We start from the raw sequence: 48,749 nt of genomic DNA on the forward strand, positions 1-48,749 counted from the left end.
ATTCCAGCTACAGCGCTCACGAGTTTATTGGATGGTCTGATTACCGACACCCAGTCGGTCGCGATGACCAGTAAAAGCGAGCTCGATCGCTACTGTTTCCGCGTCGCAGGCACTGTTGGTCTAATGATGTGCCCCATACTGGGCGTGAGTGATGAGCGCGCCTTACCTTTCGCTATTGACCTCGGGATAGCGATGCAGCTTACCAACATCTGCCGCGATGTATTAGAGGACGCCGAGCTCGGGCGACGGTACTTGCCGCTTGACGTCACCCCTGTAGAACTTCGTTTCGCCTCAGAGACCATTAAAATACGAGTACAGCATGCCCTTGCCGATCAGCTGCAGCGGGCAGAAGTCTTCTATCAATCGGGGCTTTGCGGCCTGGCATATCTTCCCAGAAGAAGCCGAGTGGCAATATTTGTCGCTGCTCACCTGTATCGAGCAATCGGCCGCAAACTTCAGGACCGACGCCTGGCCTGGTGGGAGGGCCGCACCGTTATAACCCCCTTGGAAAAGCTAACGTTAACGCTGAAGCTCCTCCCCACATTGCTGTTTGTGCTGCTGCAGCCCAAGCCCAAGCGTCATAAGTCGCACTTGCACGCCAATCTTGAAGGCCTGCCCCATGTCAACCACCCACAGGACTGATGTTGCCATTGTAGGAGCCGGTATCGCTGGTTTAAGTCTTGCTACGCGACTTAAGCAAGAAAACCCGAGCGCAAACGTAACCTTGGTGGGACCTGAGGACCTGCGCCCTCAACGTATCAGTACGTGGATCGACTCCAGAAATACTGTCCCGGCGTTCGTTGAGTCTTGCATTGACAAACGCTGGGGTACATGGAGGTTTCGTGACACATTCGGTAATGTCTACGCCCAACACGCCGACACCACACACTATGCTGCAATCAATGGGAAACGTCTAAAAGAACAACTCGAGGAGTACGCCAAGTTACTCGGCATCCAGCGAATCAAAGAAAGCTGCGATAGCGTAGCGCGCACATCGACGGGCTACCAATTTATCTTCAAAGATCAGAGAGCAGTGTCGACTCAGCTGGTCGATACCCGGCCGCCAGCGATACCAAGCACGACCATAAAGCAACAGTTCGTAGGACGTATTATTCGTTGCGATAACCCTCATGGACACACCACGCCTCAGCTCATGGACTTTACCGCCCGCCCCATTGCCAACGACGGGTTAACCTTTGTGTATACCTTACCCCTCTCAGACCATGACCTACTCATTGAGGCGACGACTTTCAGCCCAACACTCTATGCACAGGCAGACTATGAGGCTTGTATCAGACAATGGATCGAAAACCATCTAGCGCCAAACAATGCCTGGAAAGACATCGAGACGGAATCGGGCATTTTACCCATGGGGCCGGTAGAACCCGCCGACGGAGCACTCGCGCGATGCGGTATCGCCGGCGGTTCGTCACGAGCCTCTACTGGTTATGCCTGGCATGGCACCCAGCGCCAAGTAGCTAAACTCGCCAAGGCGTTTGCGCTTGGGGACGACTTAACGACCGAGCAAGTCTACTCATATAGAGCCCGATTCATGGACGCCCTGTTCTTGCGTGTGCTACAACATCAGCCCGAAGCCATTTACCAACTGTTTATGGTCATGGCAAAGCGTCTGCCAGGTGATACCCTGGCGCACTTCTTGTGTGACGAAGATGGGTGGAGGCCCTGTTTACGCACCATCTTAACCGCACCAAAATGGCCTTTTATACGCGCCTTGTGGCGAGCTTAGGATATGGATCCCAGTCTGTTCAGTGTCGTCACACCCATACTTTTAATGGCGCTTTTCGGTGTACCACACGGCGGCTTGGATGCTGCGCTGATAAAAATGACCATAGCCCCAAATCGGCAGGTCTTCACTTTTGGCATCTATATCGCTATTGCACTTTTGTGCATCATGGTTTGGTACGCCTTACCAACCGTCGCCATGGTATTGTTCTTGGCACTGAGCTGCTGGCACTTCGGAAAGTCTGACGTCGTCGACCAGAATTTATCGCATCCGCTACTGCACATTATCGTTCGAGGTGGCATTTGGACGCTGTTTTTGCCGCTGATACACTGGTCCATGACGGAGCCAATTTTTGCGCAACTGAGGACAGACACAGAGCTCATAAAAATCGGCCTATCAGTAATCTTACCCTTGTGGGCCCTTGGCTTTTGCGCCCTCATTTACGTCGCACTGGCAACGCGAACAGTAAAATCCCTGGCTGTGCCGGTGCTTGCACTAGCTTTAGTCCCGCTGCTCCCACCACTGTGGTCACTGGGCTTATATTTTTGCTTTTGGCATTCCCGCAGGCATACCCAACAAACAGTCGCTCAACTATCAGACAAGGCAAACGCTAGACGATTGGCACACGGCATTACCGCCATCACCTTAGGCATTGCCTTGATGGTATTTACGATAATGCCCGCAGAGATCAGTTTAGACACGGCAATGGTTCGTATATTCTTTGTTGGAATTTTTGCACTCACCGTGCCCCACATGATACTTATCGACTATTATTTACCTCGAACGTATTCACTCGGCACTCACCTATGAGTCAGTCCACCATCAACGATCGCAAACGTGAACATTTAACCTTGGCGGGCTTACCCTCCATGCAAATGTCGGTCACTAACGGCTTAGACTCCGTTCAATTCGAACCTTGTGCCTTACCCGAGCTGAATTTCAGCGAAATTGACACGCGATGCCGCTTATTTGGAAAGGAGCTACAGCAACCACTCATCATAGCGTCCATGAGTGGCGGCACGCGCGCGTCGCGCCAACTCAACCAAACTCTAGCAGCCGCTGCCGAAGAGGCGGGCGTCGCCTTGGGATTAGGGTCGATGCGAATTGCCATCGAACAACCCCAACAGTGTCCAACATTTCAAGTCCGGTCGATCGCACCCAGCATACCCATTTTGGCCAATATCGGCGGTGCACAGCTAGTCCAGCCTGAAGGGTTAAGCCATGCCTTGAGGTGCATCGACATCGCCGAAGCTGACGGGATTTTTGTGCACTTAAACCCGCTGCAAGAAGCGCTGCAATCACAGGGCGATACGCAATGGCGCGGTGTGCTTGATGCTATTGCGACACTGGTCACGTTTGCGCCGGTACCCGTGATTGTGAAAGAGGTTGGCCACGGCCTTGGGCCGAGTACTGCCAGGAAACTGGTGGACGCTGGCGTCCAATACCTGGATATTGCTGGCGCAGGCGGCACAAGTTGGGCAGCGATCGAAACCGAGCGCTCGCGCACAGATAACAAAGCCCAAACAGGCGAAGTTTTTCATAATTTCGGTATTAATCTGCGTGATTCACTCAGATCGATACAGCAGGAAGAGACTCTCAGCAAGTCGCTCACCTTAATCGCATCCGGGGGCATACGATCCGGTCTAGATATCGCTAAGAGCATTCGTTTGGGCGCTTCTTTTGCTTCAGCGGCATCGCCCATGTTAGCCGCGGCAAATCATGGCACGGAGTCCCTTACAGAATGCCTAGAGCAATGGCGTCAACAGCTCAGAATTAGCTGTTTCGTGACAGGTTGCGCCTCCCTGCAAGACTTGCGCTACGCGCCCTTAATATCGCCACAGCATTTATGAAACATATTGCGACGTTGTTGCTTACGGCTGTGGGCTTGATGACACTGTGGCTTGCCAAGACCCTCGGCAACCATCTGGTTGCTCAATTCGCAATTCCAATTCCCGGGGCCGTAATCGGCATGCTTGCTGTCTTCATATTCTTGATATTCTTGGGCAACATACCTAAGCCTCTGAGCCACGCGGCTACACCCTTACTTCAGCATATGAATTTGCTCTTCATTCCCGCCGCCGTGGGTTTAATGAGCTTAGGCTCGCTTTTGTCTGAGCACGGGCTCGGCATTATTACCGCCATGCTCGTCTCTACCCTCGCGGGATTTTGGGTTTGTATACAGGTGTACACCAAGCTCGGTCGTAAACACAAACAAGTTAGCCATGACACATAACATCAATCTCTTGTTTTGGCTCGCATGCACCTTCGGTACTTACAGCACCATGCTGCTGCTATACCGTCGCGCTGATAGCACACCTTTTTTGCACCCAGTGGTTACCAGCAGCGCCCTCATAATTGGGCTTTTACTATGGAGCGACGTCAGCTACTCGAACTTCCGATCGTACACCTGGATCTTATCAGAGGGACTCGAGCTCGCCACAGTGGCTATCGCAATTCCACTCTATCGCGAGCGAAAACGCCTAGCTGCAGTTTGGCGCCCCTTTGTGCTGGCTTTAGGCGCTGCGACACTCATCAACCTAAGCGTGGCTTTTTTAGTGGGCTGGGGCTTAAAACTCAACGATGTCAGCCTAATGTCCTTGATGACCAAATCCGTTACCACACCGGTCGCCATTGGCATCAGCGATCTGATTGGGGGTAATGCCTCCTTGGTCGCGGTCATCGTTATCAGCACGGGCATTATCGGCGCAATGTTAGGGCCTTGGCTTCTGACCCGCTGGCAGGTACAAGACCCCGTGGCAATCGGTTTGGCTCTGGGCACGCTGTCCCACGGCGTAGGCACAGCCCGGGCCTTCCAGATAAGTCCGGCCGCGGGCGCATTTGCAGGTTTAAGCATGGCCATATGCGCGATTCTAACCTCTCTAGTCCTGCCAAGCCTGATCGCCGCTTGGCTGTAACAGAACCGGCAAACTATGCATATTCAAACGAGTCGTGGTAGCATCTGATAAATCGCTTGATTAACGACAGCGTTCGGATAACCAACATGGCGGCAAGTACCTCTTTGAGACGATACATCAAATTTCCGAAGTTGCTGCTCTCTGCAGCCGCTGGCCTATGCCTTGGCGTCGCCTCCGTCTCCTACGCGTCTATCGATTGGTCGTTGCTAAGCAATAATCTTTTGAGTCAAGGTCAGGTCAAAGACGCTAAAGGACGTGCTTGGTTGAATCAAATCAACGAGCTCAAAAACGAACCTCTCGAGCTAAAGCTCCGAGGTGTTAACGACTACGTCAACCGCTCTGCGCAGCTGGCATCCGACATGGACAGTTGGGGCGAGAGCCATTATTGGGCAACACCCACCGAGCTATTTAACAACGAACAAGGTGATTCCGAAGACTTTGCGCTGGCCAAATTGCTAAGCCTGTTGATGCTGGGTATTCATCCGGAACGCCTTGTGATCGTTTATACCGTTGCACAAGGCACAACACCGAGCATGTTCAATCCTATCAGTCACACGGTTTTGCTGTGCCTGTGCGGCGACGACAATACACCACTTATCCTGGACTCGATTGAGACTCGAATCATTCCCGCAGAGCGCCGCACCGACCTGCGCCCCGTCGCGGCCTATCGGCCTTTTGACTACCGATACCCGCACGAACTTCGAGCCGATGACGATTATCAACCTTCTCAAATCCAGCGTTATCTCGCGAAACTTGAAGCGCAAGGATTTCCTGTTATGGAAACGCACTAATCATGCTTGCACTGTCACTTACCCAACGCATTTGGTTAATTGTTGTAGCAGCAATGCTGACCGTTTTTGTCGGAATTTCGATTTTCAGCACCCTGCATACTCGAGAGCATTTACAAGAGCAAATCAACGATCAAAATAGCGATGCTGCCGCCGTTCTAGCAGGCGCGCTTGCCCGTGTTAGCGGCGGCGGTCCAGAGCTTGAAAAAGTCGTGGACAACCAATTCGATCTCGGACACTACAGCTTAATTCGGGTCGAAGATGGTAGCGGCAAAGTCGTCTATCAGCGGCAGCGCTCGCTAGACAGTGGCACCCCAGATGCGTTCAGTTCCCTTTTACACTTAACCGTAGAACAAGGCGAGGCGCTTATCCTCGGTGAATGGTCTAGTCTGAAGCGCATTGTTATCGAGACCGACCCGACCTTCGCTAGTAGCTTGCTGTGGGACAACATCCTGCGCATCCTGATATTTTGTTCGGTTGCGTCGTTAATACTGGGATTTAGTGGACTTGCACTTATCAAATTGCAAACGCGCGGCTTAAAGCCGCTTCAAGACCACGCCGAAGCCATCGCCAACCGACAATTCGAAACGCGCCCCCTACCACCTATTGCGGAATACCGGCCACTCGCTGAAGCCTTGAATATCTTGGCCGACAAGGTCCGACTAATTCTTCAACAAGATGCGCGCAAACTGGAAAAATGGAGCCTAGAAAGTCAAACAGACAAAATTACTGGGCTCATGAATCGAGAGCCCTTCTTAGGCACATTAAAAGAACAATTAAAGCGCCAAGGGCAAGACCAGACAGGCGTACTCGCCCTCGTGCGAATTATGGATCTTGCCGCGCTTAACCGCTCCCAAGGACGCGTGGTGATGGACAATCTCATCCGCGAAATGGGTCTCGCACTGCGCCGACTCACGCTGCGCATGGGAGGCTGGAGTGCTGGACGATTAAATGGCTCAGACTTTGCCATTTTGTGTCCTAGTACAGACGACGTTGAGTTCAGCGCGCAACAAATCCACGAAACCATGATGAACGTTGTGGCACAGCAAGGCTTAGAAGATGTTATTCGTACGCCGGGCTCTGCCTGCGCCGTCAAAAACAAAGATACCATTGGCTCACTGCTGACGTGCTTAGATGCCTGCTTGGCGGAGAATGAGTCGGCAACCGTGCCGCAAATGACACTCACCGAAGTCTCTACCGAACAGGTGTCAAGCGCCAACGAAACCGTCGGACAATGGCGTGAGACTCTAGACCGAGCGTTCGCGGAGAAACTCTTTTATCTGGGTGATTTCCCCGTGGTGGACGCCGAGGGCGATTTTGTGCACATCGAGGCGCCAGTTCGTATCGGCTTAGACGATCATGAGTATACAGCGGCCGATTTTCTCCCTTGGGTCAGTCGACTGAACTTGTCGCAAAACTTGGACAAGGTCGTTATCGAACTTGCCCTGCAAAAGATTCAAGTCACGGGTCGGGACGTTTGCATTAACTTTAGCTTCTCCGCCCTGACCGACAATAGCTTCGCCGAATGGTTGGTCAGCCGCCTAAAAGAAAACGACATGTGGGCCAGCAAACTGTGGATCGAGTTCCAAGAGACCGTCGTTTTCCGCAACTTAGATGCCTTTAAGCAACTGGCCGTAGCGTTGAAAGACTCGGGCGTGAAACTTGGCGTCGAGCACGCTGGATACCAAATTGCTCAAATGGGTAAGCTTAATCGAATAGGTGTCGACTACTTAAAGATTGACAGCGCCTTTGTTAGAGACATACAGCAAAACCCCGCCAACCAAAAATTGGTTCGCAATTTGGTGGAGTTACTCGACGCACTGAATATTCGTATCTTCTCAGAGGGCGTGGCCAGCATTGATGAATGGAAAGCCTTGGTGCGCACCGGTGTGAACGGGTTTACCGGCCCAGCTGTGACCAATATCATTGCACCAACGCCGTCCAAAGAGTCCGAAACACCAGCGAACGAAGATCGCGCAACCGAAGACAAGGCGCCCATCGAATTTAATCAATAAGGCAAGCGACAGGTAGAGCTCATGTCTAATGATTTTCAGCCCACTTTCGCCAGCCAGCGCTCTCGCTGGCAAGACCGCGTAAAAAAGGAAGAGCAAGGCGAAGCAGTCGCTTACACCGGTCCCGAGCGGCGTTATTACCACAGACGTCTAATGAAGGATCGACGAGAATCGATCCGTTTTGACTTGACCAAAGAAGACCGCAGAAAGAGCAGCGGGCGCCGCCGAACCGATCTTAGCACCGACAAGTGGGTGTAATCCCCTTCCCGTGCAATTGCGACCTTAGATAGCGCGACCGCCACCCAGCACGATCGCCCTTACCCTAAACCTTCGCGTTAGACCAAACGAGAGAGCGCTCTGCAAAAATTAGGGCCGTTAATAAGATTACGGCGCCAACTTGGTGGGCAGCACCAATGGCCACCGGAACATGCATTAATAAAGCCGATATCCCGAGCAATACTTGAGCCGTTAATGCGACCACCACAAAAACAGCTGGAAACACCATACCCTGACGCCACAAACGTACCGCAAACGCGCCAAGCAGTGCGATTAAGACATAGGCGAATATGCGGTGGTTAAATTGCACTGTAGTAATGTCTTCAAAAATCGAGCGCCACCACGGGGTCATAGAGTACAGCCCTTCTGGGATAAAGCTGTTACCCATCAACGGCCAGGTGCTGTACGCAAAGCCGGCGCGTGTGCCAGCGACCAAAGCCCCACTCAAAGCCATAACAAATACCAAGACAACCAGACCTAAAGCGTAGGGGGATACAACGGTTTGAATACGTTTTTGCACGCCTCGCGCTCGTGCATGCAGTTCAAACGCCAACCATACCAAGCAGCAATACAGAAAGATCGCCAAGCCCAGGTGCGCGGCCAAGCGATATTGACTGACGCGCGGGTCCTCGACCAGTCCCGACTTTACCATGTACCAGCCCAATAGCCCCTGGCACCCACCCAGTATCAGGAATACCACTAAGCGACCTTTGATATCGGCAGGAATTCGGCCCTTGACCCAGAAATAGGCGAGTGGCAAAAAATACAGTAGACCTATCAGGCGTCCTAATACTCGATGTAAATATTCGTACAAGAAGATGGACTTAAATCCATCCAAGTCCATACCAAAATTGATTAATTGGTACTCAGGCGAGAGTTTGTACTCATTGAACACGCGCATCCACTCTGCTTCGGTTAGTGGGGGCACAATACCCAAAAGAGGGCGCCACTCCACCATCGATAAGCCCGAATGGGTCAAGCGGGTCACACCACCGAGCAGAATCATTCCGAGAATGACCAGACAACACAGCGTCAACCAGTTGGCAATAAGGCGTTCGTTAGCCCGAGCAGTCATAATTCTTACCTGTCGATTCGTACGGCGCCAATAGTAGCGGAAACCGAATACTAATGGGTGGGTTTTTGCAGAAAATGCGCCTCGTAAAGTGCCCTCAGCACGCGTAAACTACGCCTGCTTTCTTACTCGCGAACCCTTATGCCATTATTAACACTGACCAATATCAGCCTGCAGTACGGTACCCACCAGATTTTTGACGGCATCGACTTAACTATTACCCGGGGTCAACGCCTGGGTTTGCTTGGGCGCAACGGCGCTGGCAAATCAACCTTAATGAAATTGCTGGCAGGGTTAGTGCAAGCCGATAGTGGTGAACGTTGGCAGCGACCCAGCGTTAAACTTGGCATGCTCGAACAAGATCTACCTGAAGCGAGCGATGCGACGTGCTTTGAGGTGGTGGCCGAAGGCTTGGGCGAGCTCGGTCCCGCATTGGCCGAATACCATCACTTATCTATGAGTGCGACCGAGCACGACTTAGAACGTCTACAAAAACTTCAGGAAATCATCGAATCGTCTGATGGCTGGCGCCTACAGCAAAAAGTCGAAGCAACACTGACGCGGCTCAATATTGATGGTGAGCAAACACTAGCATCACTCTCCGGGGGCTGGAAGCGCCGAGTCTCACTGGCCAAAGCCTTGGTATCAGAACCTGATATTTTGTTCCTCGACGAACCCACCAACCATCTCGATATACCAACCATCGAATTCCTAGAAGAGCAGCTCAAAGAATTTCGAGGCGCCATTGTTTTAGTGACGCACGATCGCCGCTTCTTGCAGCAGATTGCCGATACCATCGCCGAGCTGGACCGCGGACACCTCAAGGTCTGGAAGGGCGACTACCGTGGTTTCCTGAACTACAAAGAGCATTTGGAGGCCGCTGAGGCTAAAGCCAATGCTGAGTTCGACAAAAAACTCGCGCAGGAGGAAGTCTGGATTCGCCAGGGCATAAAAGCACGGCGTACCCGTAACGAAGGGCGTGTGCGGGCCTTAGAAGCTTTGCGAAAAGAACGTTCCGAACGGCGTGAAATCACCGGCAAGGCCTCTTTCAGCATCGGCGATGCCCAGAGCTCTGGTAAGCGAGTGGTCGAAGTAGAGCACGCGTCGGTGCACCTAGGCGACAAAACCATCCTGCGAGACATCAACTTAATTGTGCAGCGCGGTGACCGCATCGGTATCGTTGGCGCCAATGGTGCCGGTAAGACGACACTACTGAATACCTTGTTGGGCAAGCTCACCCCCACGACGGGTAAGGTATCGCTTGGTACCAAACTTGAAATCGCCTATTCGGATCAGTTACGTTCCGAACTTGACCCTGACATGAGCCTCATGGATGCCGTGTGCGGCGGACAATCGTTTGTGGAAATTAACGGCCACAAACGCCATGCCTACTCCTATTTATCCGAATTTTTATTTGCTAAAGAGCGGGCTAACACACCCATTGGCGCCTTGTCAGGCGGCGAGAAAAACCGTGCAGTCTTAGCCAGACTGTTTACCCAAACCGCCAACGTCTTGGTGCTTGACGAACCCACCAACGACCTCGACATGGAAACGCTGGAGCTACTGGAAGAGCAAATTTTGAATTTTGCCGGTACGGTCCTGCTGGTAAGTCACGACCGAGACTTCATGGACAATACTGTTACCGCTTTACTGGTGGTTGAAAACGACGGTCGCGTCAGCGAACACGCAGGCAGTTTCAGTAATTGGGAAGCACGAGGGTTTAAGCTCAAGGCACTAGACCCTAACAGTAGAGACGAAAGCGCCGAAGCCGCTAAACCTCAGATTTCAGCTTCGAAATCGCCAGCGCCTGCAGTCCAAGCACCAAGCGCATCGGCCCCAGCGCCCAAACGCAAACTGTCGTACAAAGAGCAACGCGAGCTGGAGGTCCTGCCCGAGCAGATTGATACGCTCGAAACTCAAATTGCCGAGCTGGAAAACTTGATGGCGGAGCCCAGCTTCTACCAGCAAGGCCACGACGAAGTCCAGGCCAAGACCCAAGCCTTGGCCGACCTGCAAGCCGAGCTCGAAGCAAAAATGGAGCGCTGGCTAGAGCTCGATTCGGACTAGCGCAGCACGCCCGCTATCGCCTGCGCTAGAGGCTCGACCGTCACATCCTTTAAACCTGCCACGTTGATACGCGATGAATCGAGCATGTATACGGCTTGCTCCTCACGCAGTTGCAAGACCTGCGCAGGCGTTAAGCCCAAAAAGGAAAACATGCCCTTCTCTTGCGCGACAAAACTAAAATCACGGTCAGTCGCCGCGCTGAGCGCCACACTCAGCTGATTACGCAAGCCTTGAATGCGTTGCGTCATGCTTTGAAGCTCTTGCTGCCACATCGCATTTAAGTGAGCATCCGCCAGCACTTTACCGGCCAAAATGGCGCCGTGCGCCGGCGGCATACTGTACAAACGGCGCGCAGCGCCAAGCGCCTGCGATAAGGCGGTCTCGGCGTGCTCTGCAGATTGAGTCACAAAGATCGTGGCACCTGTCCGCTCACGATACAGGCCTAAATTTTTAGAGCACGACGCCGCAATAAGCACCTCAGGTAACTGGCTGGCGAGCATACGCACACCCAGAGCATCATGCTCTAAATCATCGCCCAGCCCCTGATAAGCAATGTCAATAAGAGGAATCGCACCGCGCTCGAGCAATAAATCGGCCACGATCTGCCATTGCTCGGCGTTTAAATCCGCCCCGCAGGGGTTGTGGCAGCACCCGTGCAACAGCACCGCATCGCCCGCCTTTACACCTTGCAAGTCTTGCATCATACGCTCGAAATTTAGGCTGTGGGTGGCGTAGTCATAATATTCGTAACGCTCGAACTTTAAGCCAACACTGCCCAGTAACGGTTCATGCACAGGCCAGGTTGGATTGGGCAACCACACGTTAGCTGACGGATTTGCAACTGCCAGCACTTCCGAGGCAATGCGCAAAGCGCCGCAACCGCCAGGTGTTTGGATCGTTGCGGTTCGGGTCTCGATCAACGCGCGATGTCCAGCACCGAGCACAAGCTTGGGCATCTCAGCCACAAAGGTCGGATCACCCTGGGGAGGCAAATACGCCTTAGAGACCTCGGCCTGCACCAATTGCTGTTGCGCCTCTTGCACAGCGCGCATCACTGGACAGAGACCTTTATCGTCCATGTACACGCCCACCGTCAGATCAATTTTGTTCGGCCGCTCATCGGCTCTGGCAAGCGCGGCCAATCCCAAAATACTGTCTTTCGGTAAACGCGATAGTGTGGCTAACATGACGAATCCTTATGTAAATACTGGCCATTACGACCTTAAGTGGCTCATGATATCATTCCGCGCTTTCGAACCGAACTGACAAATCATGTCCAACAAAGATAACTTATTCTCTGAGCCACTGGATCAAATCGCACCGTTTCGATTTGATGAATCGGTTGTTTCGGTGTTTCCGGATATGATCAAACGGTCTGTCCCCGGTTACCCCACGATTATTGCCATGACAGGGGTATTGGCTGCGCGTTACGCTCAAGCTAACAGCAACCTGTACGACTTGGGTTGTTCGCTGGGCGCGTCGATTTTATCCATGCGCCAGCAACCCCTACCTGACAGCTGCAAGATCATTGGCATCGACAACTCAACGGCCATGATTGAACGCTGCCGATCTGTTTTGGATACCGACAGCAACACGACGCCTGTAGAACTGCGCTGCGACGACATCACCGCTGTAGATTATGACAACGCCTCGGTCATCGTATTGAACTTTACCCTGCAATTCGTGCGCCCAGAGTTACGCGACGCGCTCATTCAAAAGCTTGTCGCAAGTTTACGCCCGGGCGGCATCCTTATCATTTCAGAGAAGGTCGAATTCACCGAACCCCATCTTGACCAACTGAATATGGATTTACACCACGAGTTTAAGCGCCGCAACGGTTACAGCGATTTAGAGGTCGCCCAAAAACGCTCGGCTATCGAAAACGTTCTGATACGCGACAGCATAGAGACGCACCGCAAGCGTCTGCTGGATGCTGGATGCGGCAGCGCTAACGTCTGGTTCCAATGCTTTAACTTTGCCTCGATCGTGGCCTTAAAAGCGTGAACTACGACGACTTAATTCTTAACTGGAAACTTGACCCAGACCTGGCAGCCTGGGCAGAAGTGCTTCCCGAGCAAATCCAGCAGGGGCTGGATCCACACCGCTATGGCGATCTTGCGCGCTGGCAACAAGCCTTAGCATCGTTACCGCCGTTAGACGTTACAGAGCGAATGTTGACTGAGTCGGCGGTGGGTGTTCGAGGCCCTGTGGCCAATCCCGCTATGATTGACACCCTAAAACAAGCCCTAGAAGGACTGCATCCATGGCGCAAAGGCCCCTTCAATGTGTTTGGCGTAGAAATTGACACCGAGTGGCGCTCCGATTGGAAATGGGATCGGGTACTCCCTCACCTTGCCCCACTGCAAGACAAACGCGTGCTGGATATCGGTTGCGGTAGCGGCTACCACTGTTGGCGGATGCTCGGGGAAGGGGCACGCGAAGTCATCGGTATCGACCCAACCCCGCTCTTTGTACTACAGTTTTGGGCGATACAAACCTATATGCGCAAACCGAATATCAGCGTCTTACCTCTAGGCGTAGAGGCAATTCCCGAGCGTATCAAAGCCTTTGACACGGTATTTTCAATGGGCATCCTGTATCATCGACGCTCCCCCTTTGATCACCTGACCCAATTACGCGACTGTCTAGCGCCCGGTGGGCAATTGGTGCTAGAAACACTCGTCGTAGAGGGCGACCGAGATACGGTTTTTGTACCGCCAGGCCGCTATGCTCGAATGGGCAACGTGTGGTGCCTGCCAAGCACAGCGGCTCTGGAGAGCTGGCTGACTAAGGTGGGGTTCAAAAATGCGCGAACCGTCGACGTGAATCAGACATCGATCGCCGAACAGCGCCGCACCGACTGGATGCAGTTCCACTCACTCGAGCAGTTTCTAGACCCCGAGGACCGCAATAAAACCATCGAAGGCCACCCTGCCCCAGTGCGCGCAGTGTTATTGGCCGAAGTCTAAATCAACGACTCACGGCTGCAGATAAGCCTTACCGAGTTACCATCAACTCGAAAACAAACTGCCGTAAATCTGAGTGAAGTGATCAACAAAGGTCACATCAAGCCCCTCTTGCAAGTATTCGGGCAGTTCCTCAAAGTCTTTTTGATTGGCCTTTGGCAAGAACAAGCGATTCACTTTCACTCGGCGTGCGGCAATGACTTTTTCGCGAATACCGCCGACAGGCAACACCGACCCGGTAAGCGATAACTCGCCTGTCATAGCCACCTTATCAGTGACTGCGCGACCCAAAGCCAGTGACAACAGTGCACTCGCCATAGTCACCCCCGCACTGGGGCCATCTTTAGGGGTAGCGCCTTCAGGCACGTGCAAATGCACCAGAGTTTCATCGAAGAATCTTGCATCCCCACCAAATTCAGGCAAGTGCCCCATGATGTACGAGTAGGCAATTTCAGCCGATTCCCTCATGACCTCGCCCAAACGACCGGTGTATTTAAAGCCTCGATTCAAACTATGAATTTTATTGGCTTCAATTGACAAGGTCGCCCCCCCCATCGATGTCCAAGCAAGTCCCGTCACCACGCCAACGCCACGTATGGGCTTGTCGTCGCTGAACGGCGGTTTACCCAGAAAAGTCTCGATCTGTGCTTTAGAAATAGAGAGTCTCGCCAAGTCCCGCTCTAGTAACTCCATGATGGCTTTGCGAATCAAACGAGACAGCTGTTTCTCTAAATTGCGCACACCTGCCTCACGACAATACGCATTAATGACGTATTTAAGTGCCGCATCGTTTATGCGGATCTGACTGCGCTTAGCACCATGTTTTGCCAAGAGCTTGGGCCATAGGTGGTTCTTGGCGATGGCCAGCTTTTCTTCAGCAATGTAGCCCGCCAGACGGATGACCTCCATACGATCCAGCAAGGGTCCGGGAATAGTGTCTAATTGATTGGCCGTGCAAACAAACAGGACTTTGGATAAATCAACCCGCAAGTCCAAATAGTGATCTAAAAAGGCGCTGTTCTGCTCGGGGTCGAGCACCTCGAGCAAGGCCGAGGCCGGATCCCCCTGAAAAGACTGACCCAGCTTATCGATCTCATCCAGCATGATCACCGGATTTTCGACTTTGACATCTTTAAGGGCCTGAATAAATTTGCCTGGCATCGCCCCTATGTAGGTTCGTCGATGCCCTTTTATTTCAGCCTCATCACGCATACCGCCAAGGCTGAAACGATAAAACTCACGACCCAAGGATTCCGCGATGGACTTGCCGATACTGGTTTTACCCACCCCTGGCGGCCCCACTAGTAACAGGATCGACCCGGCAATTTCACCTTTAAACACGCCGACGCCGATAAATTCTAAAATGCGAGCTTTGACATCCTCCAAACCATCGTGGTGGGCATTTAACACGTCACGGGCTGCCGCCACTGATAACTTATCGGTGGACTGTTTACCCCAGGGCACCGAGGTGGCCCAATCCAAATAATTGCGGGTCACGCCGTACTCGGGCGAACCCGGCTCGAGCACACTGAGCTTATTGAGCTCTGCTTCGATTTTAACAAGCGCAGCCTCTGGCACGCGTAAATCGGCTAAACGTGCTTCGAAGGTTTCGCGATCCGAGGTCTTATCGTCTTTGGTAATACCCAGTTCTTTTTGAATAACCTTGAGCTGCTCACGCAAAAAGAAGTTGCGCTGCTGCTCACTGAGCTTTTCGTTTACCTGGCCACTAATTTTGCCCTGTAATTCAGCCACCTCCCGCTCACGGCGCAAGAGCACCAATACTTTTTCCATGCGCTCGAGCAAATCCAAACTATCCAAAATATCTTGTAGTTCGTCACCGCTGGCGGTGGTCAGTGCGGCGGAAAAATCAGCCAACAAACTGGGCTGATTGGGCGAAAAATTAGACAAGTATTGTTTTAGTTCTTCTCCATAGAGGGGATTCAGCGGTAGCAATGCTTTAATCTCGTTGATAAGAGCCATCGCATAAGCGCGGATCTCATGGCTGTCACGGTCCCCCTGACTGCGTGGATAGTCCACCTTGACTCGGTAGGGCGCCTCATGGCTGAGCCACTCGGTAATTTGGAATCGCTTTATGCCCTGTACTAAGAACTGGTGATTGCCTTGGGATTGAGGTGGGCGGTGCAGACGCACAACGCAGCCTGTTGCAGGTACACGCTCGCGTGGTAGCTCGCCTGGCGTCCGATCAGGAACAAAAACCAAAGCCAACAATCCATTATCTTGGCTTACGGCCCGCTCAAGCGTGCTCTCCCACTCGCCGGCGTTGACGACCACAGGCTGAATCTGACCTGGGAAAAACGGTCGGTGCGGAATCGGCATCAGACACAGGGTGTCTGGCAACACATCCGCGATCAAAGCCGGTGACCTTGTTGATTCATCCGCCATAAAAATATCCTCAGTCTGACACTGTGTTTAAGATGGGTACTATTGCGGTTTTTTCAATGCATAGCCGTTGGCACGCATTCTCGTTTGATCCGCACAGCGCTATACTACGCAGCATCCACAGTGTTAATTTTTTAGGAGTCCTACGTGCACGTAGACCAACTCGACGCCGCGCAGCGTGCGCAGGCACTTGCGCAAGCAGAATCTGATTACCAAGCCCTATTGGCGCAAGGTTTGTCGCTGGATCTAACGCGCGGCAAGCCCAGTGCCGAACAAGCCAATTTATCTAACGCCTTAGATGGCGTACTAGACGGCAATTATTTTGCACAAGACGGTACCGATGTGCGCAATTACGGCGGCATCGACGGTCTACCCGAGGCCAAAGCACTGTTTGCCCAAGTGCTTCAAGTGCCCGCTGACGAAATGCTGATTGGCGGCAACGCCAGCTTGACCTTAATGTATCAAGTGATCGACTTCGCACTTCGCTTTGGTTTTCACAAAGCTTGGAACACCGGCGACAGCACACCGAAGTTCTTATGCCCAGTACCCGGCTATGATCGCCATTTCGCTATTTGCGAATATTTGGGTATCGAGATGGTCACGCTTCCGATGCTAGACGACGGCCCCGATATGGATGCTGCTGAAGCACTCGTGCAAGAGCTCGACAACGTCTGTGGTATTTGGTGTGTACCACGCTTCTCGAATCCTACCGGCTGTGTGTACAGCGAAGCCACCTTGGCACGCCTCGCAGCGCTACCTAAACTGGCGCAAAGCGACTTCTTGATCATGTACGACAACGCCTACGCGGTGCACGCACTTACTGCCGATGCACCTGCGCTGGGCAATATCCGCGAGCACGCGATCGCCGCAGGCACTTTAAACAATATCGTTCAATTTGGCTCGACATCGAAAATTACCTTCGCAGGCGCGGGTGTGGCGTTTTTAAGCACCTCTAAATCTAATTTAGCCGCCTTTAAGCAACATCTAGGTTTCCAAACGATTGGCCCCGACAAAGTGAACCAACTGCGTCATGTGGCATTTTTTAAAGACCACAGCGGTTTAATGGCACACATGGGTCGCCACGCGGACATCATGAAACCACGTTTTGACGCCGTGCTATCGACCCTTGAGGCGCAGCTAGGCGGCACAGGCATGGGCACGTGGATTAGCCCAGAAGGTGGCTACTTTGTATCGTTTGAAACGCGACCCGGCTTAGCCAAGGCCGTGATACAACTGGCATCCGATGCAGGCATTAAACTGACACCCGCAGGAGCGACTTTCCCCTACGGTAACGATCCACAAGACAGCAACATCCGAATTGCACCCAGCTTTCCAAGCATAGCTGATGTACAAGCCACTATGGATGCTTTTGTAGTGTGTGTGCGCTTGGCAACTTTGCGAAGCCTAGCAAAGTAAGGGGCCGGACAAACTGTAGATCGTCGCCGAGTAATAATCGATAACTGGATGCTGAGCGAGGCCCGAGCTAAGCTCAGTGGCGATACAGCAGAAAAGTAGCAAGCCCCGCGAGGCTACCTCGATGACTCAATCGTCGGAGGGTGGCGGAACCATGCTCGCAAAAGGCAAACGGGTAACGTTACTGCCGGTGGTGTTGGCCGGAACTTCTGAGATTTTCGACGAGCCTTCGCGCTCAACCTCGTCAATTCGAATCACGGATTGATAAGGGATATAGGTGCGCTTCACGCCGGCAAATTCGTTTTTCAGCTTTTCCTCGCTCGGGTCCACCACAATTTGTGAACGCTCACCAAAAACGAATTCTTCGATCTCGATAAAACCCCACATATCACTCTGATAAATCTGACGCGCAAACACCTCAAATACTTGATTTGCATTGTGAAAAATCACTTTATACACACGAGTCTCCAAGCACTAGGGCTAAGCGTCAAAATTTACGGGCGCGCAATACTACCAACCTTGCGGAAAAATGCCATAAAAATCCGCAAGGCATACCAAATAATGTGGCCTATAGTCTAGGTTTCAAGGCCCCACATCGGTATACTCGCGGCCCTCTAAGGTTAGAACCAGCAGGGTTAATGACATGTCCGTTAAAAAATTGTTCATTCAGACGCACGGCTGCCAAATGAACGAGTACGATTCGGCACGCATTGGCGATTTATTAAAAACCAGCCACCAACTCGAGCGTACAGACAACCCTGAAGAAGCCGACGTGTTACTCCTAAACACGTGCTCAATTCGAGAAAAAGCCCAAGAAAAAGTGTTTCATCAGCTGGGGCGCTGGAAGCCTTTAAAAGAAAAAAACCCCAACCTTATTATCGGGGTGGGTGGCTGCGTTGCCAGCCAAGAAGGTGCCGCAATTGGCGAACGAGCGCCTTACGTCGACTTAGTCTTCGGTCCGCAAACCTTGCACCGCCTACCTGAAATGATGGCCGAACGCAGCCAACAAGGCCCTGGAAACACTATCGTCGTGGACGTTAGCTTCCCCGAGATTGAAAAGTTCGACTGTCTGCCTGATCCAGAAATTAAAGGTGCCAGCGCCTTTGTGTCGATCATGGAAGGCTGCAGCAAATACTGCTCATTCTGTGTGGTGCCTTATACCCGAGGCGAAGAGGTCTCGCGCCCACTTGATGATGTCATCGCCGAAGTGGCGCACGCAGCGGAGCACGGTGTTAAAGAAGTCAATTTGCTCGGCCAAAACGTGAACGCGTACCGCGGCTTAAACTACTTAGGCGAGGTCGTCGATTTTGCCGAGTTGTTAACCTATATCGCCCGTATTCCAGCAATCGAGCGTATCCGATACACCACGTCGCACCCAGTAGAATTTAGCCAGGCATTAATTGACGTCTACGCTGAAATTCCGCAACTGGTGGATCATTTACACCTGCCCGTTCAAAGCGGTTCAGACCGAATTCTCGCTGCGATGAAGCGTGGCCACACGGCACTAGAGTACAAATCAAAAATTCGCGCTCTGCGTAAAATTCGCCCAAACATCAGCATGTCGTCAGATTTTATCGTGGGCTTCCCAGGCGAGACCGACGCCGACTTCAATGCCACAATGAAGCTAATCGAGGATATCGGCTACGATTCTTCATTCAGCTTTATTTACAGTGCGCGTCCCGGCACACCCGCGGCCGATTTGGTTGACGATACGCCCATGGAAGTCAAGAAACAGCGCCTGCAAATACTGCAGGCCCGTATTGCGGGTCAGGCGCGAATCATTAGTGAAAACATGGTAGGTACTCAGCAGCGGATTTTGGTCAGCGGTGTCTCTAAAAAAGATCCCGGACAACTTCAAGGGCGCACCGAGAATAATCGTGTGGTTAACTTTAGCTGTACAGACCATAGCCTGATCCACGAATTTGCGTGGGTGACGGTCGACGAAGCGCTGCCCAACTCATTGCGTGGCACCTTGGTAAAAAACCATTAATTTCGCACAAAACTGCAACACACGGCTTGACTCATCGCGCAAGCCGATTATCCTTGGTTATCCATACACAAGGGCTTTTGCCACCGACTCGCATTGACACAACTTGCCGATATTAGCGACCCCTCGTCGCAAACAGCTTCTACGACTCTAGAACCCAATAACGCATCGCATCTGGCGACTCTGTGTGGGCAGTTTGACGCCCACTTAAAGCAAATTGAGCAACGGCTCAATGTTGCCATCGCGTCGCGCGGCAACCGCTTCAGTATCTCTGGCGCTACCGAAGCTCGAGAAGCGGCTAGGGATCTGCTCGAAAATCTGTATCAAGCCATTTGCGGCGGAGAAGGCCTCTCAGCCGAAACGCTACATGTGCATATGCAAGATGCGGGCCTTGAAGTGTTAAAAGAGCAACGCGCGAGTGAGGCAGAAACCGCAGACAATGTCGTTGTAATTAAAACCAAGCGGGCACCGGTTAAGCCGCGCGGCAAGAATCAGCAAGGCTATGTGCGCGCCATCCAAGATTTTGACATTAATTTTGGTATTGGACCCGCGGGCACAGGCAAAACATATCTGGCCGTCGCCTGCGCGGTCGAGGCACTGCTGAACGAGCGCGTACGCAGAATTCTACTGGTCCGTCCCGCGGTAGAGGCCGGTGAAAAACTCGGCTTCTTGCCCGGCGATCTTGCGCAGAAAATCGACCCCTACCTGCGCCCGCTTTACGACGCTTTGTACGAAATGCTGGGCTTTGAGCAGGTCAACAAATATATCGAGCGAAATATTATCGAAGTGGCACCACTCGCATTTATGCGTGGCCGGACGCTGAACAATGCATTCATCATCTTAGACGAAGCCCAAAACACCACCCGCGAGCAAATGAAGATGTTTTTAACGCGCATCGGCTTTGGCTCGACGGCCGTTATTACCGGCGACGCCACCCAAATCGACTTGCCGCGTGGTGCACACTCGGGGCTTACACATGCCAGCCACATCCTCGACGGCGTAGACGGCATTAGTTTTACGTACTTTGCCAATAAAGATGTGGTTCGCCACCCGCTAGTACAGCGCGTCGTAGAAGCCTACGACAAAGCTGAATTGGCACCTTCTAAAATCGAGAGCAACAGTCGATGAACATCAGTGTTTGTGTCGACCGCGCGTGTGGCGGCGACAGTCCCGACGACGACAGTTTTAGGCGCTGGGTCAGCGCCGCATTAAAAGCTTGTCGCAAAAGCGGGCACGTTGACCTTAAAATCGTCGATTCGGACGAAATCCAATATCTGAACAAAACCTATCGCGGTAAAGACGCGGCTACCAACGTGTTGTCGTTTCCAAGCGAATTGCCGCCGGGCATCCCCTCGGACCTACTCGGCGATTTAGCCCTATGCACCCCAGTGATCGAGCGGGAAGCAAGGGAACAACGCAAGGTTCTGATGCATCACTGGGCTCACTTAACCATCCACGGCACCTTGCATTTAATCGGATTCGATCATATTGACGACACGGATGCCGACATTATGGAAAGCTTGGAAATTGACATTTTAGCGAGCTTATCTCTTCCTAACCCCTATGTTGATTACACTGAGGAGTGTCATCCATCATGAGCGACGACAAAACCAGCGGCGACAGTAACGATAAGTCGTGGCTGGACAAAATAGCGCTACTTTTCTCCGGCGAGCCCCGCACTAAAGAAGACCTGCATGACGTGCTAACGGTGGCGTCAGAAAATGAACTGATCGACAAAGACGCGCTCAGCATTATCGAAGGCGCCATGCAGGTAAGCGACTTACACGCACGCGATATCATGATCCCTCGAGCGCAAATGGTTGTCGTTAAAGAAGACGCTACGCTCGAAGAGTTACTGCCCCAAATTATCGAGTCGGCGCATTCGCGATTCCCTGTCATTGGCGAGAACACCGATGAGGTCTTGGGGATTCTGCTGGCTAAAGACCTCTTGCCACGCTTATTAAAAAGCGACACCGAACCCTTTGCCGTCGCCGAGCTTATGCGCCCTTGCTTTGTTGTACCCGAGAGCAAGCGCCTCAATGTTTTGTTGCGTGAATTCCGCCAAAACCGCAACCATATGGCAATCGTCATTGACGAATACGGCGGCGTTGCTGGCCTGGTTACCATTGAAGATGTGCTGGAAGAAATCGTTGGCGAAATCGAAGATGAAACCGACACCGACGAAGATGAATTCATCCGCAAAATCACCGATACCGAGTTTTTTGTTAAAGCTCTGACACCAATCGAAGACTTTAACGAGTATTTCGAAACGCAGCTCAGCGACGATGAGTTCGATACCATCGGTGGCTTAGTCATTCAAGCCTTTGGACACATGCCTGCGCGTGGCGAAACCACCACATTCGAGGGCTTCAGATTCAAAGTCATTCACGCCGATCAGCGCAAGATTCAAAGTCTGCGGGTATCTAAGCTAACGTCGTGAGCATCATCAAGCCGCTTTGGGTCCGTGCCATTATTGCGGCGCTATTGGGCGTCGCGGTCACGCTGTCACTTGCGCCTTGGGACTATTGGCCCCTTGGCGCTTTATCGGCCGCTAGCCTGTGGATCTTGTGGCACAAAGCAAAATCCACAGAAATTTTGCGCCTAGCGTGGTGTTACGGCTTGGGGTTTTTCGGAGCTGGCATTTCCTGGGTGTACGTCAGCATTCATGAGCACGGCAATGCCAGTGTCGGCCTAGCGGGGTTTTTAACCCTATTATTCTGCGCACTGCTCGCCATTTTGTTTGTCATTATGGGGTGGGTTTACCGACGTTTTCTTCATCCACGCCCCTTAGACATTAGCCACGCGCTGGCATTTACAGGCCTATGGGTGTTAAACGAGTGGATACGCACTTGGTTTTTAACAGGCTTTCCCTGGGTATTCGTAGGCTATGGCTATATCGATACGCCTCTGGCTGGGTGGGCACCCGTGGGTGGGGTCTTCGCGCTCTCGTTCATCGCTTGTCTACTGGGCTGTTTGTGGATGCTCGCCCTAACACAAAAGCGCCTCAGTTATGGTATTGCCGCTGTGGGGGCCAGTTTGCTGGCCTTTGGCGGCGGTCAAATCCTAGATAATCGTGAGTGGACTCAAAGCAAACAAAGCACCACCTACGTCGCTATTGTGCAGCCCAACACGCCCCAATCTATGAAATGGGATCGTCGCTATTACGCCTCGATTCTCGATAATCTGGGGCATCTCAGTGAACGCGCTAAGCCCGGCGATATCATCATATGGCCCGAGGCCGCGGTTCCCCGCTACTATCACAATGCCTTAGAGGACTTAAAACCTACACTCGCGCGCATGAACAAGCAATCGCAAGCCCTGATCAGCGGTATACCTTTTGCCAATCGCGCGACACAAAGCTATCACAACAGTATTGCCGTGTTTGCGGGTGGCGAAGGCTTGTATCACAAGCAACGCTTAGTGCCTTTTGGTGAATATGTCCCACTACAGAGTATCCTGCGCGGACTCATCGACTTTTTTGATTTACCCATGTCGAACTTCTCGTCGGGCGATGCTCGGCAAGCACCCCTGTGGGTGCAAAATCAAATTATTGCACCATCAATTTGCTACGAGGTGGTCTACCCCGATCTCGTAGCGCGCGGCGCGCGACGAGCTGACTGGCTATTAACCATCAGTAACGATACGTGGTTTGGCGACTCGATAGGTCCGTTGCAACACATGCAAATGGCGCAAATGCGCGCGCTGGAAACGCAGCGCTACTTGGTGCGCGGTACCAGTAATGGCATTTCAGCCATTGTGAACCCAAAGGGGCAGATCGTAAATCAGACACCACAGTTCGAACCGGCCGTGTTACGCGGCTCGGTCGAGTCCCGACAGGGTTCTACGCCTTTCATGCAAACCGGTAGTACGCCCATTATTGTTTTGGCGCTGATCGCTCTTTTATACGGGCGCCACCGACAAGCGGCAGCAAAAACCTAGGCAAAACCATAGACTTAGCAGTACTCCAAAGGCCTGATAACTGCTAAGATTGCGGTTTTATTCGGATCGCTGAAGCAAGAGCTAAAGCACACCACAGCTAAAAGAGAGACAACGTGCAATACCAAGCCGCGAGCATTGAACAAGAGGCACAGGCCTTTTGGGAATCCCAAGCCAGTTTTATCGCAAAGCCTGACCCCAAACGGGAAAAATTCTACTGCTTGGCTATGTTCCCTTACCCCAGTGGCAAACTTCACATGGGCCATGTCCGCAACTATACCATTGCCGATGTGATCGCACGCTTTCAACGTATGCTAGGTAAGAATGTGCTACAACCCATGGGCTGGGATGCTTTTGGTCTGCCCGCAGAAAATGCCGCCATTAAAAACAATGTACCACCCGCCGCTTGGACTGCAGACAACATCAATTACATGCGTGATCAGCTTAAACGCTTGGGCTTTGCCTACGACTGGACACGCGAAGTCACGACCTGCGAGCCAGACTACTATCGCTGGGAGCAATGGTTTTTTACCCGGTTGTTCGACAAAGGTTTGGCCTACAAAAAACAAGCCGAAGTAAACTGGTGCGAAACTGACAACACGGTCTTGGCAAACGAGCAGGTAGTCGACGGTTGCTGTTGGCGTTGCGACAACCCCGTAGAGCGACGCAATATTGACCAATGGTTTATCAAAATTACCGACTACGCCGAGCAGCTCTTAAACGACATTGACCAATTGGACGGTTGGCCCGAGCAGGTCAAAACCATGCAGCGCAACTGGATTGGTCGCTCCGAAGGCGTTGAACTGCAATTCGAAGTAGACGGTCAAGGACCTTTGTCGGTCTACACTACGCGTCCCGATACCTTAATGGGCGTGACCTATGTCGCCGTTGCGGGGCAACACCCGCTAGCGCAAAAGGCCGCTGAATCGAACCCAGAACTGAAGGCCTTTTTAAGCTCGATCGCCAACACCAAAATGGCAGAAGCCGATTTAGCGACAGCCGAAAAATTGGGCATGGCGACAGGTTTTACCGCCATTCACCCCCTTACCGGCCGTGAAGTTCCCGTATGGGCGGCAAACTTTGTATTGATGAGCTACGGCTCGGGTGCGGTCATGGCGGTACCGGGTCACGACCAGCGCGACTGGGAGTTTGCGACAAAATACGGACTGCCGATTGAGCAGGTCATCGAACCCGACAACGGCGATGAATGCGATGTATCAACAGCCGCTTACACCGCCAAGGGGATGCTGGTTAATTCCGGCGACTACAATGGTTTAAGCTCGGCTGAAGCATTCGAGACTATTGCGGCTGCACTTGAAGCGGCAGGTAAAGGGCACAAAACCGTGCAATACCGCCTGCGCGATTGGGGCATATCGCGTCAGCGCTATTGGGGCGCTCCCATCCCCATCATTAATTGCGATAAGTGCGGTGCTGTGAGCGTGCCCGAGCAAGACTTGCCGGTCGTCTTACCTACCAATGTCGAATTTGACGGTGTGGGCTCTCCGATCAAGAAAATGCCTGAATTTTACGAGACCACTTGCCCTTGCTGTGGGGGTCCTGCCGAGCGCGAGACGGATACCTTTGATACCTTTATGGAATCTTCTTGGTATTACGCTCGCTACGCTAGCGCAACTAACGACAAGGCAATGCTAGATGACGACGCCAATTACTGGTTGCCAGTAGATCAATACGTGGGTGGCATCGAGCACGCGATTTTGCACCTGTTGTACGCCCGCTTTTTCCACAAGCTGTTACGCGACGAAGGCTTGGTCAATTCTGACGAGCCGTTCAAACGCCTCTTGACGCAGGGCATGGTGCTAAAAGACGGCGCCAAGATGAGCAAATCTAAAGGCAACACGGTTGATCCACAAGCGCTAATAGACAGCTATGGAGCCGACACCGTGCGCCTGTTTAGCATGTTTGCCGCACCACCAGAGCAATCGCTTGAATGGTCAGATGCCGGGGTCGATGGCGCTCACCGATTCTTAAAGCGCTTGTGGCGCATGGCCTTTGAGCACATCGACGGCACGGCAGATACCCCCGAAAAACCACTGGCAGCCAAAGACGTGCGTCGCAAGCTACACGAGACCATTGCTAAAGTGACCGACGACTACGGCCGTCGCCAAACCTTCAATACCGCGATCGCGGCAGTCATGGAGCTGTGCAACGAACTGGTGCGCTTGGACCAAAGCGATAGCACCTCACGCAACGTTATGCGTGAAGGGCTGTCGGTTGCAGTGCGCCTGCTCGCGCCCATTGTGCCACACGTTTGCCACAGTCTGTGGCAAGCGCTAGGTTACAAATCGGACATCGCCAACGAAGCGTGGCCCGAGGTCGACCAAGCGGCGTTGGTGCGCGATGAAATTGAGCTCGTCGTGCAGGTTAACGGCAAGGTCCGCGCCAAAATGGCTGTGGGCATTGACGCCAGCAAAGAAAGCATTGAACAATTGGCCTTGGCTCAAGACAACGTGCAGCGATTTATAGCGGATGCCACGGTGCGTAAAATCATTGTCGTGCCGGGCCGGCTGGTGAACATAGTGGCAAATTAAACATGAGGCGAATTACTCTAGCACTAATCCTTACCTTGTTAAGCGCCTGCGGCTTTCAGTTGCGTGGCAGTGATACCCTAGCTGTCGAAGCCCATACAAGCCTACCTATTCGAGTGGTGGGGCTCAGTGCCTACAGCGACTTCGCCAGTGCCCTGCAGGTTGCACTTAAGCGCGAAGGGCTGGTCCAAGCCGAACAGGCTGACCTTACGCTCATCATTAAACCTGTTGAATTTAGCCAAAATACGCTAACCGTCGGCGAATCACTGCGCATCGCCGACTACGATGTCAGTGGACGCGTGCGTTATCAGCTGATCTTCAAGAACGACCCCGAGTCGGCAGTCGATGAACTTGCTGCAAGCGACGAATTTGACCGGATTATCGAAGCATCACAGCGCCTAGATTACGACCCTGAAGCACCGCTGGCCAGCCGCGCCGAGCGCGATGAAACCGAACAAGCGCTGTATCAAGAACTGGCTTCGCGCCTAGCGCGCCGAGTAGCACTCAGAGTTCAAGCCCTGAAGTCCTGATGCAAATCTACCCTAATAAACTGGCGCAACACTTAAGCTCATCGCTGTTGCCCGTTTATTTGGTCAGCGGCGAAGAACCTCTGCAAATTCAAGAATGCTGTGATGCCATTCGCCAAGCCGCGCGCAAACAGGGCTGTGAAGAACGCATCGTTCATCACGCTGATAGCGGCTCGTTCAACTGGGATGACTTTAGTGCCGACTCGAATGCCTTATCGCTATTTGCAAGCCAGCGCTTAATTGAAGTGCGTCTTGGCAAACAAAAAGCCGGAAAAGACGGCAGCGCAGCACTAGTAGAATATTGCGAAAGATGCGAACCCGGCACCGACATCCTCTTGATTACCACCGACAAGCTCGACAAAGCAACGCTCAACAGTAAGTGGGTGAAGCAAATCGATAGCGTGGGTGGCCTATTGCGCATTTGGCCGGTAGAGCCAGCCCAACTGCCCAACTGGATTGACCAGCGTTTGCGCCAAGCGGGGCTTAGCATTGAGTCCGATGCCTTAAAATTACTCAGTGAACGAGTGGAAGGCAATTTACTGGCAGCGGCACAAGACATCGAAAAACTGAAACTCTACGCCGGCAACAACAGTGCCATCGATGTAACAACCGTACAAGAAGCCGTCGCCGACAGCGCCCGTTTTAATGTCTACGATCTAGCGGACAGTTTATTAAGTGGCGATGCCGAGCATTGTATTCGCATGCTGCGCGGCGTGCGGGATGAAGGCACTGACGCGGCGGCGGTGCACTGGGTTTTCCGCAAAGAGATTTTGCTGTTAGTCGATTTAAAAACCGCCACGAACGAGGGAACCAACCCCGCTCAAGCCATGCAGCGCTTTGGGGTCTGGAAGAACCGTCAGCACCTTGTCGGCAGCGCGGTGAAGAGGCTGTCGGCCAAACGTTTAGAACGAGCCACCTCGCAGCTAGCCGATGCTGACCAAGCCTTTAAAGGCGCCAAGCACGATGATCCATGGCGTATCTTCGAGCAAATAGCCGTTAACCTAAAAACCCACCCCTAAGAGACATTGATCATGACCCTTTCGTTTTACGATGCCACCATCAAACCCATGAAAAAAGCCATTAAAAACCTACGCAAGGTGCTGCACATTGGCGCCAAACACGCGCAAGAAAATGGCATTGAAGAAGAGACACTGCTACAGAAAAAACTGTTTGAAGACATGTTTGACCTGCGCACCCAGATATTTGCAGTGCAGCTATTAAGCGCACACCAGGGTGCCTTATGTATTGCCGGTGTAACACCCTCGCCGACGGATGTGCAGTTCAATACCTTTGCCGGCGCCGATGCGCTGCTCGAGACCCTATTGAGCGATTTGGATAAAATTGATCCTGAGGCATACCAAAGCAAAATGCTCGAACCCGTGACCTGCAACCTACCCATTGGCACTGCGCACTTTGAGACAGCATTAGAGCACATGCAGCAGTGGGTCATTCCTCACACCTACTTTCATGTGACCACGGCATACAATATTTTGCGCCACAACGGCGTGCCTTTGGGTAAATCCGATTACTTAGGCGCCGTGAATATGCGTTTGGAGAAATAGCACATGTCGCCAAAGGCGACATGTAAAAATTACACCCAATAATTTTCTTGCGTTCGGCCAAAAACTAAACTACTGTAAATGCATACAGTAGTTTAGTTGGGCGGCTGCTTAGTGCCCGCCCCTAGTAAGAGGCACATACCCATGAACGCATTACTCGAACAAGCCATTCAACGCGACGACACTTGGATCGGCGGCTTTAACGTCGGCGAACTTAATGTCAGCACTTACCGTCGCTGCCAAAGCACTGGCTATGCCCCGCTCGACGCCGTACTTACCGGCGGCGGCTGGCCCTTAGGCAATACCATCGAACTACTAAGCGATGGTCATGGCCTTGGCGCCATGGGTGTGTTCTTACCCATTATGCACAGACTTTCAAGCCGTGGGCAATGGCAGGCCTTTATCAACCCGCCTTGCGCACCGTACGCACCCTTGCTGGAAGCGCGCGATATTCCTACCGAGCAGGTCTTATTAGTACATACCGACTCGAAAGAAGATATCCTGTGGAGCATCGAGCAAGCGATTACTCACAATACCTGCGCTACGGTATTTGCTTGGCTGGGACATCACCGTTACAGCTACGCTGAACTCCGCAAGCTGCAGCTGGCAGCGACCGAGCACGACAATCTGATTGTGTTGTTCCGCCCCCTCAGTGCCGCCGATGAACACGCACCAGCCTGTTTACGTCTAAAAGTCAGCGCCTATCGAGAATTCGAAATCATTAAACAGCGCGGCGGCAAACAGCAAATTCAGGTAAACTTACCCGCAAGTGACGATTTACCCAATCAGCCACAGCTGTGGGAACTACCTGTCAGCACGACTCAGCAGGCGACAATTCAGACTGTGGCTTATCCCTAACGAGTAATACATGAATGATCAGTGGCTAACAGAGTACGGTGTAACCCTCGGCGTTGGCGCACTGATTTTATTCATGATTTTTATCGTTTGGGACCTCGCCAAACGCAGCGATGCAGGGAAATTCGGCACGATGATTTTATACATAGCACTTGCTATGGGCATTTTTGGCTTCCTAATAAAAATCGTCATTGGATACCTGCTCGAAAACGCCGCCACCGGTTAATACATTTACAACATGTGGTTGTGCGTACGTTTTCCTCAATGGGAACTCGATAGCATCGGTGCTCCTACCACCGCCGCTGCCATTGTAGATAAGCAAATCATTATTTGTGTAAACCAGGAGGCTCGCACGTTAGGCATTCGCACCGGCCAAAATCTTGGCCACGCCCTGCAACTGGCAAATAATAATCAAGTCAGCTGGCTCGACCGAGATCCCGCTCAAGAACACAAGGCACTTAACAATCTCATCGCCTGGGGCTACCGCTACACCTCGACCAGCTATTCTGATTTTGGGTCGAACCTTCTATTACGCATTGGCCCAAGCCTGAAACTCTTCAAAGGTGTAAACGCCCTCCTACACACCCTACAATGCGATTTAAAACACTACTCGTACCATTACCACTTAGGGATTGGGCACTCACCCATAGGCTCGTGGCTGGCAAGTTTCTTAGACTCAGATAACGCGCTGCTGGAAGCCTCAGACAAAGATAAACTTGGCCATTTATCACTACGCGCTTTAAGCAACTTATACCCTAAAGATGTTGATGCTTTAAGAAAAAGCGGTTTGGTCACACTGTCCGACGCATGGAATCAGCCCCGCGCCGAACTGCGCAAACGGTGCTCTAAACACTTTGTCGAACACCTCGAACATCTCTGCCTTGAACGCGAAGCCTATGTGCCGGATTACCAACCGCCTAAGTACTTCTTAGACCGCTTTCGTTTTGGGTATGACCTAAACGACACTCAAGAACTGTGGCCAGGCATCGAGTACTTATTGAACGGCTTAAGCGCCTTTCTGCGTCACACCCAACACCGTACGGCTTCACTGACTTGGCACCTAGGAGGTATTCACCGCTATCGCGAACAGTTCACCTTGCGCAGCAGTCAAGCACACAGCCACATCACCCCTTGGCTTGGCCTTATGGCTATACGCCTAGAAAGCCTGCAGCTGAAAGAACCGATCGACAGTCTGATGCTAGAGTGCCGTGAACTCTTACCTCTAGAAGCCGATGCCATCGACCTATTCGGCAGCACGAAAGGTGCGCCCAAACAGGCACTAAGTGACCGCTTACGTACGCGTCTTGGACACCAAGCCGTACAACATATACGACGCCGTGATGAACATATACCCGAATATGCGCATCAGTTCACTTGCGAGCTGCCTACCGCCACATCGCCCCAAACTGAGGTTCGCGCCCCACGTCCACTTTGGTTGCTTAACCCTCCGGTGAACACGCAATCTAAACAGGCCAAACAATGGGTACATGGTGATATCACCTTAATGCTTGGCCCCGAGCGCATCGAAGACTACTGGTGGGAATCCAGTCAGTGTCGGGACTATTACATTGCCATCGACAAAGAGCACTACCGCTTTTGGGTATTTCGCGACCGACGATCCCAGCAATGGTATCTGCACGGTATTTTTGAATAACAGGACCGTGGCACGCTACGCACGCGACGTCCTGTCGCGTTACGTTCCGCGCGAAACAGGCTGCAGCCGCTGGGCTATTTTTGTGTTCTTAAAAAATTAAGTGGTACCTAATCCTAACTTTTCGAGTTATTGAATCTAGGCACCCACACGTAGCCCGACTCGACATCACCAAAAACGTAGGCGGCCTGGCCCGTTTGGTACAAGGCGGCAATGTACAAACACACTAGGGAGTCTAATAGATCTTCGTTAGTTTTTACCGCGGCACCACGCAAGTTGCTTATATAGTCGGTTTGTAAACATTCTAAGAGTGGGTCTTCTATTACCAAAGACACATCGGCTGTTTGCAATGACAGAATGGCCTGAGCTAACTGGACTTGCCCTTGCTTGCGTTCGGCTACCGAGCCGCGCTTGTACAGCAAACGCTCACGCCAGCCAAAAAGTTCGACCATAGAGGGGTGTGGATAACACTCGAGCATAAAGTGTTTTTTGCCCAAATGCTCAAATCCGTGCAGGCGAAGCATTTCGGCCGCACGAACACTGGCTGCATTTGGGTACAAGGTTAAGTTAGACGGGTGACAACCCGCGTTTGCGCCCCGAAAGACCTGGTTCAGTTGCGCTTCACACCCTCGTTGCCCTTCTTGATTGTTGATGATTAAAGGCGCGTCGATTGCAATGCCTTCGATCGCGGACGAAACAATATCCGCAACCCATGCCTCAACCGACTGAGTCGCAACACGGCAGAACAGCACATTGAGCTCGGTGCCGACCAATTCGCCAACAGCCAGCGCCGAGTTGTTATTCTCGGGACGCCACGCCATGTCAAAACCCGCAATGCGCATGTCTTAACCGGCCTATTGGCGCCGAAAACCTTGACGAGGGAAGTGTACGTGAACCAAGCCGGCTTTTTTGCTTTGACGTGCGATCACATACTCCAACTCGTCTTCACGCACCAACTGACCAGACACAGGCAGCAAACCGTAGTCGTCTGGTACAATACTGACCATCTGCTTACCCGAACCGTGGTCTAGGGGCGCCGCCTCTCGCGCAATATACAGGCTATCGGCCGCGGTAATATCTCTGACCTGAGTTGACCCAAGCGCTGCCATCTTCGCCATCCACGCTTGAATATTCGGGTAGCCCTCGATACCTGGGTACTCGCCCACCGCATACAAAAACCAAAGACCATGATAAGCGGTAAAATCAGCCAGTGTTGGCGCATCGCCAAACACAAAAGATTGGGTTAAACGCGCCTCCATATCGTTAAGATGAGCTTGAACCATGGCTTTTGCTTGCTCACCTTTGGGCGTGGGTTTAGCACCTTTCATTAGCTTCATGCGATCCCAGGCAAAACGCAGCAAACGAATCAAACCGAATTCTTGCTTCATTTTTTGCTTTAATGCACCGCCAAAAGCTAGACCTACCAAAGCGAAAAACAGATCGCCATCTACTCGCGCGATAAACTCCGCCTGCTCTGTGCTTTGCTTTGAAGGTGCCAGCTCGGGCTTTTTACAGTCTGCGGCAATTCGCTCAGCAATAGCGCGCGTATCGCAGTAAATATCAGCCCCCCACTGCGCCACAGGAATACGACGATAACCACCGGTTAGCTGGTCAAGATCTTTGCGAGGCAACATAGGTGAGGTTTCTACCGAATCGTAAGGACACTCGCAATACGCAAGCATTCGACGGATCTTCTCTGCGTAAGGCGATAAGGGGTAGTGATGCAAAATTGGTTTCGTCATAAAACACCCAAGTTTTGTTGTTGTTTTGGATTAACGCTCACGCGAATACAAGGATCGAGCCAGCGGGGCAAGCCTTGGAACTGTCTTGCCACTCAGCGGCAATAAATAACTTAATCACTATACGCTACTCGCGTAGCGATCAGACCACGATTGACAAGCAAATAATACTGTATAAATATACAGCAACCAAGCCCTGTTAATCAATGTCTATGCCTTACTGCGAACTGGTTTGCACCAGTAACTACAGTTTTTTGCGCGGTGCGTCTCACCCTGACGAGCTAGTCGCTCGCGCCGCCGAATTAGGTTATGGCGCTATCGCTATTACCGATGAATGTTCGCTCGCGGGCGTAGTAAAGGCTCACGTACAAGCCGAGATCTCTGACATTAAACTCATTATTGGCAGTGAATTTCTCACTGCAGAAGGGGTTCGCCTAGTCGCCCTAGCGCCCAATCGAAACGCTTATAGCGAACTCTCAGGCTTGATTAGTCGGGCACGTCGAAGAGCCGATAAAGGTCAATACGAGGTGCATTTAACCGATCTTATTTTTCATTTAAAGCACTGCTTGCTGATTTGGTTACCCGAGCAGCTAAATCGCTCGCAAGTCGCCTTTGGTCATACCCTAAGTAAGCGCTTTAAAACGCGCCTGTGGTTGGGGTTTAAACATTTGTTAGCGGGCGAGACCCGGCAACAGTTTCAAGCCTTTGAAGCCTTAAGCCAAGAACTGAATATCCCCATGGTAGCCTGTGGCGATGTACGCATGCATTCCCCCAAACGCAAAGCCTTGCACGACGCGCTAACGGCCTTGCATCACCGCACTCAGATTGATCGCTTGGGAACCTTGCGTTTAGGCAACAGTCAGCAGCATTTACGCCCTTTAGAACTCATTAAAGCCTTATACCCAGAGGAACTCATACAGCAAAGCCAAACGATTGCTGATCAATGCCAGTTTTCGTTACGGGAACTGCGCTATGAGTATCCGCAAGAAATTGTGCCTACCGATCAAACCGCCAGTGAGTATTTACGCCAAGAAGTGGAACAAGGCTGTCGTCAACGATGGTCCAATGGCACCCCCGATGCCATTCAAGAACGTATCGAGAAAGAGCTCGAACTGATTGCTCAGCTGCGCTACGAACACTATTTTTTAACCGTCTACGATATCGTCAATTTCGCAAAATCGCGCCGCATTTTGTGCCAAGGCCGAGGTTCTGCCGCCAATTCAGTGGTGTGCTACTGCCTAGGTATTACCGAAGTGTCGCCCGAACATATCGATTTGCTATTTGAACGCTTCATTTCGCAAGAGCGTGACGAACCCCCTGACATTGACGTCGATTTTGAGCACGAGCGGCGCGAAGAGGTCATTCAGTACATCTATTCAAAATACTCACGTCGTCGAGCGGCTCTTGCAGCCACTGTCATTACCTACCGAACCCGAAGTGCTATTCGCGATATAGGTCGCGCCATGGGGTTCGATGCCAGTTTCATTGAGCAGCTCAGCCAATCGATCGCCTGGTGGGACCGACGAGCCGAGCTGCAACAGCGTTTTAACGAGCAAGGCATTAAGCATAGCGAACAGCAGGCGGTCCATTTTCAGCACTTGGTTAACCAGATTCTCGGGTTTCCGAGGCATTTGTCGCAGCACGTGGGCGGTTTTGTGATTAGCGCAGGACCCATATCGCAGCTCGTGCCGGTCGAGAATGCCAGCATGCCTGACCGCACGGTGATTCAGTGGGACAAGGACGATATCGAGGCCTTAGGCCTGCTTAAAGTCGATGTCCTAGCACTGGGAATGTTATCCGCCATCCGCAAATCCTTAGATCTAATCGCGAATTATCAACCAACCATCGCGCATTTACGTGAAATCCCTAAAGAAGATGCCAGCACCTATCGCATGCTGCAAACGGGCGATAGCTTAGGGGTATTCCAAATCGAATCGCGCGCCCAAATGGCGATGTTGCCGCGTTTAAAGCCTGCCTGCTTTTACGATCTAGTGATCGAAATTGCCATTGTCCGCCCCGGTCCGATCCAAGGCGAAATGGTGCACCCCTACCTACGTCGGCGGGAAGGTTTAGAGCCCGTGACCTTTCCAAACGACGCCATTAAAGGGGTGTTGCAACGGACCCTAGGAGTCCCCATCTTTCAAGAACAGGTCATTCGGCTAGCCATGGTCGCAGCGGGCTTTAGCGGCGGTGAAGCCGATCAACTCCGCCGCGCTATCACCAATTGGGGCAAGAACAGCAAATTACTCACCTTCGAGCACAAATTAATTCAGGGCATGCTGGCCAATGGCTACGACGAAGCTTTTGCCAATCGCTTATTCGACCAGATTAAGGGGTTTGGCGGCTACGGTTTTCCAGAGTCGCACTCGGCTAGCTTTGCACTGCTGGCCTACGCGTCAGCTTGGCTTAAACGGCATCACCCCGGCGCTTTTTATGTGGGCATACTCAACAGCCAGCCCATGGGTTTTTATAGCCCTTCACAACTGATACAAGATGCCCAGCGCCACGGTATTCATATCGAGCCTCTCGACATTAATCAAAGCCTTTGGGACCACCAACTGGTTGCCACAGATTATCGGCAGCAACCCAGCACAATTCGTTTAGGCCTGCGCTTAGTCAAGGGCTTAAGCAAAGCGACTGCTACGCGTATTGTCGAAGCTAGGCGACAGTACGGGCCCTTCAAAGCATTGAATGAATTACGCCAGCGCGCCGCTATACCCGCCAATGAACTGCAAGCACTCAGCGCCGCCGATGCTTTATCGACTATCAGTGGTCACCGCCATCAGACCCAGTGGCAGGTCTTAGGGTTGCCCGAACATCGGCCCTTGCTGGCCAGTTTGGATAACACCGAAAATTACCAAAGTCCTACCATCGAACCCCCGAGTGTGGCTGAAAACGTACTGGCCGATTACCAAAGCACCGGGCTCACACTGCGCGACCATCCTTTATCGTTATTACGCACAGAATGGCCCTTTAAACGGTGTTCGACCCACCGCGAACTGCTTTCGGCCTCGTCTCAACGTTTTGTTCGTATCGCGGGTTTGGTCACCTGCAAACAGCGACCGGGAACGGCTTCGGGTGTTATTTTTTTGACCTTAGAAGACGAAACGGGCAACCACAATGTCGTGGTCTGGCCCAAGCTACAGGAACGTTGCCGCCAGGCATTAATGAATGCACGGTTACTGGTCGTTAAGGGTACGCTCGAGCGTAAAGACAATGTCAGTCATATTATTGCCGGCGATTTAGAAGACTACACCCATGTTCTGGCATCGTTATCGATTAAAGCCAGAGCTTATCGATAACCCGCATCAATAACGCATTGCATCGCCCGAGCCGCTAAAGGCTTCGCCCATTCTGGCATATCACTAACGGGTAATACGGTAAATTGATGTGCTTTCACCACAAATAGGCATTTAGGCATCGGGCGTGTCATCGTGTCACATTGAAACGAGTTGTCGAACACCGCGAGCTCACTGAGCCGCGGAATTAAACTGAGCATATTATGAATAGAGCTTACCCAACGCTCTTTAATCTTAGCTTCTGGTATGAAATGTCCACCCCGACGCACCCTTTGCGCCACTCTTTCGACATGCAGTTCAAGTGATTCTAGACCGCAGTAAAAGATGCGCACGTCGCACCCTTTATCGATCGCACGGTGCAATAACTTGCAGATCGAATTACCACCCAGGGTCGTTTCAATGGCGTAATCGTGATTGTGTTGTACCGCTAACTCAAGCTGCTTGTAGCCTATACGCCACGCTTCTGCATTCGCTGTTTCTTGAGAGAATTCCGGATGGCGTCTGAGTAGATTTCGTGCCACTTCATCCGGATTAAAGTAGTCGCCACGCTTTGCGCGCAAATATGCGCCAACGAGCGAACTTTTACCCGCACCATTAACACCGGCAATGACCGTAATCACAAAGGTGTATCGCCCCCTGGATTGTACGAATGCCCTAGCTCATCGCCAGTCGCTCCAAACAATTGATCCGCGGCTTCACGCGACGACTGGCTAGTGATTCGTTCATATAAGCGGTCGTATTCACTACTGACACTACCAATTTCGTGCTGTTTTAGGCGCACCACCAACTGTTGATAAAGAGCTTTCATTTTCAGTATTTCCTCGTACTGAGAAACGCTTAAGACAACCGCTAAATCTTGCCTGCGCAAACTTAAGCCAATGGGTTCTTGCGTTTGGCTTAGTGCTTTAAGCGAAGACTCAATACTGCGGCCAAAGGCTTTGCCACCCATACGTTTAAGATCCGGCATCTCAGGTAGTAAGGCCAAGCTTTCAAGCTGGCTCTCTAACTCATGCGAACGGGCTGTGTACAAACCCGACTCTTTGACTCCTAGCGTTTCTGAACTCATTACGACCTCCTTGCAGTATAGTGCCACTTTAATTTAAAAGTGCCACTTTGAGCAAATTTGATGGAAAATAGTAAATTCGGTAAGCCTTAAGCAGTTTGGTACCATAAAGCGTTTTTCAATCAACTTGGCAACTTATGCACCCCATCATTAAAGTCAGCCTTCGCTTAGTCGCGCTATTTATCGGCTTACTGCTACTGACGCGCCTAATGGGCTGGTTTGATTTAAGCGATATCAAGCGCTGGTTTGAACTGCTACAACATCAGCCAGTAGAGTCTTTAATCGCCTTGGTCATTGCTTTGCTTTTGGCCGACTTGCTGTTTTCTATTCCCACGGTCTGGGTCGCCCTGTTTGCAGGTTATTTTTTAGGATTTCAAGTTGGTTTCGGTGCAGTATTTTTGGGGTTAATCACCGCCGCATTCTGCGCCTACGAAGCAAGTCGAGGCATGGGTTTGCAGCTATTTTCACGTCTTGGGTTATCCGCGGGCGAGCAAGCCAAAGTGCAAGATGATTTTTTAAGCTACGGCTCGCTCATGTTGCTACTCAGTCGCTCTGCACCCATGCTGCCAGAAATCACTTACTGTCTGGCCGGTGCAGCCAAAATGCCTAGACTCAAGTTCACGCTATTTTTCTGCTTGGGTCACATTCCCTATGCGCTACTTACAACCTACGCAGGCTCTCGTAGCAACCTAGAGGCTCCGTATCCCGCCCTCGCCGCCTTACTCTTACTTTACGTAGGCCTTTGGGGCGCAGCCTTTGTCTTAAAGCGCAAACATCAAACAGTACATTCAGATCTCACGTAAACCGCCATAAACTAAAGCGCTAACGGTTCCAAATTGGCGCCCCACTCATCAGGGATTTGTTTTGGCAGTAATAGGGTCTAAACTGAAGAGAACATTTTTAGGAGACCAAAATGCGTTTACTGACCACCTTTTTATTGTTATGCATTAGCTCGCTGACACTTTCGGCGCCACTGCAAAAAGCCACCCAAGTCCTCGGCGGTTATCCCGCACAAAATTTATTGGATACCGGTACCGACATCTTGGGCAACGCAATCGACTACCCCTCAGAAAACTGCAGCCCACGCATTCATTCCGACATTATTACCATGGCACCTGGCCAAACGGGCGCAAAACACACCCACGTCACACCGCTTTACGCGCAAATATTATCGGGCACCATAAAAGTAGACTACGAGGGCTATGGTATTAACACCTACACAGCCGGCGACACCTTCATGGAAGCCATGCATGTCGTGCACCACGGCTACAATGACAGCGACGAACCCGCCTCTCTTCTGGCCGTATATATGGACTGCAAAAAATAATATATAGCATATATTAAAAATAATTAAGGGCTGATACACTCCGATCAAAGTGATGAGGAGGTGACATGCACACCATCGATTTAAGCGGCAAAGTGGCGCTAATTACAGGCGGAGGCAGAGGCTTAGGCAAAGCCATGAGTCTGGGGCTTGCTGATGCCGGTGCCGATATCATTATCGCGAGCCGCAAACTAGAAAATTGTGAAGCAGTGGCCGAGCAAATCAGAGCAAAAGGTCGACGAGCGCTGGCGATACAGGCGCATACTGGCGAGCCCGAAGCCTTAGACAAAGTCATCGAACAGAGCTACGCGGAGTTCGGCCGTGTCGATATCCTGATCAACAACGCTGGCATGAACCCCATGCTGGGCGGGCTTAGTGACTTAAGCGTCGAGCTTTTTCAAAAGCTGTTCGACGTCAACACCAAAGGGCCATGGTACTTAGCGTCTCGAATGGCGCCCAAAATGGCAGAGCACGGCGGTGGCTCGATCATTAACGTCATCTCTGTGGCGGGTTTAAAACCCCCGGCGTATCTCGGCTTTTACGCAGCCACTAAAGCGGCGCTGGAAGCGCTGACCAAAGTCATGGCCATTGAATGGGGGCCCATGAACATCCGCGTAAACGCCTTGGCGCCCGGAAGCTACCACTCGGATTTGTTCGACAGTGCCGCTGCCAACCCAGGCTACGAAGAGGGCTCGATTAAGGCCACCGTGCAAAAACGTATTGCCGAGACCGAGGAAATCATCAGCCCTGTTCTGTACCTAGCCAGCGACATGTCGGCCTATACGACAGGGCATACCTTGGTGAGCGACGGCGGCTTTATGTTGCTTTAAGCATTCGCGCTTACCATTGGATCCACTTAATCCAGAACGAGTATGGGGCGGGCCTATCGCTAACGCCCTCTTACCTGATGGGCTTCTGATGCAGCGCCATAATGCGTACAGAAAAAAGTACATGTACAGGATTGAGGCAATGGAAAGCATCAGTTATACCTCTGCGAGAAGTAATCTTGCTAAAACTATGGATCAAGTCTGTGACGACCACGCCCCTATTGCGATTACCCGTAAGGGCCAAGGAGCCGTAGTAATGATCTCTATGGACGATTACCAGGCTCTTGAAGAAACGGCTTACTTATTACGAAGCCCAAAGAATACCCGACGGCTGATAGCCTCCATAGCCGAACTTGAGGACGGAAAGGGTCAAGAACGAGATTTGACTGAATGAGATTGATCTTCTCCGAACAAACCTAGGAAGATTACCTTTTTTGGCAAAAAACGGACAAAAAAATACTCAACAGAGTCAACCTGCTCATAAAAGACACGAAGCGTGAACCCTTTAATGGCATAGGCAAACCCGAACCTCTAAAACACGCCCTATCCGGCTATTGGTCCCGACGAATCAATGATGAGCACAGGTTGGTTTACAAGGTAGATCAAGACGCCCTGCTCATCGCGCAGCTTCGTTACTACTACTGACTTGATCGAGCATTCAGCTGAGCGATTCGGCTGCACCCATGCAAGAGCACCGTTGCGCCTCTGACTTCAAAAGAAGTCCCATCCGCGCCCACCTGGTCATTTATTTTGCTCGCGCCCTTCCGCTAATGGCGACGACTCAAAAACTCAATAAGTTAGGATTAGGTGCCTCTTAACCTTTTAAGAACACAAAAATTAGCCGAGCGGCTGCAGCCTGTTTCGCGCGGAGCGTCACGCGACAGGACGTCCGCTTGATGATTACGCGTCGGGATAGTACATCCTGCGGCACGCAAGCTTATCCAGCTTCTCACTGTTGTTACGAGGTAAGGGCCCGTCGGTCAGAGTAATATATTTGGGCACCTTAAAGGTCGCTACGCGCGACGCTAGGTGCTCACGCAGAGTGGCTTCATCTAGCGCTGAACCCTCGTGCGCATAAAGCACCATCGCGAGCTCCTCGCCCATGCGTTGATCGGGCACACCAAATACCACACACTCTTTGACCTTGGGGTTCTCGTAGGCCGCGTTCTCGATCTCGTTCGGGCTAATATTTTCGCCGCCACGGATCACAATCTCTTTGCTGCGCCCGGTAATAAACACAAAGTTATCTTCATCAAGAAACCCCAGATCGCCGGTACGCATCCAGCCGTCTGCGGTAAATACCCGCTCGGTGGCCTCGGGGTTATTCCAATACTCTTTCAAGCAAGTAATACCGCGCAGCTGAATCTCACCGTTTTCACCTGCAGCCAGCGGCTGATCGTTAGTATCGGCAATACGGAATTCCATAATGGGCGAAGGCAAACCAGCCGAGCCAACTTTAAGGTCGTAAACCACACCCGCCATTTGCGATCCGACGGCCACGGTTTCAGTCATACCAAATCCAGCCGAGCGACTCGCGTGAGGTAACTCAGAAGTGATTAAATCGGGGAGATCCACCGGCGTTGCGGCACCGCCAGCTACAATACGTAATAAAGATTCGATGCTGTATTGATGACGCAATGGACTGGTAATGACATCGCGCAAAATTGCGGGCACTGAGCTCATGGTCGTTACCTTTTCGCGATCGATCAATTCAAGCGCGGTCTCAGTATTCCACTTGCGCATCATAACCACTTTAGACCCAATAAAAGCAGGCAGTAGTAATCCCGAAATCAGTCCTGTGCCATGAAATAGGGGTACCGTGAGCATTGCAGTCTCGCCTGTCGCACCACCGCGATACTCACGTTCACCTTCTAAGCTCATGACCAAATAGCCCAGATACAACATATTCATCACCGCCTGAGCAACGGCACGATGCGTGGTTACAACCCCTTTAGGCTTACCTGTGCTACCCGAGGTATACATGATCATGGCGACGTCATTCGGGTCTACCGTAACGGACGTTGCACTCGCCGAGCTACCAAGTTCGAGTGCTGCTTCTAAAGCCGTGGCATTGGCGGGTAACTCGCAAGCGTCTAACTGCGCGGTCACTAACAAAATCAGGTCTGCGCGGTGATCTAAGGTCTTAAGCAGAGCACAGCGACGCGCGTCAACGATCGCGCATACCGGATCGGCGTTACCCACAAGGTAATCCAACTCTTCCGCTTTGCTCCACGAGTTTAAAGGTACCGCGATAGCACCAACGGATAAAATTGCATAGAACGATGCCGACCAGTGCGGACAGTTTTGCATGGCGATGACGACGCGGTCACCCGGCTTAACACCCAATTCGCCTTGAAGATACGCGGCCAGGGCATCCACTTCTTGATAAAAACGCGCATAGTCGTAGCGCAGATCTTCGAACACCATAAAAGGTTTGTCCAGATGCTGACGCCCTGCCCCCATCACGCCCATCATGTCAGCCGGCGCGTGTTTAAAGCCAGTGTATTGAGCATCACCTACGCTGAAAGTATCTAGCTCAAAAAAAGCGCCAGGAGCGGTTATTTCATCACGCTTACTGTGAACATCTTCTATGCTAATCATGACTCGTACTTGCCTCTATGTTCGCTATTATTCGTTCGACACTGTCAATAAAGACGGTGCGCGCATTTTTACGGTTTAAATGTTCTATTAACTCTTCAACGACCTGCACATCGTCCCGAGCTAATGACTGCCAGTCTTCATCGTTCAACTTAAAACCCGACTGCTGCCCAGCAATTTCTAAATAGATCGATCCCATAATCGAATTACCGACCCATTGCACCAAATCCGCCAATGCTTGATTCGCAAAGCCCGCGCTTTTAAGAATTCTGGCCAAAGTAGCCAACTGTCCCCACCACGCGGTGGCAATATGCTCGTTCCACCCCAGCAAACCAAATAGCCCTGGGTTAGCTAAAAAATACTCTCGCACTGCCAGTGCCCAGACCCGCAGCTGTTGCGGCCAAGGCGCATCTGGAATTTCAGGGGCCAGATTATTAAGCAGCTGGTTAGCCACTGCTTGCAATAAATGGTCCCGGTCTTGCACGTAGCGATACAAGGCCATAGGCGTGACGTCTAAGGCCTTAGCCAAGGCATTCATGGATAACGGTTTGGCAGGCTCCACCGACAGCTGGTCGATCGCCTTAGCCACGATATCATCTAAAGATATTTTGGCCGGCCGACCCCGCTTTACTGTTCCTGCCCTCACCTTGTCACCCTTACAGTTTTTTCCACTTCGGCGCTCGCCCTTCTTGGAAAGACGCCATCGCCTCCTCCATACAGCCCGAAAAATAACCCAATACCTGCTGACGATTCTCGAGCTCCATCGCGTGGCGCAGGCTTGGTGCGTCCTGATTGGTGCGGATGCCCTTGCGTGTCATCCACACACCGTACTCGCTATTTTGCGCAATCGCTCGCGCCGTGACCAGAGCCTCATCAATCAAGGCATCGGGCGCCACGATTCGCGATACCAAACCCAAGGCTTTAGCTTCTTCGGCGCCTATCACCTGCCCTGTTAACATCAGTTCGGTGGCCGCCGACAAACCCACAATGCGGGGCAGTAAATAGCTCGACCCCACATCGCAACCCGACAAACCCGTCTTGATGTACACCGCACCATACTTACTTTTTTCGCTGGCAATCCGTATGTCACAAGCCAATGCCATCGATAAACCGCCCCCAGCTGCGGCACCATTCACCGCGGCAATCACGGGCTTGTCGCACTCATGAATGGCTAGAATCATATCGGCGATGTATTCCTGAAACTTATAAACATAGCCCAGTTCACCCATGCCCTCAGTGCCCGGAATTGAGCCTGCCTGAGAATCTTCCGACTTTAAATCGGCACCCGAGCAAAACCCGCGCCCCGCGCCAGTTAAAATGACGACGCGATTTTGCCGATCGCGATTTAAGCCTTTGAAAACCTCGGTTAACTCACCGACCAGTTCTTCGCTCAAGGCATTGAAACGCTCGGGGCGATTCAACCTAACCTCGAGAATTTCATCATCCAGCTGCTTAGTAATTACCGTACTCATAAGACTCCCTATCGATTACAACATGGCGCTTTCGGGGGATAAAGCAATGGCTTTACCCAGTTGTTCCAAAACGAGTTCGTTGCCACCCATCATCATCTCGTAATGCCTTGACCAGACCGCATAGCGCCACATCGGGTAGTCTCTGTCGTGACCTAACCCGCCACACACGTGTTGGCAACTCGCCAAAACACGATGGCCGGCCTCGCAAGCCCAAGATTGTGCCGCATAAACGTCAAGCTCGGTTTGTGCGTCTAATTCGTGACTTAAACGCGATGCTGCATTTAAGGCCATAGTACGGAGATTCATGGCATCTATCCAACAATCTGCCAAGCGATGCGACACCGCCTGAAAACTACCAATTTTGACACCGAATTGTTCGCGCTCGCAGACATGCTCGCGTGCCAGAGCCATGGCGGCATCGACCACGCCAAGCTGAGCCATCGCATTTGCCGCCAACTCACGCAGGCGCATACGCTTTACAGCCTCTTCACCCCCAACCACGATCGCGGGAACATGGGTTAAGGTTCCATAGGCCTGAGGTTCTAAGGCGGTACTGGTTTGGCTCTGCCACTCGATACCCGCATGGCTTGGATCGATCAGCACCAAGGATGGCGAGGGCGCGACAACGGGCACCACCAAACCCCGGGCACCTTGTGCGTAAGGCACGTTTGATACCGTGCCCGAGACTAAGCCGTTCTCGAGTCGCAAGGCGTTTTGCGCATGGCAAGTGCTGGCAGTTAACCACGCACCCGAAGCCTGCAGCCCTTCTAGCTGCGCAGCCTGCTCTGATTCAGCCACAGCAAGCGTCGCTAGAGTATGAGCGATTAATGGTACGGGCGCGCTATAACGGCCCAACTTCTCAATCACGAGGCACGCTTCCAAAAAGCTTAAGCCCGCTCCGCCCAATCCTTCAGACAAGGCGACCCCATCCAGTCCCGCTTCTTGTAAGGCAACCCATAAGGCCAAATCCAAGCGTTGGGACTGAGATTCCACCTTGGCCAATGCGTCGGGCGCCGACAGGTCTTTAAAAATGGAGTCAGCCAGCGCTTGGATGTCAGTTTGAATTTCGTTGAGTGCAAAGTCCATGTAGTCTCCTAGCGCTTCGCTCTGGGCAAACCCAGACCAAACTGTGATATCAGGTCACGCTGAATTTCGTTCGTGCCGCCGGCGAAGCCGTACACGGGTACCGCTCGATAAATCAGTTCAAGTTGTCCCTCAACTAAGGCACCACAGGAATTGCGCTTAATTGAACCATTGGGACCAAGCACCTCTAACATCGAGCAATAGCAGTGCAAAAACGCCTCATAGCCATACACTTTAATGGCCGAGGCATCAGCGACATCGAGCGTATTGTTCGCAATAGCCCACGCTTGCTTGCGGCAGTCCAATTGTAGCGCGCGTAACTGCACATAGATCGATGCCAGAAGGCGCTGTATACGCGGCTGATCGATAAGCGCTCCGCCATCGGGCGTTTTGGTCTTGGAGGCGTGCTCTAGCGTATGTTGGTACATCAAGTTAGCGGTACCTGGATTCATCAGCGTTAGACGCTCACGGTTGAGCTGACTGACCACAACGCCCCATCCGCCATTTTCTGGACCAATCAAGTTGTCGACAGGCACTCGAACATTGTCGTAATAGGTGGTGTTGGTTTCTCCATCAGCTACCGTGTGAATCGGCGTATGACTGAAGCCTTCGGCGTCGCTGGGCATGAGTAAAATCGAGATTCCCTTGTGCCTGGGATGCGTCTCGGGATCGCCAGTACGAACCGCCAAGAAGATGTAGTCGGCGAAATGCGCCAACGAGGTATACACCTTTTGACCGCTTATCACATACTCATCACCCTCGCGCACAGCGCGGGTTTTAAGCGCCGCCATATCGGTACCAGCGTGTGGCTCGGAGTAGCCAATACCCACCACCAGTTCGCCCTTTAAGATGCCAGGTAAAATGGTTTGTTTGAGGTGATCGCTGCCAAACTCAGCAATCGCAGGGCCAATGGATTCCGTGGTTAAGTACGGAAACGGCATGCCCGCCCGCGTCACTTCCTCAATAAAAATATATTGCTCAATCGGACCATAACCCCGTCCACCCCACTCGACAGGCCAGCCTAGACCGATCCAGCCGTCGGCGCCCATTTGGCGCATAGCTTGACGCCAAAGTGGACCCCCGCCCTCAGTACTTAAACGTAATTCATGCGTCAGCTCGTCTGTCATCAGGGCCTGCATATAGGCTCTAAATTCGTCCCGCAACGCTCGCTGCCCGGCAGAAAACTCTGTATTCACAGTCCTCTCCAAAATTTAATATATAGGGTAAACATATTAATCGAGCCCGCCATTAGATCCAAGCATTGCACTCAACCCAAGCTAGACTAAACAGACTAGGAATGTCTGAAACTGCTGTTACACTGGTACCGACCTGTGACACTACGAGCCATCACGTGAGTCTGAGCAACGTTCAACGCTACCGTAGCCTCGCCATTTTGACCGCGGCAGCCGGCGCCATTTACCCGCTGTTGTATCTGCGGCAAAACTTCGAGGGCCCCTTACTCGAAACATTGGGCATCTCTTTAGCCACACTCAACCAAGCCAGTTCTTGGCTGGGCGCGGTATTTCTTCTGAGCTATGCACCTAGCGGTTGGCTCGCTGATCGAGTCGACCCAAAAATATTGATCGTGAGCTCACTTGCTGGCACCGGGGTCATTGGATACGTCTTTGGCCAACTTCCCGAACCGGATCTGATCAAATGGCTGTTTTCCGCGTGGGGCCTTACAACGGGCTTAACCTTTTGGTCGGCGTTAATTAAAGAAGTCAACGAACTCGCTGGGCAACATCACCAAGGCCGATTTTTCGGGATTCTGGAGGGTGGACGAGGCCTAGTCGAGGCCCTGCTTGCAACCGCAGCTGTCGCTATCTTTGCGTATTTATCGACGTCTGATGCACCCAATTCGGTCGAAGCCATGAGGTCTGTCATCGGCTTTTACACTGCCTTTGTCTTTGCTATGGCAACATTAACCTGGTTATTGGTACCACCAAACCACAAGGCTAACGCACCAGACAGCCACCAAGTGGCAGCGGGACAACTCTTTGCCGATTTGCGCACGATCGCGAGCAATGCCAAGGTTTGGTGGGTCATCGTGTGCATTCTGACGGGTTATCAGTTTTTATGGGCTACCTATTCATTCTCGGGATACTTACAAAATCATTGGGGCATGAGCGCATCGATCGCTGCGTCAATTACCTTGGCAAAACTCTGGACACGCCCGATTGGCGCTGTGTTATCGGGTTTTTTAGGTGACCGTTTTAGGGTCGCCGTCGTGCTGCATTGGAGCTTTATTGTCGCTGCAATTGCAATGCTTGGTTTTGCACTTGCACCAGTAGGGTCTGACGCCTCTGCCCTGGCCATCATTGCTGCCGTCGGCCTTTGTACCTACAGCGTGCGCGGACTGTATTGGGCGATTTTAGACGACTGTGCAATCCCACGACATTTAAACGGGTTAGCGATTGGCTTTATCTCTCTGTTTGCCTTTACACCCGAAATTTATTTACCCAGGCTCAATACGTACTTGCTAACCCTCTGGCCTGATGGCGGCGGCTACACAGTGTACTTTATTTGGGTGGCAGCAGGTGGCGTACTGGGCGCATACGCGGCAAAGAGATTATGAAACCCGAGTGCAACACTCTTGCGATATCATGACATCAAAGATGACAAGGACGACACAACAATGACGATCGCACTCGACCCTGCCTTTGAATTCTATGTGCGCGAAAACCCCGGCTTATCGTATGAGGACCCGGCTTCGCCTCGTTTTGTGAGAACGCTCACTCGGCAATTAGAGCGTCTTATGGGTCGCCCGAAATTGGAAGATTTATACCATGAACTTAAGGCCCAAACACCCAATGCTCCGTGCTTTTTTCAGGAAGCTCTCAAGGCCAGCCAAATTAAGGTGCATGTGGATAAGCGCCCGCTCGACCAAGTCGACCGCTCAAGGCCCTTGCTCTTCATCGCTAACCATCCCTTTGGCGTGCTCGATGGCCTGATAATGTGCAATCTAGCACTGGAGCTAAGCGGCACCTTTCGAGTCGTGATTAATTCGCTTCTGTGCCAAGATCGTGAGCTGGCTGAGTATTTCTTGCCGATCGACTTTTCGGGCACCAAAGACGCAGCCGTCAGAAACATTCGTGCCAAGCAACTGGCGATTGAGGCATTACAAGATCACATCCCGCTTATTTTATTTCCATCAGGAATGGTCTCGACGGCCAATCGCTATGGATTTGGGCCGGTCCACGATGCGCCTTGGAGCACTTTTGTGGCCAAGTTAGTCGCCAGAATACAGCCCACGGTAGTCCCTGTTCACTTCGAAGGCCAAAACAGTCGACTTTTCCACCTAGCCTCTCATATTGCAGAGCCCTTGCGCATGGCTATGCTCTTGCGCGAAGCGCTTATCCGATTCGGCTCTGACGTTTATTTAACGATAGGTGAACCTCTAACCCCTGAGGCGTACCGAGACCACAACACACGGCATGAACTGACCCAACGTTTATACCAGACCGTGCAGGGCCTTGCACCGTCGCGGCACGGGTCCAGCCAGACACAAGCGTAAAAAAACCGAGCCAAGGGCTCGGTATAGGAATGGACCTGTCAGTAAGACAAGTGCTTGAATTGCTCGCGTAGCTCGCGCTTAAGAATTTTGCCATTGGGGTTGCGCGGTAACTCATCCACTACAACCACGTCAGCAATACGTTGCTGTTTACCCAAGCGCTCGTTGGCAAACCCACGTATTGCCGCACGGCAGTCATCACACACCGTGACACCAGGCGCCGGCACCACCAAGGCGATAGGCGTTTCACCCCAGCGCTCGCTCGGCGCACCAATGACGGCAACGTCATACACCATCTCGTGTAACGCAACCACCGCCTCAATGTCTTGGGGGTAGATGTTCTGGCCACCCGATAGGATCATGTCTTTTTTGCGATCAACGATGTACAAAAAACCTTCGTCATCGAGCTGACCAATATCGCCCGAGCGTAGCCACTGCTGCCCATCAATGTCGATGTATTCGGATTCTTGGCTGGCTTCAGCGCGATTAAGATAGCCTGGCATGGTGATTCGACCGCGCGAGACGATCTCTCCTGACACTCCAGCGGATACGAACTGATCTTCATCATCAATAATCGCAATATCAGTACCAATTAACGGCCGCCCCACCGATGACCAGCGCCCTTCGGCATCCTCTGGATCAAGCGTTGTGATGATGCCCTCGGTCAAACCGTAGAGCTCGATGATACCGCACGGGAATGCCTCGAAAATACGCCGTTTTAACGGCTCGCGCAGAGGTGACCCGGCGCTCATCATGGCCGTCATTGACGTGACATCGCGCGGGCTCGCTAACTGTAAGTCGGTGACCCTCTGAAACTGAATTGGCACCATGGCCGTGTGCGTGATGCGTTCACGCTCAACCGTATCAAGGAACGCAGCTTCATCGAACTTCTCATGTACGACCAAAGTTCCGCCCGCTAACAAAGTAGCCAGCATCGATACCCAAGAGATGTTCGAATACAAGCCAATGGTAAATAAACTTTTCGCCGCACCGTGATATCTAAGTGCAATCGCCAAATCGTAAGCCCAGTCTCGACGCCCACGGTGTGTATGCACAATCCCCTTTGGCACACCGGTAGTGCCCGACGAGTAAATCACATTGAGTATAGCGTCGTCTTCA

At 52.1% G+C, this 48,749-nt stretch carries 46 protein-coding genes and 1 pseudogene; 33 read left to right on the top strand and 14 right to left on the bottom strand.

Annotated elements, in window-relative coordinates; all coding sequences use genetic code 11:
• The 9 genes from ACTF5Z_RS02270 to ACTF5Z_RS02310 form a co-directional block, all read left to right on the top strand.
• On the top strand, window positions 1-642 hold a 642-nt coding region (locus ACTF5Z_RS02270), incomplete at its 5' end, for a phytoene/squalene synthase family protein (RefSeq protein WP_438984341.1).
• Window positions 620-1,747, top strand: coding sequence for a lycopene cyclase family protein (locus ACTF5Z_RS02275; RefSeq protein WP_438984342.1), 1,128 nt, complete (start codon window positions 620-622; stop codon window positions 1,745-1,747). The genes ACTF5Z_RS02270 and ACTF5Z_RS02275, both read left to right, overlap by 23 nt.
• A gap of 3 nt (window positions 1,748-1,750) precedes the next feature.
• Window positions 1,751-2,554 carry a Brp/Blh family beta-carotene 15,15'-dioxygenase gene (locus ACTF5Z_RS02280; protein WP_438984343.1) on the top strand — a complete coding sequence of 268 codons (804 nt, stop codon included), beginning with the start codon at window positions 1,751-1,753 and terminating at the stop codon, window positions 2,552-2,554.
• Window positions 2,551-3,594, top strand: coding sequence for a type 2 isopentenyl-diphosphate Delta-isomerase (fni, locus tag ACTF5Z_RS02285; protein WP_438984344.1), 1,044 nt, complete (start codon window positions 2,551-2,553; stop codon window positions 3,592-3,594). Before ACTF5Z_RS02280 ends, fni begins: the two co-directional genes overlap by 4 nt.
• Window positions 3,591-3,977, top strand: a complete 387-nt coding sequence (locus ACTF5Z_RS02290) for a CidA/LrgA family protein (protein WP_423848713.1) — start codon at window positions 3,591-3,593, stop codon at window positions 3,975-3,977. The genes fni and ACTF5Z_RS02290 overlap by 4 nt, the downstream gene beginning before the upstream one ends.
• Window positions 3,967-4,659, top strand: a complete 693-nt coding sequence (locus ACTF5Z_RS02295) for an LrgB family protein (protein WP_438984345.1) — start codon at window positions 3,967-3,969, stop codon at window positions 4,657-4,659. Before ACTF5Z_RS02290 ends, ACTF5Z_RS02295 begins: the two co-directional genes overlap by 11 nt.
• Window positions 4,660-4,745: 86 nt before the next feature.
• Entirely contained in the window at window positions 4,746-5,450 is a 705-nt protein-coding gene (locus tag ACTF5Z_RS02300; protein WP_438984346.1) for a transglutaminase-like cysteine peptidase, read from the top strand.
• Between the two features lie 2 nt (window positions 5,451-5,452).
• A complete protein-coding gene (locus ACTF5Z_RS02305) occupies window positions 5,453-7,462 on the top strand; it encodes an EAL domain-containing protein (protein ID WP_438984347.1) in 2,010 nt (669 codons plus the stop codon).
• Between the two features lie 21 nt (window positions 7,463-7,483).
• Window positions 7,484-7,717, top strand: coding sequence for a hypothetical protein (locus ACTF5Z_RS02310; RefSeq protein ID WP_423848709.1), 234 nt, complete (start codon window positions 7,484-7,486; stop codon window positions 7,715-7,717).
• Window positions 7,718-7,781: 64 nt separating this feature from the next.
• Here ACTF5Z_RS02310 and ACTF5Z_RS02315 read toward each other — a convergent pair whose 3' ends face one another.
• Window positions 7,782-8,810, bottom strand: coding sequence for a COX15/CtaA family protein (locus ACTF5Z_RS02315; protein WP_438984348.1), 1,029 nt, complete (start codon window positions 8,808-8,810; stop codon window positions 7,782-7,784).
• A 138-nt stretch (window positions 8,811-8,948) separates the two neighbouring features.
• Here ACTF5Z_RS02315 and ACTF5Z_RS02320 point away from each other — a divergent pair, with 138 nt between their 5' ends.
• A complete protein-coding gene (locus ACTF5Z_RS02320; protein WP_438984349.1) occupies window positions 8,949-10,874 on the top strand; it encodes an ATP-binding cassette domain-containing protein in 1,926 nt (641 codons plus the stop codon).
• Here ACTF5Z_RS02320 and ACTF5Z_RS02325 read toward each other — a convergent pair.
• Window positions 10,871-12,061: an aromatic amino acid transaminase gene (locus ACTF5Z_RS02325; RefSeq protein WP_438984350.1), complete on the bottom strand. Its 1,191-nt coding sequence runs from the start codon at window positions 12,059-12,061 to the stop codon at window positions 10,871-10,873. The two genes, ACTF5Z_RS02320 and ACTF5Z_RS02325, sit on opposite strands and share 4 nt — an antisense overlap.
• Before the next feature lie 85 nt (window positions 12,062-12,146).
• Here ACTF5Z_RS02325 and cmoA point away from each other — a divergent pair, with 85 nt between their 5' ends.
• Complete coding sequence (cmoA, locus tag ACTF5Z_RS02330; RefSeq protein WP_438984351.1) at window positions 12,147-12,878, top strand: carboxy-S-adenosyl-L-methionine synthase CmoA; 732 nt, start codon at window positions 12,147-12,149, stop codon at window positions 12,876-12,878.
• Complete coding sequence (gene cmoB, locus ACTF5Z_RS02335; RefSeq protein WP_438984352.1) at window positions 12,875-13,843, top strand: tRNA 5-methoxyuridine(34)/uridine 5-oxyacetic acid(34) synthase CmoB; 969 nt, start codon at window positions 12,875-12,877, stop codon at window positions 13,841-13,843. Before cmoA ends, cmoB begins: the two co-directional genes overlap by 4 nt.
• A gap of 42 nt (window positions 13,844-13,885) precedes the next feature.
• On the opposite strand, the gene lon is transcribed toward cmoB, so the two are convergent.
• Window positions 13,886-16,243, bottom strand: coding sequence for an endopeptidase La (lon, locus tag ACTF5Z_RS02340; protein WP_438984353.1), 2,358 nt, complete (start codon window positions 16,241-16,243; stop codon window positions 13,886-13,888).
• 144 nt (window positions 16,244-16,387) lie between these two features.
• On the opposite strand from lon, the gene ACTF5Z_RS02345 reads away from it, so the two are divergent.
• Window positions 16,388-17,656, top strand: coding sequence for an aminotransferase class I/II-fold pyridoxal phosphate-dependent enzyme (locus tag ACTF5Z_RS02345; protein WP_438984354.1), 1,269 nt, complete (start codon window positions 16,388-16,390; stop codon window positions 17,654-17,656).
• Window positions 17,657-17,782: 126 nt separating this feature from the next.
• Here the strand turns inward: ACTF5Z_RS02345 and ACTF5Z_RS02350 are convergent, their stop codons facing one another.
• Window positions 17,783-18,112 (bottom strand): DUF1820 family protein, encoded by a 330-nt coding sequence (locus ACTF5Z_RS02350; RefSeq protein WP_009576774.1) that lies wholly within the window; start codon window positions 18,110-18,112, stop codon window positions 17,783-17,785.
• Window positions 18,113-18,296: 184 nt separating this feature from the next.
• Here ACTF5Z_RS02350 and miaB point away from each other — a divergent pair, with 184 nt between their 5' ends.
• From miaB to ACTF5Z_RS02410, 12 genes are all read left to right on the top strand, one after another.
• Window positions 18,297-19,643: a tRNA (N6-isopentenyl adenosine(37)-C2)-methylthiotransferase MiaB gene (miaB, locus tag ACTF5Z_RS02355; RefSeq protein ID WP_438984355.1), complete on the top strand. Its 1,347-nt coding sequence runs from the start codon at window positions 18,297-18,299 to the stop codon at window positions 19,641-19,643.
• Between the two features lie 93 nt (window positions 19,644-19,736).
• Window positions 19,737-20,768 carry a PhoH family protein gene (locus tag ACTF5Z_RS02360; protein ID WP_438984356.1) on the top strand — a complete coding sequence of 344 codons (1,032 nt, stop codon included), beginning with the start codon at window positions 19,737-19,739 and terminating at the stop codon, window positions 20,766-20,768.
• On the top strand, window positions 20,765-21,238 hold the full coding sequence (ybeY, locus tag ACTF5Z_RS02365) for an rRNA maturation RNase YbeY (protein ID WP_438984357.1): 474 nt from the start codon (window positions 20,765-20,767) through the stop codon (window positions 21,236-21,238). Before ACTF5Z_RS02360 ends, ybeY begins: the two co-directional genes overlap by 4 nt.
• A complete protein-coding gene (locus tag ACTF5Z_RS02370; protein WP_438984358.1) occupies window positions 21,235-22,080 on the top strand; it encodes an HlyC/CorC family transporter in 846 nt (281 codons plus the stop codon). Before ybeY ends, ACTF5Z_RS02370 begins: the two co-directional genes overlap by 4 nt.
• Window positions 22,077-23,579 (top strand): apolipoprotein N-acyltransferase, encoded by a 1,503-nt coding sequence (gene lnt, locus ACTF5Z_RS02375; protein ID WP_438984359.1) that lies wholly within the window; start codon window positions 22,077-22,079, stop codon window positions 23,577-23,579. Before ACTF5Z_RS02370 ends, lnt begins: the two co-directional genes overlap by 4 nt.
• A 113-nt stretch (window positions 23,580-23,692) precedes the next feature.
• Window positions 23,693-26,125 (top strand): leucine--tRNA ligase, encoded by a 2,433-nt coding sequence (gene leuS, locus ACTF5Z_RS02380; RefSeq protein WP_438984360.1) that lies wholly within the window; start codon window positions 23,693-23,695, stop codon window positions 26,123-26,125.
• 2 nt (window positions 26,126-26,127) lie between these two features.
• A complete protein-coding gene (locus tag ACTF5Z_RS02385) occupies window positions 26,128-26,652 on the top strand; it encodes an LPS-assembly lipoprotein LptE (protein ID WP_438984361.1) in 525 nt (174 codons plus the stop codon).
• Entirely contained in the window at window positions 26,652-27,668 is a 1,017-nt protein-coding gene (gene holA / locus ACTF5Z_RS02390; RefSeq protein WP_438984362.1) for a DNA polymerase III subunit delta, read from the top strand. The genes ACTF5Z_RS02385 and holA overlap by 1 nt, the downstream gene beginning before the upstream one ends.
• A gap of 12 nt (window positions 27,669-27,680) precedes the next feature.
• Window positions 27,681-28,211, top strand: a complete 531-nt coding sequence (locus ACTF5Z_RS02395) for a DUF1993 domain-containing protein (RefSeq protein WP_438984363.1) — start codon at window positions 27,681-27,683, stop codon at window positions 28,209-28,211.
• A gap of 141 nt (window positions 28,212-28,352) precedes the next feature.
• Complete coding sequence (gene imuA / locus ACTF5Z_RS02400) at window positions 28,353-29,066, top strand: translesion DNA synthesis-associated protein ImuA (RefSeq protein ID WP_423848692.1); 714 nt, start codon at window positions 28,353-28,355, stop codon at window positions 29,064-29,066.
• Window positions 29,067-29,076: 10 nt separating this feature from the next.
• Window positions 29,077-29,289, top strand: coding sequence for a DUF2788 domain-containing protein (locus ACTF5Z_RS02405; RefSeq protein ID WP_423848691.1), 213 nt, complete (start codon window positions 29,077-29,079; stop codon window positions 29,287-29,289).
• A gap of 12 nt (window positions 29,290-29,301) precedes the next feature.
• On the top strand, window positions 29,302-30,717 hold the full coding sequence (locus ACTF5Z_RS02410; RefSeq protein ID WP_438984364.1) for a Y-family DNA polymerase: 1,416 nt from the start codon (window positions 29,302-29,304) through the stop codon (window positions 30,715-30,717).
• 113 nt (window positions 30,718-30,830) lie between these two features.
• Here the strand turns inward: ACTF5Z_RS02410 and ACTF5Z_RS02415 are convergent, their stop codons facing one another.
• Together ACTF5Z_RS02415 and ACTF5Z_RS02420 are read right to left on the bottom strand one after the other, a co-directional pair.
• The gene (locus ACTF5Z_RS02415) at window positions 30,831-31,556 is read right to left on the bottom strand and encodes a DUF429 domain-containing protein (protein ID WP_438984365.1); all 726 of its coding nucleotides are present in this window, start codon (window positions 31,554-31,556) and stop codon (window positions 30,831-30,833) included.
• 12 nt (window positions 31,557-31,568) lie between these two features.
• A complete protein-coding gene (locus ACTF5Z_RS02420) occupies window positions 31,569-32,456 on the bottom strand; it encodes a glutathione S-transferase family protein (RefSeq protein WP_438984366.1) in 888 nt (295 codons plus the stop codon).
• Between the two features lie 209 nt (window positions 32,457-32,665).
• Between ACTF5Z_RS02420 and ACTF5Z_RS02425 the strand changes: the two genes are divergently transcribed.
• The gene (locus tag ACTF5Z_RS02425) at window positions 32,666-35,755 is read left to right on the top strand and encodes an error-prone DNA polymerase (protein ID WP_438984367.1); all 3,090 of its coding nucleotides are present in this window, start codon (window positions 32,666-32,668) and stop codon (window positions 35,753-35,755) included.
• On the opposite strand, the gene ACTF5Z_RS02430 is transcribed toward ACTF5Z_RS02425, so the two are convergent.
• A complete protein-coding gene (locus ACTF5Z_RS02430) occupies window positions 35,746-36,372 on the bottom strand; it encodes an AAA family ATPase (RefSeq protein ID WP_438984368.1) in 627 nt (208 codons plus the stop codon). The genes ACTF5Z_RS02425 and ACTF5Z_RS02430 overlap by 10 nt on opposite strands.
• The gene (locus tag ACTF5Z_RS02435; RefSeq protein WP_438984369.1) at window positions 36,369-36,818 is read right to left on the bottom strand and encodes a hypothetical protein; all 450 of its coding nucleotides are present in this window, start codon (window positions 36,816-36,818) and stop codon (window positions 36,369-36,371) included. Before ACTF5Z_RS02435 ends, ACTF5Z_RS02430 begins: the two co-directional genes overlap by 4 nt.
• 134 nt (window positions 36,819-36,952) lie before the next feature.
• Between ACTF5Z_RS02435 and ACTF5Z_RS02440 the strand changes: the two genes are divergently transcribed.
• The 5 genes and pseudogenes from ACTF5Z_RS02440 to ACTF5Z_RS02460 form a co-directional block, all read left to right on the top strand.
• The gene (locus ACTF5Z_RS02440; RefSeq protein ID WP_438984370.1) at window positions 36,953-37,618 is read left to right on the top strand and encodes a VTT domain-containing protein; all 666 of its coding nucleotides are present in this window, start codon (window positions 36,953-36,955) and stop codon (window positions 37,616-37,618) included.
• 110 nt (window positions 37,619-37,728) lie between these two features.
• Complete coding sequence (locus ACTF5Z_RS02445; protein WP_438984371.1) at window positions 37,729-38,142, top strand: cupin domain-containing protein; 414 nt, start codon at window positions 37,729-37,731, stop codon at window positions 38,140-38,142.
• 65 nt (window positions 38,143-38,207) lie between these two features.
• The gene (locus tag ACTF5Z_RS02450; protein WP_438984372.1) at window positions 38,208-38,969 is read left to right on the top strand and encodes an SDR family NAD(P)-dependent oxidoreductase; all 762 of its coding nucleotides are present in this window, start codon (window positions 38,208-38,210) and stop codon (window positions 38,967-38,969) included.
• A 139-nt stretch (window positions 38,970-39,108) separates the two neighbouring features.
• On the top strand, window positions 39,109-39,360 hold the full coding sequence (locus ACTF5Z_RS02455; protein ID WP_438984373.1) for a type II toxin-antitoxin system Phd/YefM family antitoxin: 252 nt from the start codon (window positions 39,109-39,111) through the stop codon (window positions 39,358-39,360).
• A gap of 38 nt (window positions 39,361-39,398) precedes the next feature.
• A pseudogene (locus ACTF5Z_RS02460) lies at window positions 39,399-39,611 on the top strand (Txe/YoeB family addiction module toxin); the annotation flags it as partial.
• 255 nt (window positions 39,612-39,866) lie between these two features.
• On the opposite strand, the gene ACTF5Z_RS02465 reads toward ACTF5Z_RS02460, so the two are convergent.
• From ACTF5Z_RS02465 to ACTF5Z_RS02485, 5 genes are all read right to left on the bottom strand, one after another.
• Window positions 39,867-41,567 (bottom strand): class I adenylate-forming enzyme family protein, encoded by a 1,701-nt coding sequence (locus ACTF5Z_RS02465; RefSeq protein WP_438984374.1) that lies wholly within the window; start codon window positions 41,565-41,567, stop codon window positions 39,867-39,869.
• On the bottom strand, window positions 41,560-42,153 hold the full coding sequence (locus ACTF5Z_RS02470) for a TetR/AcrR family transcriptional regulator (protein WP_438984375.1): 594 nt from the start codon (window positions 42,151-42,153) through the stop codon (window positions 41,560-41,562). Before ACTF5Z_RS02470 ends, ACTF5Z_RS02465 begins: the two co-directional genes overlap by 8 nt.
• Window positions 42,154-42,220: 67 nt before the next feature.
• Window positions 42,221-43,036 carry an enoyl-CoA hydratase/isomerase family protein gene (locus ACTF5Z_RS02475; RefSeq protein ID WP_438984376.1) on the bottom strand — a complete coding sequence of 272 codons (816 nt, stop codon included), beginning with the start codon at window positions 43,034-43,036 and terminating at the stop codon, window positions 42,221-42,223.
• A gap of 15 nt (window positions 43,037-43,051) precedes the next feature.
• Window positions 43,052-44,122, bottom strand: a complete 1,071-nt coding sequence (locus ACTF5Z_RS02480; RefSeq protein ID WP_438984377.1) for an acyl-CoA dehydrogenase family protein — start codon at window positions 44,120-44,122, stop codon at window positions 43,052-43,054.
• An 8-nt stretch (window positions 44,123-44,130) separates the two neighbouring features.
• Window positions 44,131-45,315, bottom strand: a complete 1,185-nt coding sequence (locus ACTF5Z_RS02485) for an acyl-CoA dehydrogenase family protein (protein ID WP_438984378.1) — start codon at window positions 45,313-45,315, stop codon at window positions 44,131-44,133.
• A 155-nt stretch (window positions 45,316-45,470) separates the two neighbouring features.
• On the opposite strand from ACTF5Z_RS02485, the gene ACTF5Z_RS02490 reads away from it, so the two are divergent.
• Window positions 45,471-46,694: an MFS transporter gene (locus tag ACTF5Z_RS02490; protein ID WP_438984379.1), complete on the top strand. Its 1,224-nt coding sequence runs from the start codon at window positions 45,471-45,473 to the stop codon at window positions 46,692-46,694.
• Window positions 46,695-46,754: 60 nt separating this feature from the next.
• Complete coding sequence (locus tag ACTF5Z_RS02495; RefSeq protein WP_438984380.1) at window positions 46,755-47,633, top strand: lysophospholipid acyltransferase family protein; 879 nt, start codon at window positions 46,755-46,757, stop codon at window positions 47,631-47,633.
• A 38-nt stretch (window positions 47,634-47,671) separates the two neighbouring features.
• On the opposite strand, the gene ACTF5Z_RS02500 is transcribed toward ACTF5Z_RS02495, so the two are convergent.
• Window positions 47,672-48,749: class I adenylate-forming enzyme family protein (locus ACTF5Z_RS02500; protein ID WP_438984381.1), on the bottom strand; the 1,078-nt coding region annotated here is incomplete at its 5' end.

Origin of the sequence: Aequoribacter sp. (genome assembly GCF_965659035.1) — a bacterium.
In the GTDB taxonomy this organism is placed as follows: domain Bacteria; phylum Pseudomonadota; class Gammaproteobacteria; order Pseudomonadales; family Halieaceae; genus Aequoribacter.

Coding starts and splice junctions, on each gene's coding strand:
- ACTF5Z_RS02275 (WP_438984342.1), top strand. CDS start 620: ATGTCAACCACCCACAGGACTGATGTTGCCATTGTAGGAGCCGGTATC.
- ACTF5Z_RS02280 (WP_438984343.1), top strand. CDS start 1,751: ATGGATCCCAGTCTGTTCAGTGTCGTCACACCCATACTTTTAATGGCG.
- fni (WP_438984344.1), top strand. CDS start 2,551: ATGAGTCAGTCCACCATCAACGATCGCAAACGTGAACATTTAACCTTG.
- ACTF5Z_RS02290 (WP_423848713.1), top strand. CDS start 3,591: ATGAAACATATTGCGACGTTGTTGCTTACGGCTGTGGGCTTGATGACA.
- ACTF5Z_RS02295 (WP_438984345.1), top strand. CDS start 3,967: ATGACACATAACATCAATCTCTTGTTTTGGCTCGCATGCACCTTCGGT.
- ACTF5Z_RS02300 (WP_438984346.1), top strand. CDS start 4,746: ATGGCGGCAAGTACCTCTTTGAGACGATACATCAAATTTCCGAAGTTG.
- ACTF5Z_RS02305 (WP_438984347.1), top strand. CDS start 5,453: ATGCTTGCACTGTCACTTACCCAACGCATTTGGTTAATTGTTGTAGCA.
- ACTF5Z_RS02310 (WP_423848709.1), top strand. CDS start 7,484: ATGTCTAATGATTTTCAGCCCACTTTCGCCAGCCAGCGCTCTCGCTGG.
- ACTF5Z_RS02315 (WP_438984348.1), bottom strand. CDS start 8,810: ATGACTGCTCGGGCTAACGAACGCCTTATTGCCAACTGGTTGACGCTG.
- ACTF5Z_RS02320 (WP_438984349.1), top strand. CDS start 8,949: ATGCCATTATTAACACTGACCAATATCAGCCTGCAGTACGGTACCCAC.
- ACTF5Z_RS02325 (WP_438984350.1), bottom strand. CDS start 12,061: ATGTTAGCCACACTATCGCGTTTACCGAAAGACAGTATTTTGGGATTG.
- cmoA (WP_438984351.1), top strand. CDS start 12,147: ATGTCCAACAAAGATAACTTATTCTCTGAGCCACTGGATCAAATCGCA.
- lon (WP_438984353.1), bottom strand. CDS start 16,243: ATGGCGGATGAATCAACAAGGTCACCGGCTTTGATCGCGGATGTGTTG.
- miaB (WP_438984355.1), top strand. CDS start 18,297: ATGTCCGTTAAAAAATTGTTCATTCAGACGCACGGCTGCCAAATGAAC.
- ybeY (WP_438984357.1), top strand. CDS start 20,765: ATGAACATCAGTGTTTGTGTCGACCGCGCGTGTGGCGGCGACAGTCCC.
- ACTF5Z_RS02370 (WP_438984358.1), top strand. CDS start 21,235: ATGAGCGACGACAAAACCAGCGGCGACAGTAACGATAAGTCGTGGCTG.
- ACTF5Z_RS02385 (WP_438984361.1), top strand. CDS start 26,128: ATGAGGCGAATTACTCTAGCACTAATCCTTACCTTGTTAAGCGCCTGC.
- holA (WP_438984362.1), top strand. CDS start 26,652: ATGCAAATCTACCCTAATAAACTGGCGCAACACTTAAGCTCATCGCTG.
- ACTF5Z_RS02395 (WP_438984363.1), top strand. CDS start 27,681: ATGACCCTTTCGTTTTACGATGCCACCATCAAACCCATGAAAAAAGCC.
- imuA (WP_423848692.1), top strand. CDS start 28,353: ATGAACGCATTACTCGAACAAGCCATTCAACGCGACGACACTTGGATC.
- ACTF5Z_RS02405 (WP_423848691.1), top strand. CDS start 29,077: ATGAATGATCAGTGGCTAACAGAGTACGGTGTAACCCTCGGCGTTGGC.
- ACTF5Z_RS02410 (WP_438984364.1), top strand. CDS start 29,302: ATGTGGTTGTGCGTACGTTTTCCTCAATGGGAACTCGATAGCATCGGT.
- ACTF5Z_RS02415 (WP_438984365.1), bottom strand. CDS start 31,556: ATGCGCATTGCGGGTTTTGACATGGCGTGGCGTCCCGAGAATAACAAC.
- ACTF5Z_RS02420 (WP_438984366.1), bottom strand. CDS start 32,456: ATGACGAAACCAATTTTGCATCACTACCCCTTATCGCCTTACGCAGAG.
- ACTF5Z_RS02425 (WP_438984367.1), top strand. CDS start 32,666: ATGCCTTACTGCGAACTGGTTTGCACCAGTAACTACAGTTTTTTGCGC.
- ACTF5Z_RS02435 (WP_438984369.1), bottom strand. CDS start 36,818: ATGAGTTCAGAAACGCTAGGAGTCAAAGAGTCGGGTTTGTACACAGCC.
- ACTF5Z_RS02440 (WP_438984370.1), top strand. CDS start 36,953: ATGCACCCCATCATTAAAGTCAGCCTTCGCTTAGTCGCGCTATTTATC.
- ACTF5Z_RS02445 (WP_438984371.1), top strand. CDS start 37,729: ATGCGTTTACTGACCACCTTTTTATTGTTATGCATTAGCTCGCTGACA.
- ACTF5Z_RS02450 (WP_438984372.1), top strand. CDS start 38,208: ATGCACACCATCGATTTAAGCGGCAAAGTGGCGCTAATTACAGGCGGA.
- ACTF5Z_RS02455 (WP_438984373.1), top strand. CDS start 39,109: ATGGAAAGCATCAGTTATACCTCTGCGAGAAGTAATCTTGCTAAAACT.
- ACTF5Z_RS02465 (WP_438984374.1), bottom strand. CDS start 41,567: ATGATTAGCATAGAAGATGTTCACAGTAAGCGTGATGAAATAACCGCT.
- ACTF5Z_RS02475 (WP_438984376.1), bottom strand. CDS start 43,036: ATGAGTACGGTAATTACTAAGCAGCTGGATGATGAAATTCTCGAGGTT.
- ACTF5Z_RS02480 (WP_438984377.1), bottom strand. CDS start 44,122: ATGGACTTTGCACTCAACGAAATTCAAACTGACATCCAAGCGCTGGCT.
- ACTF5Z_RS02495 (WP_438984380.1), top strand. CDS start 46,755: ATGACGATCGCACTCGACCCTGCCTTTGAATTCTATGTGCGCGAAAAC.